Source organism: Curtobacterium sp. MCLR17_040 (genome assembly GCF_003234735.1).
Classification (GTDB): Bacteria; Actinomycetota; Actinomycetes; order Actinomycetales; family Microbacteriaceae; genus Curtobacterium; species Curtobacterium flaccumfaciens.
Genome location: NZ_QKTE01000004.1, coordinates 114,219 through 169,461 on the forward strand (window position 1 = coordinate 114,219; position 55,243 = coordinate 169,461).

General features: G+C 68.1%; 57 protein-coding genes and 1 riboswitch (2 of these 58 only partly in view). Of the genes, 18 read left to right on the forward strand and 39 right to left on the reverse strand.

Annotated elements, in window-relative coordinates:
- The 8 genes from DEJ01_RS05810 to gcvT all read right to left on the reverse strand — a co-directional run.
- A protein-coding gene (locus DEJ01_RS05810; protein ID WP_146247564.1) for a PH domain-containing protein crosses the window boundary here: on the reverse strand, positions 1–163 show its 5' end (the start). 341 nt of this gene lie to the left of the window's left edge; the window shows 163 of its 504 coding nt (coding positions 1–163); its start codon is at positions 161–163; the stop codon falls past the left edge of the window.
- A 65-nt stretch (positions 164–228) separates the two neighbouring features.
- On the reverse strand, positions 229–1,971 hold the full coding sequence (locus tag DEJ01_RS05815; protein WP_111092454.1) for an ABC transporter ATP-binding protein: 1,743 nt from the start codon (positions 1,969–1,971) through the stop codon (positions 229–231).
- Positions 1,968–2,918, reverse strand: a complete 951-nt coding sequence (locus DEJ01_RS05820; RefSeq protein ID WP_111022608.1) for an ABC transporter permease — start codon at positions 2,916–2,918, stop codon at positions 1,968–1,970. The genes DEJ01_RS05815 and DEJ01_RS05820 overlap by 4 nt, the downstream gene beginning before the upstream one ends.
- The gene (locus tag DEJ01_RS05825; protein WP_111022607.1) at positions 2,908–3,837 is read right to left on the reverse strand and encodes an ABC transporter permease; all 930 of its coding nucleotides are present in this window, start codon (positions 3,835–3,837) and stop codon (positions 2,908–2,910) included. Before DEJ01_RS05825 ends, DEJ01_RS05820 begins: the two co-directional genes overlap by 11 nt.
- A gap of 224 nt (positions 3,838–4,061) precedes the next feature.
- A complete protein-coding gene (locus tag DEJ01_RS05830) occupies positions 4,062–5,687 on the reverse strand; it encodes an ABC transporter substrate-binding protein (RefSeq protein ID WP_111022606.1) in 1,626 nt (541 codons plus the stop codon).
- A gap of 528 nt (positions 5,688–6,215) precedes the next feature.
- On the reverse strand, positions 6,216–9,137 hold the full coding sequence (gcvP, locus tag DEJ01_RS05835; protein WP_111092455.1) for an aminomethyl-transferring glycine dehydrogenase: 2,922 nt from the start codon (positions 9,135–9,137) through the stop codon (positions 6,216–6,218).
- Entirely contained in the window at positions 9,134–9,511 is a 378-nt protein-coding gene (gcvH, locus tag DEJ01_RS05840; RefSeq protein ID WP_017887079.1) for a glycine cleavage system protein GcvH, read from the reverse strand. The genes gcvP and gcvH overlap by 4 nt, the downstream gene beginning before the upstream one ends.
- A gap of 4 nt (positions 9,512–9,515) precedes the next feature.
- Positions 9,516–10,661: a glycine cleavage system aminomethyltransferase GcvT gene (gcvT, locus tag DEJ01_RS05845; RefSeq protein ID WP_111054534.1), complete on the reverse strand. Its 1,146-nt coding sequence runs from the start codon at positions 10,659–10,661 to the stop codon at positions 9,516–9,518.
- A gap of 49 nt (positions 10,662–10,710) precedes the next feature.
- A riboswitch (glycine riboswitch) is annotated at positions 10,711–10,816 on the reverse strand.
- Between the two features lie 230 nt (positions 10,817–11,046).
- On the opposite strand from gcvT, the gene DEJ01_RS05850 reads away from it, so the two are divergent.
- From DEJ01_RS05850 to DEJ01_RS05865, 4 genes are read left to right on the forward strand one after another with little or no spacing between them, the layout of a single operon-like run.
- Positions 11,047–11,421 carry a BlaI/MecI/CopY family transcriptional regulator gene (locus tag DEJ01_RS05850; protein WP_110864431.1) on the forward strand — a complete coding sequence of 125 codons (375 nt, stop codon included), beginning with the start codon at positions 11,047–11,049 and terminating at the stop codon, positions 11,419–11,421.
- 13 nt (positions 11,422–11,434) lie between these two features.
- Positions 11,435–12,172: a M56 family metallopeptidase gene (locus DEJ01_RS05855; protein WP_111092456.1), complete on the forward strand. Its 738-nt coding sequence runs from the start codon at positions 11,435–11,437 to the stop codon at positions 12,170–12,172.
- A 40-nt stretch (positions 12,173–12,212) separates the two neighbouring features.
- Positions 12,213–12,695 (forward strand): FBP domain-containing protein, encoded by a 483-nt coding sequence (locus tag DEJ01_RS05860; RefSeq protein WP_027464546.1) that lies wholly within the window; start codon positions 12,213–12,215, stop codon positions 12,693–12,695.
- On the forward strand, positions 12,692–12,946 hold the full coding sequence (locus DEJ01_RS05865; RefSeq protein WP_017887084.1) for a hypothetical protein: 255 nt from the start codon (positions 12,692–12,694) through the stop codon (positions 12,944–12,946). The genes DEJ01_RS05860 and DEJ01_RS05865 overlap by 4 nt, the downstream gene beginning before the upstream one ends.
- 46 nt (positions 12,947–12,992) lie before the next feature.
- Here DEJ01_RS05865 and DEJ01_RS05870 read toward each other — a convergent pair whose 3' ends face one another.
- Complete coding sequence (locus tag DEJ01_RS05870; RefSeq protein WP_111092458.1) at positions 12,993–13,877, reverse strand: LysR substrate-binding domain-containing protein; 885 nt, start codon at positions 13,875–13,877, stop codon at positions 12,993–12,995.
- Between the two features lie 68 nt (positions 13,878–13,945).
- On the opposite strand from DEJ01_RS05870, the gene DEJ01_RS05875 reads away from it, so the two are divergent.
- Positions 13,946–14,434 carry a GNAT family N-acetyltransferase gene (locus DEJ01_RS05875; protein WP_111092459.1) on the forward strand — a complete coding sequence of 163 codons (489 nt, stop codon included), beginning with the start codon at positions 13,946–13,948 and terminating at the stop codon, positions 14,432–14,434.
- Between the two features lie 79 nt (positions 14,435–14,513).
- On the forward strand, positions 14,514–14,699 hold the full coding sequence (locus DEJ01_RS05880) for a hypothetical protein (protein WP_017887087.1): 186 nt from the start codon (positions 14,514–14,516) through the stop codon (positions 14,697–14,699).
- Positions 14,700–14,804: 105 nt separating this feature from the next.
- On the opposite strand, the gene DEJ01_RS05885 is transcribed toward DEJ01_RS05880, so the two are convergent.
- Positions 14,805–15,992, reverse strand: coding sequence for a MalY/PatB family protein (locus tag DEJ01_RS05885; RefSeq protein ID WP_071404186.1), 1,188 nt, complete (start codon positions 15,990–15,992; stop codon positions 14,805–14,807).
- A gap of 111 nt (positions 15,993–16,103) precedes the next feature.
- On the opposite strand from DEJ01_RS05885, the gene DEJ01_RS05890 reads away from it, so the two are divergent.
- Positions 16,104–16,880, forward strand: coding sequence for an isocitrate lyase/phosphoenolpyruvate mutase family protein (locus tag DEJ01_RS05890; RefSeq protein WP_111092460.1), 777 nt, complete (start codon positions 16,104–16,106; stop codon positions 16,878–16,880).
- Positions 16,881–16,963: 83 nt separating this feature from the next.
- Here DEJ01_RS05890 and DEJ01_RS05895 read toward each other — a convergent pair whose 3' ends face one another.
- Together DEJ01_RS05895 and DEJ01_RS05900 are read right to left on the reverse strand one after the other, a co-directional pair.
- On the reverse strand, positions 16,964–18,802 hold the full coding sequence (locus DEJ01_RS05895; RefSeq protein WP_111092461.1) for an amidase family protein: 1,839 nt from the start codon (positions 18,800–18,802) through the stop codon (positions 16,964–16,966).
- The gene (locus DEJ01_RS05900; RefSeq protein ID WP_111092462.1) at positions 18,799–19,608 is read right to left on the reverse strand and encodes a hypothetical protein; all 810 of its coding nucleotides are present in this window, start codon (positions 19,606–19,608) and stop codon (positions 18,799–18,801) included. Before DEJ01_RS05900 ends, DEJ01_RS05895 begins: the two co-directional genes overlap by 4 nt.
- 139 nt (positions 19,609–19,747) lie before the next feature.
- Between DEJ01_RS05900 and DEJ01_RS05905 the strand changes: the two genes are divergently transcribed.
- Both DEJ01_RS05905 and DEJ01_RS05910 read left to right on the forward strand, forming a co-directional pair.
- Positions 19,748–20,359: an HD domain-containing protein gene (locus tag DEJ01_RS05905; protein ID WP_111092463.1), complete on the forward strand. Its 612-nt coding sequence runs from the start codon at positions 19,748–19,750 to the stop codon at positions 20,357–20,359.
- A gap of 273 nt (positions 20,360–20,632) precedes the next feature.
- Complete coding sequence (locus tag DEJ01_RS05910) at positions 20,633–20,920, forward strand: hypothetical protein (protein ID WP_111092464.1); 288 nt, start codon at positions 20,633–20,635, stop codon at positions 20,918–20,920.
- A 163-nt stretch (positions 20,921–21,083) separates the two neighbouring features.
- On the opposite strand, the gene DEJ01_RS05915 is transcribed toward DEJ01_RS05910, so the two are convergent.
- Positions 21,084–21,548 (reverse strand): phage tail protein, encoded by a 465-nt coding sequence (locus DEJ01_RS05915; protein ID WP_111092465.1) that lies wholly within the window; start codon positions 21,546–21,548, stop codon positions 21,084–21,086.
- A gap of 312 nt (positions 21,549–21,860) precedes the next feature.
- Here DEJ01_RS05915 and DEJ01_RS05920 point away from each other — a divergent pair, with 312 nt between their 5' ends.
- Entirely contained in the window at positions 21,861–23,366 is a 1,506-nt protein-coding gene (locus DEJ01_RS05920) for an McrB family protein (protein WP_111092466.1), read from the forward strand.
- Positions 23,366–24,898, forward strand: coding sequence for a hypothetical protein (locus tag DEJ01_RS05925; RefSeq protein WP_165901324.1), 1,533 nt, complete (start codon positions 23,366–23,368; stop codon positions 24,896–24,898). Before DEJ01_RS05920 ends, DEJ01_RS05925 begins: the two co-directional genes overlap by 1 nt.
- A gap of 401 nt (positions 24,899–25,299) precedes the next feature.
- On the opposite strand, the gene DEJ01_RS05930 is transcribed toward DEJ01_RS05925, so the two are convergent.
- Together DEJ01_RS05930 and DEJ01_RS05935 are read right to left on the reverse strand one after the other, a co-directional pair.
- Positions 25,300–25,806 carry a hypothetical protein gene (locus DEJ01_RS05930; RefSeq protein WP_111092468.1) on the reverse strand — a complete coding sequence of 169 codons (507 nt, stop codon included), beginning with the start codon at positions 25,804–25,806 and terminating at the stop codon, positions 25,300–25,302.
- A gap of 4 nt (positions 25,807–25,810) precedes the next feature.
- Positions 25,811–26,152, reverse strand: a complete 342-nt coding sequence (locus tag DEJ01_RS05935; protein ID WP_111092469.1) for a hypothetical protein — start codon at positions 26,150–26,152, stop codon at positions 25,811–25,813.
- Positions 26,153–26,223: 71 nt separating this feature from the next.
- Between DEJ01_RS05935 and DEJ01_RS05940 the strand changes: the two genes are divergently transcribed.
- The gene (locus tag DEJ01_RS05940) at positions 26,224–26,706 is read left to right on the forward strand and encodes a hypothetical protein (RefSeq protein ID WP_111092470.1); all 483 of its coding nucleotides are present in this window, start codon (positions 26,224–26,226) and stop codon (positions 26,704–26,706) included.
- A 21-nt stretch (positions 26,707–26,727) separates the two neighbouring features.
- Here the strand turns inward: DEJ01_RS05940 and DEJ01_RS05945 are convergent, their stop codons facing one another.
- Positions 26,728–26,922, reverse strand: coding sequence for a hypothetical protein (locus tag DEJ01_RS05945; protein ID WP_131845310.1), 195 nt, complete (start codon positions 26,920–26,922; stop codon positions 26,728–26,730).
- A 399-nt stretch (positions 26,923–27,321) separates the two neighbouring features.
- On the opposite strand from DEJ01_RS05945, the gene DEJ01_RS05950 reads away from it, so the two are divergent.
- Positions 27,322–27,870: a hypothetical protein gene (locus tag DEJ01_RS05950; protein ID WP_111092472.1), complete on the forward strand. Its 549-nt coding sequence runs from the start codon at positions 27,322–27,324 to the stop codon at positions 27,868–27,870.
- Positions 27,871–27,979: 109 nt separating this feature from the next.
- Positions 27,980–29,197, forward strand: a complete 1,218-nt coding sequence (locus DEJ01_RS05955; protein ID WP_258375652.1) for a hypothetical protein — start codon at positions 27,980–27,982, stop codon at positions 29,195–29,197.
- Positions 29,198–29,677: 480 nt separating this feature from the next.
- Here the strand turns inward: DEJ01_RS05955 and ychF are convergent, their stop codons facing one another.
- Both ychF and DEJ01_RS05965 read right to left on the reverse strand, forming a co-directional pair.
- Positions 29,678–30,751 carry a redox-regulated ATPase YchF gene (gene ychF, locus DEJ01_RS05960; RefSeq protein WP_111092473.1) on the reverse strand — a complete coding sequence of 358 codons (1,074 nt, stop codon included), beginning with the start codon at positions 30,749–30,751 and terminating at the stop codon, positions 29,678–29,680.
- Positions 30,752–30,810: 59 nt separating this feature from the next.
- The gene (locus tag DEJ01_RS05965; protein ID WP_111092474.1) at positions 30,811–31,380 is read right to left on the reverse strand and encodes a hypothetical protein; all 570 of its coding nucleotides are present in this window, start codon (positions 31,378–31,380) and stop codon (positions 30,811–30,813) included.
- Positions 31,381–31,424: 44 nt separating this feature from the next.
- Between DEJ01_RS05965 and DEJ01_RS05970 the strand changes: the two genes are divergently transcribed.
- Both DEJ01_RS05970 and DEJ01_RS05975 read left to right on the forward strand, forming a co-directional pair.
- The gene (locus tag DEJ01_RS05970; RefSeq protein WP_027464531.1) at positions 31,425–32,090 is read left to right on the forward strand and encodes an exonuclease domain-containing protein; all 666 of its coding nucleotides are present in this window, start codon (positions 31,425–31,427) and stop codon (positions 32,088–32,090) included.
- A gap of 156 nt (positions 32,091–32,246) precedes the next feature.
- On the forward strand, positions 32,247–33,005 hold the full coding sequence (locus DEJ01_RS05975) for a GntR family transcriptional regulator (protein WP_027464530.1): 759 nt from the start codon (positions 32,247–32,249) through the stop codon (positions 33,003–33,005).
- A gap of 143 nt (positions 33,006–33,148) precedes the next feature.
- On the opposite strand, the gene DEJ01_RS05980 is transcribed toward DEJ01_RS05975, so the two are convergent.
- The 11 genes from DEJ01_RS05980 to iolC all read right to left on the reverse strand — a co-directional run bounded on the left by DEJ01_RS05980 (position 33,149) and on the right by iolC (position 45,471).
- Positions 33,149–33,556, reverse strand: a complete 408-nt coding sequence (locus DEJ01_RS05980; RefSeq protein WP_071405737.1) for a tautomerase family protein — start codon at positions 33,554–33,556, stop codon at positions 33,149–33,151.
- A gap of 61 nt (positions 33,557–33,617) precedes the next feature.
- Positions 33,618–34,811 (reverse strand): Gfo/Idh/MocA family protein, encoded by a 1,194-nt coding sequence (locus tag DEJ01_RS05985; protein WP_111029576.1) that lies wholly within the window; start codon positions 34,809–34,811, stop codon positions 33,618–33,620.
- 218 nt (positions 34,812–35,029) lie between these two features.
- On the reverse strand, positions 35,030–36,142 hold the full coding sequence (locus tag DEJ01_RS05990) for a transaldolase family protein (RefSeq protein ID WP_111029577.1): 1,113 nt from the start codon (positions 36,140–36,142) through the stop codon (positions 35,030–35,032).
- A complete protein-coding gene (locus DEJ01_RS05995; RefSeq protein WP_071405740.1) occupies positions 36,139–37,008 on the reverse strand; it encodes a sugar phosphate isomerase/epimerase family protein in 870 nt (289 codons plus the stop codon). Before DEJ01_RS05995 ends, DEJ01_RS05990 begins: the two co-directional genes overlap by 4 nt.
- A gap of 3 nt (positions 37,009–37,011) precedes the next feature.
- Positions 37,012–38,085 (reverse strand): Gfo/Idh/MocA family protein, encoded by a 1,074-nt coding sequence (locus tag DEJ01_RS06000; RefSeq protein ID WP_111092475.1) that lies wholly within the window; start codon positions 38,083–38,085, stop codon positions 37,012–37,014.
- A gap of 44 nt (positions 38,086–38,129) precedes the next feature.
- Positions 38,130–39,083, reverse strand: a complete 954-nt coding sequence (locus tag DEJ01_RS06005; RefSeq protein WP_111092476.1) for a sugar phosphate isomerase/epimerase — start codon at positions 39,081–39,083, stop codon at positions 38,130–38,132.
- 33 nt (positions 39,084–39,116) lie between these two features.
- Entirely contained in the window at positions 39,117–41,006 is a 1,890-nt protein-coding gene (gene iolD / locus DEJ01_RS06010; RefSeq protein WP_111092504.1) for a 3D-(3,5/4)-trihydroxycyclohexane-1,2-dione acylhydrolase (decyclizing), read from the reverse strand.
- 17 nt (positions 41,007–41,023) lie between these two features.
- Positions 41,024–41,947, reverse strand: coding sequence for a 5-deoxy-glucuronate isomerase (gene iolB, locus DEJ01_RS06015; protein WP_111092477.1), 924 nt, complete (start codon positions 41,945–41,947; stop codon positions 41,024–41,026).
- 8 nt (positions 41,948–41,955) lie between these two features.
- Entirely contained in the window at positions 41,956–43,467 is a 1,512-nt protein-coding gene (locus DEJ01_RS06020) for a CoA-acylating methylmalonate-semialdehyde dehydrogenase (RefSeq protein ID WP_110864410.1), read from the reverse strand.
- The gene (locus DEJ01_RS06025; protein ID WP_035807563.1) at positions 43,464–44,453 is read right to left on the reverse strand and encodes a class I fructose-bisphosphate aldolase; all 990 of its coding nucleotides are present in this window, start codon (positions 44,451–44,453) and stop codon (positions 43,464–43,466) included. Before DEJ01_RS06025 ends, DEJ01_RS06020 begins: the two co-directional genes overlap by 4 nt.
- Complete coding sequence (gene iolC / locus DEJ01_RS06030; protein ID WP_111092478.1) at positions 44,446–45,471, reverse strand: 5-dehydro-2-deoxygluconokinase; 1,026 nt, start codon at positions 45,469–45,471, stop codon at positions 44,446–44,448. Before iolC ends, DEJ01_RS06025 begins: the two co-directional genes overlap by 8 nt.
- Before the next feature lie 190 nt (positions 45,472–45,661).
- On the opposite strand from iolC, the gene DEJ01_RS06035 reads away from it, so the two are divergent.
- Positions 45,662–46,924, forward strand: a complete 1,263-nt coding sequence (locus tag DEJ01_RS06035) for a DNA recombination protein RmuC (RefSeq protein WP_111046288.1) — start codon at positions 45,662–45,664, stop codon at positions 46,922–46,924.
- 23 nt (positions 46,925–46,947) lie between these two features.
- Entirely contained in the window at positions 46,948–48,048 is a 1,101-nt protein-coding gene (locus DEJ01_RS06040; protein WP_111092479.1) for a DUF1266 domain-containing protein, read from the forward strand.
- 141 nt (positions 48,049–48,189) lie between these two features.
- Here the strand turns inward: DEJ01_RS06040 and DEJ01_RS06045 are convergent, their stop codons facing one another.
- The 10 genes from DEJ01_RS06045 to DEJ01_RS06085 all read right to left on the reverse strand — a co-directional run.
- The gene (locus tag DEJ01_RS06045; protein WP_111092480.1) at positions 48,190–48,816 is read right to left on the reverse strand and encodes a hypothetical protein; all 627 of its coding nucleotides are present in this window, start codon (positions 48,814–48,816) and stop codon (positions 48,190–48,192) included.
- A 192-nt stretch (positions 48,817–49,008) separates the two neighbouring features.
- Positions 49,009–49,788: an ankyrin repeat domain-containing protein gene (locus tag DEJ01_RS06050; RefSeq protein WP_111092481.1), complete on the reverse strand. Its 780-nt coding sequence runs from the start codon at positions 49,786–49,788 to the stop codon at positions 49,009–49,011.
- 221 nt (positions 49,789–50,009) lie between these two features.
- Positions 50,010–50,549: an RNA 2'-phosphotransferase gene (locus DEJ01_RS06055; RefSeq protein WP_071405748.1), complete on the reverse strand. Its 540-nt coding sequence runs from the start codon at positions 50,547–50,549 to the stop codon at positions 50,010–50,012.
- A gap of 3 nt (positions 50,550–50,552) precedes the next feature.
- Positions 50,553–51,008 (reverse strand): SMI1/KNR4 family protein, encoded by a 456-nt coding sequence (locus DEJ01_RS06060; RefSeq protein ID WP_146247565.1) that lies wholly within the window; start codon positions 51,006–51,008, stop codon positions 50,553–50,555.
- A gap of 343 nt (positions 51,009–51,351) precedes the next feature.
- Positions 51,352–51,633: a YrhB domain-containing protein gene (locus tag DEJ01_RS18555; RefSeq protein ID WP_111092483.1), complete on the reverse strand. Its 282-nt coding sequence runs from the start codon at positions 51,631–51,633 to the stop codon at positions 51,352–51,354.
- A 252-nt stretch (positions 51,634–51,885) separates the two neighbouring features.
- Positions 51,886–52,644 (reverse strand): PoNe immunity protein domain-containing protein, encoded by a 759-nt coding sequence (locus DEJ01_RS06070; protein WP_111092484.1) that lies wholly within the window; start codon positions 52,642–52,644, stop codon positions 51,886–51,888.
- Positions 52,645–53,010: 366 nt separating this feature from the next.
- On the reverse strand, positions 53,011–53,769 hold the full coding sequence (locus DEJ01_RS06075; protein ID WP_111092485.1) for a PoNe immunity protein domain-containing protein: 759 nt from the start codon (positions 53,767–53,769) through the stop codon (positions 53,011–53,013).
- A 100-nt stretch (positions 53,770–53,869) separates the two neighbouring features.
- Positions 53,870–54,067, reverse strand: coding sequence for a hypothetical protein (locus DEJ01_RS17895; protein WP_146247566.1), 198 nt, complete (start codon positions 54,065–54,067; stop codon positions 53,870–53,872).
- Between the two features lie 208 nt (positions 54,068–54,275).
- A complete protein-coding gene (locus tag DEJ01_RS06080; protein WP_111092486.1) occupies positions 54,276–55,037 on the reverse strand; it encodes a PoNe immunity protein domain-containing protein in 762 nt (253 codons plus the stop codon).
- On the reverse strand, positions 55,037–55,243 hold the 3' end of the coding sequence (locus tag DEJ01_RS06085; protein WP_111092487.1) for a putative T7SS-secreted protein. 1,344 nt of this gene lie beyond the right edge of the window; 207 of the gene's 1,551 nt are visible here — the last part of the coding sequence; the start codon falls outside the window, past its right edge; its stop codon occupies positions 55,037–55,039. The genes DEJ01_RS06080 and DEJ01_RS06085 overlap by 1 nt, the downstream gene beginning before the upstream one ends.

Genomic DNA, 55,243 nt, shown 5'->3' on the forward strand with positions numbered 1-55,243 from the left:
CCGCGCGCTCGTCGATGACGATGCACGGGCGGTAGGTCAGGACCCAGAGCGCCCAGACGAGCACGGCGATCGGGCCGGCGGCGCGGAGGACGACGTCCCAGCTCCCCCGGAACGCCGCATCGCCGAGCAGGAACAGGCCCAGGACGGCGACGAGGCCGGACACCACCGCGCCCCCGCGACCAGCGCGGAGGACGACGGGGCGTCCGGCCTCGTTCGTGTCCAGGTGGATCAGCGTCCGAACTCGAACCCGGCGCCGGGGATGGCGGCCAGGAGGTCCTTCGTGTACTGCTCCTTCGGGGCGGCGAAGACCTCGTCGGTCGTCGCCTTCTCGACGATCTGCCCACGGCGCATGACGCACACGTTGTCCGCGACGAGGCGGACGACCGCGAGGTCGTGCGTGATGAACAGGTACGTCAGGCCGAGCTCGGTCTGCAGCTCGGTGAGCAGGTCGAGGATCTGCCCCTGCACGAGCACGTCGAGCGCGGAGACGGCCTCGTCGAGGACGATGACCTCCGGCTTGAGCGCCAGCGCACGAGCGACGGCGATGCGCTGCCGCTGGCCACCGGACAGCTCGTTCGGGTAGCGGTTCACCATCGACTTCGGCAGCGCGACCTGGTCGAGCAGCTCGAGCACCCGGGCGCGACGCGAGGCCTTGTCGCCCACCTTGTGCGTGGCGAGCGGCTCGGCGATCGTGTTCCCGACGTTGTACATCGGGTCCAGGGAGCCGTACGGGTCCTGGAACACCGGCTGCACGCGGCGGCGGAAGTCGAAGAGGTCCTTGCCCTTCAGCGCGCCGATGTCGATCCCGTCGAACTGCACGGTGCCGCTCGTGATGCTCTCGAGCTGCAGGACGAGCTTCGCGACGGTCGACTTGCCCGAACCGGACTCGCCCACGAGCGCCGTGGTGGTGCCCTTCTGGATCGAGAACGACACGTCGTCGACGGCCTTGAGCTCGCGGGTCGCGAGGCTCTTGCCGCGCAGCTTGTAGACCTTCTCGAGGTTCTTCACCACGATGAGGTCCTCGGCCGGACGGTGCTCGCGCTCCTGGGCCCGGGCGATCAGCTCGGCGTCGTCGTTGCCGGCGTCGGCGATGTCGACGCGCGCGTGCTGCACCTTCGACTGGATGCGACGGCTGGCCAGCGACGGGGCCGCCGCGACGAGCCGCTGCGTGTACGGGTGCTGCGGGTTGGCCAGGATCTCCTTCGAGGGACCGGCCTCGACGACCTGGCCCTTGTACATCACGACGAGCTTCTCGGCACGCTCGGCGGCGAGGCCGAGGTCGTGCGTGATGAACAGCACCGAGGTGCCGAAGTCGCGGGTCAGGCTCTCGAGGTGGTCGAGGATGACGCGCTGGACGGTGACGTCGAGCGCACTCGTCGGCTCGTCGGCGATGAGCAGCTGCGGGCGGCTCGACAGACCGATGCCGATGAGCACGCGCTGGCGCATGCCGCCGGAGAACTCGTGCGGGTACTGCTTCAGGCGGGTCGAGGCGTCGCCGAGGCCGGCCTCCTGCAGGACCTCGACAGCACGGTCACGGACGGCCTTCTTGCCGGTCGCCATGCCGTTCGCACGGATCGCCTCCTCGACCTGGAAGCCGATCGACCACAGCGGGTTGAGGTTCGACATCGGGTCCTGGGGGACGTAGCCGATCTCCTTCCCGCGGATCTCCGACATCTCCCTGTCGCTCAGCCCGACGAGCTCGCGCCCGTTGAACTTGATCGAACCGCCCGTGACCTCACCGGTGCCGGGGAGCAGCTTGATGATCGCCTGGGCGCTCGTCGACTTGCCCGAACCGGACTCGCCGACGATGGCCAGCCGCTCGCCCTGCTCGAGGGTGAGGTTGACACCGCGGACGGCCTGCACGAGGCCGCTCTGGGTCTTGAAGCCGACCTGCAGGTCGGTGATCTCGAGCAGCGGGGCGCCGGAACCACCGGTGCGGCTGCTGTTCGTCTGGGTCAGTGTCTCGCTCATCGGCGGGCCCTCGCCTTCGGGTCGAGCGCGTCGCGCACCACGTCACCGAGGAGCAGGAACGCGAGCACGGTGATGGACAGGGCTGCCGACGGCCAGAAGATCGTCGACGGTGCCGTTCGGATCGAGACCTGTGCGGTTCCGATGTCGAGGCCCCAGCTGAGCGCTGAGTCCGGGAGCCCGATGCCGAGGAACGACAGGGTCGCCTCAGCCACGATGAACGTGCCGAGCGACACCGTCGACACGACGATGACCGGGGCCACGGAGTTCGGGATCACGTGACGGACCAGCGTCTTGAAGCGGCTCACGCCGAGCGCGGCTGAGGCCATCACATAGTCGGACTGCTTCGCGCTGAGCACGGCACCACGCATGATGCGAGCGATCTGCGGCCAGGCGAACGCGGCGAGGACCAACGCCACTGTGATCGCGTTCCGCGCCGGGATGACCGACATGATCACGATTGCGCCGAGCACGGTGGGGATGGAGAAGAAGATGTCCGCAATGCGGGACACGATCGTGTCGAGCCATCCGCCGTAGAAGCCGGCGAGAGCGCCGATGATGACACCGACGATCGTGACCAGCACCGTGGCGACGATGCCGACGATCAGCGAGTTCCGTGCACCCCAGATGACACGTGAGTACACGTCGTAGCCCTGGCGGTTGTACCCGAAGATGTGGCCTGCTTCCGAGCCTTCGTTGCTCTTGGCGAGGATCGCCTTCCTCGGGTCGATGTGCGTGAAGAGGCCAGGGAACAACGCCACGACGATGATGAGCAGGATGAGCACGGCGGACACCCAGAACATCGGGCGGACACGCATGGAGTCCCAGGCATCGGTCCAGGTGGACCGGGTCTTCTCGTTCTCGTCGACCTGGTCGACCGCTTGGAGCGGGGTCTCCTCGATCGGAGCGACGTAGTGCGTCGCCGAGCGGGATGCGGCGTTACTTGGCATAGCGGATCCTCGGGTCCAGGACGGCGTAGAGCAGGTCGACCAGGAGGTTGGCGAGCATGAAGATGATGACCATCACGGCGACGAACGACACGACGGTCGGTCCTTCGCCGAGCTTGACGGCCTGGAACACCGTGCCACCCACACCGTGGATGTTGAAGATGCCCTCGGTCACCACGGCGCCGACCATCAGGTTGCCGATGTCGACACCCAGGTACGTCACCACGGGGATGAGTGAGTTGCGGAAGATGTGCACGCCGACGACACGACGACGGGGCAGGCCCTTGGCCGTCGCGGTGCGGACGAAGTCAGCACTCATGTTCTCGGCGACGCTCGCGCGCGTCAGACGCACGATGTACGCAAACGACACCGAGGCGAGCACGATCGCGGGCAACACGAGTTCGTCCCACGGCGCTTCGCCGGACACCGTCACCCGGAACAGTCCGAGGTTGATGCCGAAGACGTACTGCAGCAGGAACCCGACGACGAAGGTCGGGACCGAGATGAGCAGCAGCGACACGACGAGTGCGGTGGCGTCGAACAGCTTGCCCTTGCGCAGACCAGCGATGACACCGACGACGATGCCGGCGACCGATTCGAACAGCAGCGCCAGGATCGCCAGACGGGCGGTGATCGGGAACGCCGAGGCGAGCTGCGAGCTGACCGGCAGACCCGAGTACGTCACGCCGAGGTCGCCGCGGAACACGCCGCCGATCCAGAGCAGGTACTGCACGATGAACGGCTTGTCGAGGTTGTACTGCTGTCGCAGCTGCTCGATCACCTGCGGTGTCGGCTGGCGGTCGCCGAACAGCGCGGCGATCGGGTCGCCGGGCAGCGAGAAGACCATGAAGTAGATGAGGAACGTGGCCCCGAAGAACACGGGGATGAGTTGCAGGAGGCGCTTGCCGAGGTACCAGAGCATCAGATCACTGCCCGGTCCGGAGCGATGTCGATCAGGTTCATTGTGGTGAGGGGTGGACGGTCCGAGGGTCGGCACGGAAGTCCGGTGCGGGAGGGCGCCCGCGGTGTGGGGGAAGGTCTTACCGCCGCGGTACGGGGGTTCGGGGGCCATGTGGCCCCCGAACCCCCGTCCTGTGGTCGCGAGGCAGGATACCTGCTCGCGTGATGGTCTCTACGAGACCAGGGTCAGTTCTTGACCTCGACGTCGTAGTACAGCGGCACCGAGTTCCAGCCGAACTTGACGTTCGACACCTTGTCCGCGTTCCAGACACCGGTCACGTTGGAGTACCAGAGCGGGATCTCGGGCAGGTCCTCGAACAGGAGTTCCTGAGCCTGGTCGAAGATCTTGTTGCCCTCTTCGACAGTGGCTGCCGAACGGCCCTTCGCGAGCAGCTCGTTGTACTCGGCCGAGTCGTAGCGCGCGTAGTTGCTCGACGAGCCCTTGCCCATGGTCGGGCCGAGGAAGTTGTACAACGAGGGGTAGTCGGCCTGCCAACCGGTGCGGCTGCCGCCCGTGAGCTTGTCGTTCGTCTGGAGGTCGAGGGCCTCCTGGAACGTCGGGATCGCATTGCCTTCGGCCTTGATGCCGAGCGTGCTCGAGATCGAGTTCGTGACCGCGGTCACCCATGCCTGGTGGCCACCATCGGCGTTGTACGTGATGGTGAGGGTGTCGTCGTACTTCGAGATCTTGTCGGCCTCGGCCCAGAGCTTCTTGGCCTCGGACTTGTCGTACTCCAGGACGTCAGAGCCCTCGAGGTCGTCGTTCCAACCGGCGATCACCGGCGAGGTGAAGTCCTTGGCCGGGGTGCGGGTGCCATCGAAGATCTTGTCGGTGATCTCCTTGCGGTTGATCGCCATCGAGACGGCCTCGCGACGGAGCTTGCCCTCTTCACCCTTCCAGTGGTCCAGGTAGTAGGGCAGGTAGATGCCCTGGAAGATCGCGGCGGGCTGGTTGACGTTCGAGTCCGGGAAGTCGGACTTGTACGTCTGGAAGTTGGCGTCCGGCACGGCGTCGAGGACATCGAGGTTGCCGCCCTGAGCATCCGCGTAGGCGGTGTCCTGCGAGGTGTAGAACGTGATCGTCAGACCACCGTTCTTCGGCTTGCGCTTGCCCTCGTAGTCCTTGTTGGCGACGAGCTTGATGGACTGGTTGTGGGTCCAGGCCTTCTTGCCGTCGAGCTTGTACGGACCGTTGCCGATCGGGTTCTCACCGAACGCCTTGGTGTCGTCGTAGAACGCCGACGGCAGCGGCACGAAGGCCGAGTAGCCGAGCGAGAGCGGGAAGTCGGACTGTGCCGACTTCAGCTTCACGGTGAACTCGTCGTCGTTCACGACCTTGAGGCCGGTGAGCTCGGAGTCCTTCTCGGCGTTGTACCCCTCGATGTTTTCGAAGAAGTACGAGGCGCTCTGCTTGTTCGAGAACTGGGCCGCCCAGTTCCACGCCTTCGTGAAGGACTCGGCGGTGACCTTCTCGCCGTTCGTGAAGGTGTAACCCGTGTTCAGTTTGATGTCGAAGGTCTTCGAGTCATCGGTGTCGATGCTCTTCGCGACCTCGTTGACGGGCTTGCCGTCGGCGTCGTACGAGACGAGGCCCTCGAACAGCGAGTCGATGACCTTGCCGCCACCGGTCTCGGTGGTGTTCGACGGGATGAGGGGCTTCTGCGGCTCACTCCCGTTCGTGGTGACGATCCCGGACGCGTTCGCCGAGCCCGAGCCACCCCCGTCGGAGCTGTTGCTGGAGCAGGCGGTCAGGGCGAGTGCTGTGGCCCCGAGCACGGCGAGGGCGGAAAGCCCGGCGCGCTTCTTGATCAAGGTTCCTCCTGGTGCATGGGACGCGCAGGGCACAGCGGTGTCACCCGGGCGCGTTTGACCTTTGCAGCGTAGGCAAGGTGAACAGCGGCGTCCAAACCCAGGGGCGAACGGTTACACGCCGGTAACCAACTTGCACGATCCTTGCGACAAGATGCAACATTCGCGCGCGTGCCGGTGAAGGGTGCGTTTTTGTTGCATCCGCATGAAATCCATTGCACTCCGTCACACTTCTGTGCAAGTCGGGGGACGGCCGAGCATCGCTCAGGGGTACGGCTCGGGGGCTGCGTCGAGCGGTCAGGACATGCCGAGGGTGGCACGCCGAGTGGTCACGAACTGTCGGTGGGAGCTGGTCCGGACGACGGTTCGTGACCGCACGGCGGAACTGAGCGGGGTGTCGTGACCAGCCGGGACACGACCGTGCCCCGTCGGACCCCGTCCGACCCCGGCCGGACACGACCGTGCCCCGCCCGGAGGACCGGACGGGGCACGGGGCGCACGGCGACGACGGGGTGTCGGCGCCGGTCGGGATCAGGCGAACGCCTCGATCGGCGGGCAGGCGCACACCAGGTTGCGATCCCCGTACGCCTGGTCGATGCGACGCACCGGCGGCCAGTACTTCCGGCCGCTGATGCCCGGCAACGGGTAGACGGCCTGCTCGCGGGTGTAGGCGTGCGCCCACTCCCCCGAGATCACCGACGAGGCGGTGTGCGGCGCGTGCACGAGCGGGTTGTCGTCCGCCGGCCACTCCCCGCGCTCGACCGCTGCAGCTTCGGCCCGGATCGCGAGCATGGCGTCGACGAAGCGGTCGAGCTCGGCGAGGTCCTCGCTCTCGGTCGGTTCAACCATGAGCGTGCCCGCCACCGGGAACGACATCGTCGGCGCGTGGAACCCAAAGTCGACCAGGCGCTTCGCGACGTCGTCGACCGTGATGCCGGTGGTGTCGCGCAGCGGGCGGAGGTCGAGGATGCACTCGTGCGCGACCAGTCCGTCGTCGCCCGTGTACAGCACGGGGAACGCGTCGCGCAGACGGGCCGCGATGTAGTTCGCCCCGAGGACCGCGGCCTCGGTCGCACGGGTGAGGCCCTCGAGCCCCATCATCCGGACGTAGGTCCACGTGATCGGCAGGATGCTCGGGCTGCCGTACGGCGCCGCACTGACCGGGCCGCCGGCGTGGGCCAGGCGGTCGTCCGCCTCGGCGGCGGTCGCACCGGAGCGCCGGTCGGCCTGCTGCGCGAACGGGTGACCGGGCAGGAACGGTGCCAGGTGTGCCTTCGCGGCGACGGGTCCCACGCCGGGGCCGCCACCGCCGTGCGGGATGCAGAAGGTCTTGTGCAGGTTGAGGTGCGACACGTCGCCGCCGAAGTCCCCGAAGCGGGCATGGCCGAGCAGCGCGTTGAGGTTCGCGCCGTCGACGTAGACCTGGCCGCCTGCGTCGTGCACGGCGTCGCAGATCTCACGGATGTCGTGCTCGTACACACCGTGGGTGGACGGGTACGTGATCATCAGGGCCGCGAGGGTGTCGGCGTTGGCGGTGACGCGGGCCCGGAGGTCCTCGAGGTCGACGTTGCCGTTCTCGTCGCAGGCCACCACGACGACCTTCATGCCGGCGAGCACGGCGGACGCGGCGTTCGTCCCGTGCGCGCTCGACGGGATGAGGCAGACCGTCCGGTCCTCGTCGCCACGAGCCTGGTGGTACCCACGGATGGCCAGCAGGCCGGCGAGCTCGCCCTGGCTGCCGGCGTTCGGCTGTAGGGACACGGTGTCGTAGCCAGTGACCTCGGCGAGCCACGACTCGAGGTCGCCGATCATGTCGAGGTACCCCTCGACGTCCTCGCGCGGTGCGAACGGGTGGATGTTCGCGAACTCCGGCCAGGTCACGGCGGCCATCTCGGTCGCCGCGTTGAGCTTCATCGTGCAGCTGCCGAGCGGGATCATGCCGCGGTCGAGCGCGTAGTCCTTGTCGGACAGGTGCTTGAGGTACCGCATCATGCGGGTCTCACTGCGGTGTGCGCTGAATACGGGGTGCGTCAGGTAGTCGCTCTCGCGCTGCAGGGCGGCCGGGAGGCCCGTGGCCGCGTCGCGCACGGCGGTCTCGGTCGCGGGGACGGTCACGTCCACCGCCCCGAGCACGTTCGCCAGCGCCACGACGTCGTCGGGCGTGGTCGTCTCGTCGACGGACAGCTGGAACGTGTCGGCGTCCACGACGTGCAGCAGGTAGCCGGCGTCCTGCGCTGCCGCGACGATCGCCTCGGCGCGACCGACGGCCCGCAGGGTGAGCGTGTCGAAGAATGCGTCGTGCACGACCTCGACCTCGGCGTCACGCGCCACGGCGGCGAGTGCACCGGTGGTGCGTGCGACCCGACCGGCGATGAACCGCAGACCCTCGGGCCCGTGGTAGACCGCGTACATCGAGGCCATCACGGCGAGCAGGACCTGCGCGGTGCAGATGTTGCTCGTCGCCTTCTCGCGGCGGATGTGCTGCTCGCGGGTCTGCAGGCTGAGGCGGTAGGCCATCTGACCGTCGGCGTCGAAGGACACCCCGACCAGGCGACCGGGGAGCTGACGCTCGAGGCCGGCGCGCACCGCGAGGTAGCCGGCGTGCGGGCCACCGAAGCCGAGCGGGACGCCGAAGCGCTGGCTCGTCCCGACGGCCACGTCGGCACCCAGGTCGCCGGGGCTGGCGAGCAGAGTCATCGCGAGCAGGTCGGCCGCGACGACGGCGATGCCGCCACCGGCGTGGACCCGCTCGATGACGGGCGACGGGTCGACGATGCGGCCCGAGGCGCCCGGGTACTGCAGGATGACGCCGAACGCGCCGTCGAGCTGGTCGTCGCTCGGGCCGGCGGCAGCGTCGAACGTGCGCAGCGTGATGCCCACGGCGTCGGCACGGTGGTCGAGCAGTGCACGGGTCTGCGGCAGCAGGTCGGCGTCGACGAGGAACGCGTCGCCCTTGACCTTGGACGCGCGGCGGGCGAGGAGCATGCCCTCGACCACGGCGGTGCCCTCGTCGAGCATCGAGGCGCCGGCGGTGGCCATGCCGGTCAGGTCGGACACCATCGTCTGGAAGTTGATGAGTGCTTCGAGGCGGCCCTGCGAGATCTCCGGCTGGTAGGGCGTGTACGCCGTGTACCAGCTCGGGTTCTCGAGCACGTTGCGCTGGATCACCGCGGGCGTGTGGGTGCCGTGGTAGCCGAGGCCGATCATCGCGCGGCGCACGGTGTTGCGGCCGGCCTTCGCGCGGAGTTCGGCGAGCGCCTCGGTCTCGCCGACGGCAGCCGGGATCACTGAGTCGGCGACGGGGCCGACGTGGATGGACTCCGGGATCGCCGCGCGGACCAGGGCGTCGAGCGACGGCTGCCCGACGACGTCGAGCATGGCCTGCTGGTCGGCCGGGGTGGTGCCGATGTGGCGGTCGGCGAAGGACGTCTGGAGGTTCTCGAACGCGGTCATGCGATGGAGGCCCGGTACGCGTCGTGGTCCATCAGGTCCTCGGGGAACGAGGTGCCGTCGACCTTGATCTTCACGAGCCAGCCGGCGCCGAAGGGGTCCTGGTTGACGGTGTCGGGGGTGTCGACGACGGCATCGTTGACCTCGACGACCTCGCCCTCGATCGGGGCGAAGAGCTCGCCGACGCTCTTGGTCGACTCGATCTCGCCGATCTGGTCGCCGGCGGTGGTGGCGGTGCCGACGGCGGGGAGCTCGACGTAGACGACGTCACCGAGCTGCTCGGCGGCGTGGTCGGTGATGCCGACGGTGACGGTGTCGCCCTCGACGAGCAGCCACTCGTGGTCGGCCGTGTACTGGAGTGCGGTCTGGTCGGTCATGGGGTCAGCCTTTCGAGGCGCGGCGGTAGAAGGGGAACGCGGAGACCGTGCTGGGGACGGCAGTCCCGCGGACGTCGATGTGGAGGACCTGTGCCCCGTCCGACACGGCGGCGAGCGCAGCCGGGTCGACGAAGGCCATCGCGACGGGGTGTCCGAGCGTCGGCGAGAGCGCGCCCGAGGTCACGGTGCCGACGACCGTGCCGTCGAGCACGACGTCGTAGCCGGCTCGGGGAGCACGGCGGCCCTCGGTCACCAGACCGACGAGCACCCGGGCGTCCGCCGACGGGGTGACGCCGGCCGCACCGACGAAGTCGCCGTCCTTCGCGACGACGCGGCCGAGGCCGGCCTGGGCCGGACGGACGTCGGTGCCGAGCTCGTGCCCGTAGAGGGGCATGCCGGCCTCGAGTCGCAGGGTGTCGCGCGCGGCGAGCCCGGCGGGGACGACGCCGCGGTCGGCACCGGCCTCGAGCAGGGCGTCCCAGAGCACCGGGGCGGTGTCCGGGTCGGTGTAGACCTCGAAGCCGTCCTCGCCGGTGTACCCGGTCCGGGCGACGAGCACGTCGGCGCCGTCGAACAGCGCGTGCAGCACGCGGTAGTAGCCGAGTTCGTCGAGCGGGGTCTCGGGCTGCAGGCGGTCGGCGACGACGAGCGCGTCGAGCGTGCCGGCCGCCGCGGGGCCCTGGATCGCGACGAGGGCCGTCGTGTCGGAGTCGTCGGAGACCTCGACGTCGAAGCCGTCGGCCCGGGCGGTGAGCGCGGTGACGGCCACGTCGCGGTTGGACGCGTTCGCGACGACGAGGAAGACGTCGTCGTCGGTCCGGTACACGACGAGGTCGTCGAGGATCCCGCCGTCCTCGGCGAGCAGCAGCGAGTACTTGGCGCGGCCGATCGGCATCGTGCCGAAGGACCCGGCGAGCGCGTGGTCGAGGAAGGCGACGGCATCGCTGCCGGTCACCCCGATCTCGGCCATGTGCGACAGGTCGAAGACCCCGGCGGCCTGGCGCACGGCGTGGTGCTCGGCGAGGTCCGACGAGTAGCGCACGGGCATGCGGTACCCGGCGAAGTCGGTGAAGGTCGCACCGGCGGCCTCGTGCACGGCTTCGAGCGGCGACGAACGCTGACCCGGCGTGGGCAGTGGGGACGGACTCATGGCGGAGTTCTCCTGGCATCGGCAGGGCCCGGCGACGATCGCCGGGTGGAACTCCCCCTCTGTCATGGGCCTGAGAGTTTCACCGCGGCCCGTGAGGTCCGGCGGCTTTCACCGTGGGCGAGACGACCGAGCGTCTGCTTTTCAGAGTGGCCTGTCCGCTGCGGTGTGGGACCTGAGAGATTGACGGGGGGATTGCTCCTTCGGTGCCGTGCGTGCGCCCGAGGGCACGATGTACCCAGAAGCACGACGTACCCGGAGGTACGTGCACGGCGTCTCCCGCGACGGATGAACGGCCGGTGTGTTCAGTTGTCCGCGACGAGCATACCGAGGCCGCGTTTCGAGCGTGTGTCGCGAGCGAGCCTTCGACATCTCGTAGAATGCGGGGATGGCCGGACAACGATCGCGCCCTCGCGGGCAGCTGGAGCAGGCGGTGCTCGACGCCCTCCGCTCCGCCGACTCCGGGCGCACCGCACGCCAGGTGCTCGACGCGTTCCCGGAGCCCCGCCCTGCGCTGACGACCGTCCTCACCGTGCTCGACCGCCTCGGCCGCAAGGGCCAGGTGGAACGGGAGCAGCACGACGACGCTCCCCTGACGTTCCGCGCCGTGCACAGTCGTGACGAGCAGACCGCGTCGCTGATGTCGAGCGCACTGGCCGCGTCGTCCGACCGCGAGGCGGCGCTGCTGCAGTTCACCGGCTCGCTCGCCTCGGACGACCTCGAGGCCCTGCGCCGCGCCCTCGACGCCCGCGCCCGCTCCTGACCGGCTGCGCACCGTGGTCGTCGCCGGCATCGCGCTCATCGTCCTCGCACTCGCGGTGGTGGTGTTCGCGCCCCGGGTCCTGACCCGTTCCGCCTGGACGATCGACCTGCCCCGCACCGCGCTGGTCTGCTGGTCGGTCGCGGTCCTGCTCGGCGTCGTCGGCTTCGTGGCCGGCATCACCCTCGTGGTGCTCGCCGACCGTCCGGTCACCGAGCTGTTCGGCGGGGACGACTCCCCCACGCACGGCTTCAACGTCGGCGTCGCGCTCCTCGCGGTCGTCGCGTTCGTCGTCGCGGTCCGGGTGCGCCCCGGCCCGGAACACGAGGCCGTCCGCCAGGCGATGCGTTCCGGCGTCGCCCCGCACCGCGAGATCGACGGCACCCCCGTCGCCGTCGTCGAGGCCGACCACGCACTGGCATGCGCCGTGCCGGGTCGGAGCGGTGGCGTCCTCGTCAGCACCGGCTTGGCAGACCGGTTGCGCACCGACGAACTGGAGGCCGTGGTCGCCCACGAACGCGCCCACCTGACCCAGCACCACGCGGCTGCGGTCGCGGTCGCGGAATCGATCGAACGTGCGGTCCCGTGGGTGCCTGGTGCGCGCGCCATGGCGCGGTCGACGCGTGTGCTCGTGGAGTTCGCCGCGGACGACGCGGCGGCCCGTCGCGTCGGACGCGACGCCCTGCGCCGGGCGGTGCTGGTGGCGGACGGGAGCAGCGCGCTCGGCGCGATCCGCGCCTCCAGGCTGTCGTGACGCACCATGTGTCGGGGGCGAGGCATATGGTGATCGGACCGTGAAGCCACTGACCGAAGCCGACATCCGATCGTCGTTCGTGAACGCCACCCCCGACGAACTCGCACAGCTGCCCATCCCGGGCCTGCACGAGACACTCTGGGACGAACGCGAGTTCCTGGGCTGGCGCGACCCGCAGGCCGCCCGCCGCGGGTACATCGTGTCCTGGATCGACGAGCGCCCCGTGGGCATCGTCGTCCGGTCCGCCGGTGGCTCGCTGCGCCCCGGAATCGCCGCGATGTGCTCGTTCTGCCACTCGCCGCAGCCCGCGACCCAGGTCCGGCTGTTCTCCGCCGCGCGTGCCGGTGAGTCCGGGCGCAACGGCAACACGATCGGCACGTACATCTGCGAAGACCTCGGGTGCCCGATGCTCATCCGCACCGCGCCCCCGCACCTGAATCCGCCGGCGACCATCGCGATGCGTGGAGCCTCCCTGCTGCAGCGCGTGCAGAACTTCACCGCGGACATCACCAAGACGGCGTGAGCCGGTTCGGCACCGCCCGCTGGGCCGTGGTCGAGGAGCTCGGCGACGGCCGGTGGCGGCTGACGCTGCGGGACGAGGCCGACGACGAACTCGGCGCGTTCGGTCTGGGCGTCGAGGGGCCGTGGGACCCCGACGTCGAGCCGCACGTCGGGTTCGTGCTCGTGCAGCTCGGCTTGACGCTGCGCGGGGCTCGGCCGTGGCGCATCGACGAACTCGGTGACCACCGGGCGCCCGTCCTGTCGCTCGGCTGAACGAGGACGCCCGGACGGCTTCCTTCGGCGCGCGCGGTCCGCTCGGTCAGTCCGCGGAGACGAAGTTGCGCAGGATCTCGCGGTCGTCGTCGGCGCGCATCGCCCATGCGAGCTCGCTGCGGTGGTCGCTGCCCTCGAGCGGCAGGAGCGCCACCGTGTCGGGTGCGGCGAGCGCAGCGCTCTCCGGTACCACCGTGACACCGAGGCCGACCCCGACCAGGTGCAGCACGGTCGCCCAGGTCGTGGCCTCCTGCACGATGACCGGGCGGCGGCCACCGGCGGTGACCGGTGCGAGGTTGCGCTCGGTCGCCAGAGCCCCCGCGACCGCCGGGAAGAACACGAACGGCTCGTCGACCAGTTCGGTGCCGCGGATGCGATCCCGATCCGCCAGGCGGTGACCGCGCGGCACGGCGGCGACGAAGGCCTCTGACCGGAACGGCAGCAGCCGCACGGCGGGGTCCGGGTCGGCATCGCGGACGACGGCGAGGTCGAGTTCGCCGCGGACGATCCGGGCGAGCAGGGTCGACGAGTACCCCTCGGTCAGTTCCACCCGGACCAGCGGGTAGCGCTCCCGGAACGCCTGCACGCGTTCGATCGGACCGAGGGGCAGCGCGGAGACGACGAACCCGACGTCGAGCCGACCGACCTCGCCCCGACCGACCCGCACCGTCTCGTCGAGGTCCCGTCGCACCTGCCCGAGCAACGACCGCGCCCGGCCCTGCAGCACCCGGCCGGCGGCGGTCAGGGCGACGCTGCGGCTGGTCCGGACGAACAGGTCGACCCCGAGCGCGCGTTCGGTGCGCCGGATCTGCTGGGACAGCGCGGGCTGGGCGATCCGCAGCTGCTCGGCCGCTCGGCCGAAGTGCAGCTCGTCGGCGACGGCCAGGAACGCCCGCAGCTGCCGGAGGTCGACGTCCGGTTCGCGATCCATGCACACAGCGTATCGATCAGCGCGAACGAGTATTGGACGTGACTGCATCGCCGCCCGAGGATGGTCGCATGCCCGAAGCAACCTCCACCGTCACCATCGCTGACCTCGCCACCCACGCGGACGCCGAGGCGTTCCGCACGCTCAACGAGGCGTGGATCACCCGGTACTTCACCCTCGAGGACGAGGACCGCGTGTTCCTCTCCGATCCCGTCGGCCGCGTCGTGGAACGGGGCGGGGCCGTCCTGGTCGCCCGGCTCGACGACCAGGTCGTCGGGTGCATCGGGGTCGTCCCCACCGCCCCCGGCGTGTTCGAGCTCGTGAAGATGGCAGTCTCCCCCGACCACCAGGGGCACGGGACCGGGCGGAAGCTCATCACCGCTGCGCTCGACCGGGCACGCGAGCTCGGTGCGCACCGCATCGACCTGGAGAGCAACGCACAACTGGCCAGCGCCGTGCACCTGTACGAGGCGTTCGGGTTCCGGCACCTGCGCGCGGACGAGATCGCCCCGAGCCCGTACGTCCGGGCCGACGTGCACATGACCCTCGACCTGCACTGACGTTGACCCTGCACTGACGTTCGACCTGCACCGCCGTTCGACCTGCACTGCCGGCGGCCCGTCCCGGTACGCTCGCGGCATGGCGACGTACGAGGTGCAGGCGGTCCGCGAGGCCGGCGCGTGGCAGGTCTTCATCGACGGCTTCATGGTGACCGAGGTGTCCCGGTGGCCGTCCGTCGGGTTCGTGGCCCGCGAGCTCCTCGCGATGGACCGTGACGACGACCTGCGCATCCGCGTCGTCGGCCGCAACCAGTACGTGGCCTGACCGCAGCGGGCTCGAGTGTGCAGAAGACATCGAGTGCGTGCAGCCGACCCGACGTCTTGTGCTCACTCGATGCTGCGTAGCCGGCAAACGACGCCGTTGCGCAGGTCAGGCGACGTGCCAGACCAGCCCCTCCTGCGCGCTCGACGGGTACGCCGAGGCGATCCGGAACACGGCCTCGCGCAGGGTCTCCGGTGAGCACGCCAGGTTGAGCCGGACGAACCCGCGCCCCTCGGACCCGAACCCCAGCCCGGAGTTGAGCGCGACGTACGCGTTCTCGCGCAGCGGCACCGCGGGGTCGTCGCCGAGGCCGATGCCGCGGAAGTCGAGCCACGCCAGGTAGCCGGCGCGAGGCCGCGTGTAGACGACCCCGGGCAGGTGCTCGGCGAGCAGCTTGGCGAGCAGCCGGTCGTTCGCCACGATGCGCGCCACGACGTCGTCCAGCCAGTCCGTCGCCAGGGTGAACGCCGCGAGGTTCGCGTGCAGCCCGAGGATGCTCGTGCGGCAGGCGACCTCCTCCCACAGGGTGTCGAGGAGCGCGGCGGTCCGGGGATCGCCAGCGACGATGACCGAGCACTTCACACCGGCGAGGTTCCACCCCTTGCTCGCCGAGGTCACGCACACGCTCCGGGCACCGAGCGGCTCGGCGACGGCGGCGAACGGGGTGAACTGCACGCCGGGGTGGGTCAGGGGTGCGTGGATCTCGTCGCTGATGACGAGGACGTCGTACTTCGCAGCGAGTTCGGCGATCGCGACGAGGTCGGCCCGGTCGTGCACGAGCCCGACCGGGTTGTGCGGGTTGCAGAGCAGGAAGACGCCGACCCCGCCGGCGAACGCCCGCTCGAGGCCCTCCAGGTCGAGCCGGTACTGCCCCCACTGCTCGAGCAGCGGGACCTCCTCGACCTGACATCGGGCCTCTTCGACGAGCTCGAAGAACGGCGGGTACACCGGCGGTGTGATCGCGACTCGGCCGCCGTCAGGCAGCGCGAGCCGGAGCGACTCGACGATCCCGACGCTGACGTCGGTGGCCAGGTGGATCCGCGACGGATCGATCTGCCAGCCCCAGCGGTCCAGCGCGAACTGCGCGAACGCGGGAGCGAGCGGACCGGGGCCGTCGAGGTACCCGAGGTCGGACTGCGAGACCCGTTCGATCAGGGCCTGCCGGATCGCCGGGGCGACGTCGTGGTCCATCTCGGCGACGAACAGGGGCAGCACGTCGGGCGCGTACCGCGTCCACTTGATGCTCGTCCGGACCCCGCGGAGCGTGCCGACCGGGTCCTGCTCGTCGCTCGCCATGCGTCCCAGCATGCCCCTGCCGGGAGGCCCGGCGCGACTCCCGACGTCATCCCACGTCGTCTTCGGGTGGGCTGCGGCCGGGGGCCGTCCCGTCGGCCTACTGTCGGCAGCATGAGCACGAGCACCGCCGACAAGGCCGTCACCCTGAAGCAGCTGCACGAAGCCCCCGAGATCCTGCGCGTCGTGAACGTGTGGGACGCGATCACCGCCAAGGTCGTCAGCGACCTGCCCGGCACGAAGGCGATCGCCACCGCCGGGCACTCGATCGCCGCGTCGTACGGGTACGAGGACGGCGGCATGCCCCTCGACCTCGCCCTGTCCGGAGCCGCGATCGTCGCCGCAGCCACGGACCTGCCGGTCACCGCCGACCTGGACGACGGCTACGAGGACCCCGCCGAGACGATCCGCCGCGCCATCGGCTCGGGCATCGTGGGCGCCAACGTCGAGGACCGGCTGCGTCCCTTCGACGAGGCGGTCGCCCGCGTCGCCGCGATCACCGCAGCGGCGCAGGCCGAGGGCGTCGACTTCCAGCTGAACGCCCGCACCGACGCGATCGTGCGGGGCGGCGAGCGCCCGGTCGACGAGAGCATCGAGGACGCGATCGCCCGCGGCAGGGCGTTCCTGGACAACGGCGCCGCCCTGGTCTTCGTGCCCGGCGCGATCGAGCGTTCCGTGGTCGAGCGGCTCGTCGCCGGTCTGGGCCGCGGCAAGCTCTCGGTCATCGGCCTGCCCGGCGCCCTGCCCGCCGCCGAGTACGAGGCGCTCGGCGTCGCCCGCATCTCCTACGGTCCGCTCACGCAGCGGGTCGCGCTGCGCGCGCTCCGTGACCTGGCGACCGACCTGTACGCGGACGGCGTCGTGCCGGAGGACACCCCGACCCTGAACTGAGCCCAGCGCAGACGGGAGGCCCGGTGCCAGCTGGCACCGGGCCTCCAGTCAGTCCCTCTGGTCGCGATCGCGACCCGCTCAGCTCAGCCGAGCGCCGGGTACAGCGCGGGCGTGGTGCGCGCGTGCGTCTCCTGCTCGAAGGCGTAGCCGAGGCCGATGACCGTGCTCTCGTCGAACGAACGGCCGAGGAACTCCAGGTTCACGCCGGCACCGGTGATGGTGTTGTCGGCAGCGGTCGCCTGGCCCATCGGGACGGTGATCGCCGGCATGCCGGTGTTCGGGCTGAGGCGCATGTTCGTCGACTGCGTGCCGTACGGCGTGCCCGACGGGTAGACGAGCGCGTCGAGGTCCTGGTCGTCGAGCATCTGCGTCACGAGCTGCTTGCCGGTGGCGAGCTGCGTCGTGTGCGACCCCGTCGGTCCGGCCCACGCCTGGTACTGCGTGTCGGTGATCAGGTCGCGCGACTGGTAGGTGCTCTTGCGGCTCGGCACGTACTCACCCGAGGCCAGGATGCCCTGCAGGGAACGCGCGGTGACGTCGGGGTCGAGGTGCTTCGCGACGTACTCGTCCAGGTCGTGCTTGAACTCGTTCGTGCTGCCGCTGCCCTCGGACAGGACCCGGTTGAAGGCCGTCGTCGCGGTGATCGGGACGACGGTGGCACCGGCGGCCTCGAGCTTCGCGACGGAGGCGTCGAACAGGCGCTTCGTCGTCGCGTTCGTGCCGACCATGCTCGTCACGTAGCCGATGCGGGAGCCCCGCAGGGAGTCGGCGTCGAGCGATGACGTGTACGACGTCGGCACCTTGCCGGCCTGCGCACTCGTCGCCGGGTCCGCCGCGTCCACGCCGGTGACGGCGTCGAGCGCGACCGCCGCGTCGGTGACCGAGCGGGTGATCGGGCCGCCGGTGTCCTGCGACAGGGCGAGTGGGATGATCCCGTCACGGCTGGTCAGGCCGACCGTGGGCCGGATGCCGACGAGCTGGTTGTACGTCGACGGCACACGGATCGACCCGCCCGTGTCCGTGCCGAAGCCGATCCCCGCGAGGTTCGCGGAGATCGCCGCACCGGTGCCGCCGCTCGAGCCACCGGCCGTCTGCGCCGTGTTGTACGGGCTGGCGACCAGGAGCGACGAGCCGGCGGGCTGGTTCGACGAGAACTCGGAGACGAAGCCGAAGGCGAACTCGTCGAGGCTGGCCTTCGCCAGGATCACGGCGCCGGCGTCGCGCAGGCCGGTGACCATCGCGGCGTCGGTGTCGGTCTGGTTGTCGTCCCAGCAGCCGCAGCCACCGGTGGTCGGCATGTCCTTCGTGTCGTAGTTGTCCTTCACCGCGATCGGCACGCCGAGCAGCATGCTCTTCATCCCGTGCTCGGCGCGCTCGGCGTCCGCGGTCTTCGCGGCGGCCAGGGCGTCGGTGTTGGTGGTGACGATCGAGTTGAGCGCGCGCCCGGTCGACGCGGTGTCGACCTTGGTGCGGTCGTAGGCGGCGATGCGGTCGAGGTAGTCCTGCGTGATCGCGACCGACGTGGTGACCCCGGCGTTCATCGCGGCCTGCATGTCGATCGTCGACGCCTCGACGAGCTGGAACGGGCCGTCGTCGTAGATCATCCGCTGGGACAACCCGGCCAGGTCGGCGACGGTGATGGTGCCGTCGGCGTCGGTGTCCGCGGCGCTGACCGTCGCCCAGTCGGTGCTCGCGGTCGTCGCACCGAGGTGGTCGGTGAGCACGGTGAGGTCGGCCTTCGTCACCTGGTCGTCGCCGGTCAGGTCGAGGTCCGTGTAGTACGGCGCGAGCATGGCGGCGGGGCTGGCGTCGACGGCTGCGGGTGCTGCGGCGGCCGTGATCGCGGGGGTCGCGGCGAGGACGGTGCCGACGAGGGCGATGAGTGCGGCGCCGGCGACGGCGGTGCGCTTGTTGGCGGTCATGCGGAGGCTCCGGTGCGGTCGCGGCGGGCACGACGGGCCCGCAGGGTGATCAGGGTGCCGCCGGCTGCGAGCAGGGCGATGGACGCGGCGATCCACGGCGCGACGTCGGCGCCGGTCCAGGCGAGGTCGCCGCCGGTCGGACGGTCGCCCCCGCCGACTCCCGCCACGGCGGTGGCGCCGCTGGTCGGGTCGGTGCCCGGTGCCGTCGGGTCACCGGGGGCGCTGGGGCCACCCGTGCCGCCACCGGCACCGGGCTGCGTGGTCGCGCCCGGCGTCGGCGTCGCCGTCGGGGCGGTGGTCGCGGCCGCGGCGACCACGACAGTGGTGCTCGCCGGGTCGTCGAGGGTCGTCGACGTGCCGTCGGAGCCGACGAGGGTGATGCTCGTGACGTCGAGGTCGACGCTGCCGACCGCCGTCGGGGTCAGCGAGATCGAGGTGGCCAGGTCGCCGTCGAGCGCCGGTGAGGTGCCGAGGCGGGTGTGCACGATCGTCAGGGCGTCGCCGTCCTGCTCGACGCTGTCGAAGCCACCGTCCGGGCCGGTGACGCTGTCGTCCCGGTACTGCACCGAGTCGGCCTCGAGCGTGATCTCGTACGCGTAGACGTCGGCCGTGGCCGGGATCGTCAGGTCGACGTCGAACGCGGTGCCGACGGTCACGGTGGCCGGGGCGTCGATGGTGGCGGTGGTCGCGGTGGGTGCTGCCTGGGCCGGAGCGGCCGTCAGGACGGCGAGGCCGAACGCCCCGGCGGCGACGAGCGTCGAGGAGACGATCGTCGCGCGTGGGCGCAGCCGTGGTCGGTGCTGCATGGGCGCAGTTCCTTCGGGTGGGGTGGAGGGGTGCTGAGCGGGTACTCAGTGAACCGAAAGCTAACGGGGCGCTGTTTCCGGTTCTGGCCCGGCACGTTTCCGCCCCGTTACGGCTCGTTCCTGCCGCTACTGTCGTGCCATGTCGGTCGATGTCGAAGCCCTGCTCACCCCGCCCTCCCCCGTCGCCGCACGGGCGTTGGACGTCGTCCGTACCTGGTCCTCCCCCGCCCTGGTGAACCACTGCCTGCGCTCGTGGGCGTGGGCGGTCCTGCTCGCCCCGACCGTCGACCTCGAGCCCGACCCCGAGCTGCTGTTCGTCGCGACGATGCTGCACGACCTCGGCGTCACACCGTCGTTCGACGCCCACGCCGTGCCGTTCGAAGACGCCGGCGGTGCCGTCGGCTCCGTCTTCGCCCTCGGCGCCGGGTGGGACGCAGCGCGCGCTCGACGCGTCGGCGAGGTCATCGAGCGGCACATGTGGACCTCCGTCGACCCCGCGGTCGACGCCGAGGGGCACCTGCTCGAGGTCGCGACCTCGCTCGACGTCTCCGGTGCCGGGTTCTCGCGGTGGTCCACCGACGACCTGCACGCCGTCGCCACAGCACTGCCCCGCCTCGGGTTCTCCGGCACGTTCGACGAACTGATCCACGCGCAGGCTTCGCGCAAGCCGTCCTCGGCCGCTGCTCGGCTCGACGGCTCCGGCAACGTGGCTGCGGGTGGCTCGCGATGGGACGCGTTCCTGGCGTCCTGAACCGTCTTCCTGGTCTGCGCTGGACTTCTGCGCTTCGGGTGCGTATAGTTCTTGGTTGGTGCACTGCAGCGAACCCATCTGACTCGCGCACACCAACGTCTCGAGACCGACTCACCCGAGTCGCATTCCAACCGAGACCACCGCTTGATCCGAACGGATCAGCAGCACGTTGAAACTCGACGTGCGCGCCCCGCACTCGATGCGTCGCGCCGGACTGAGACGTCCGCCGACACCGAGTCGCCCTGGCGCCGAATGACCAGGAAGTACAGCACCATGACCAGCAACGAACGAATCACCGTGTTCGGGACCGCACTCGCGTCCCCGACGATCACCCCCGACCGCATCGCCGAGTTCCCCGTGCGTGACGACCGCTCGCAGCGCGAGTACCTCGTCCGCATCGCGGCCGACGACCTGCAGACCTTCGTCACCCGCGGCACCCGTCTGGACGCCGTCGGCGAGGCCGGCTGGACCGTCCCGGGCCGCTCCTGGGCGGGCGAGGCCAGCCGCACCCTGCTGCAGGCACAGTCCGTGCAGGCGGGCGAGATGGCCCTCGCGGCCTAGGCTCCTCCAGGACGAACGCGAAGCGCCGCCGGGATCCCCGGCGGCACTTCGTCGTGCGTGGGCTGCGTAGCGCGCCGCGCTTCGGTGCGAGGTTCCGTGCATGGTGCGGGGCCGCGACCGTCGCACCAGGCACGGAACCTCGCACTGTTCTCGCGGGCCGACGTCAGTACTCCCCCTTCACGACGAAGAACGAGCCGCGGACCGTGCCGGCGAGCTTCGACTTCTGCCGCGCGAACTTGAACTTGTCGGCGAGTTCCTCGGGCACGTCCATCCCGTCGGAGAGTTTGAAGCCGACCGCACGCTTGCCGCCCGCTTCGAGCGTGTAGAGCACGTTGATCGCCAAGCCGGACTCGTAGAACACGTACGTCCAGCGCACGCCGTCGACGAGCGCTTCCGTCGCCTCGAGCGGTGGTGACGCGATGACCAGCCCGCGTTCCTCCTCGAGCACCCGCCGCACGTAGGCGACCAGGTCCGGCACGTCAGCTGCGGCGTGCGTGGTGAACACGTGGTCGTACTTGTTCGCGAAGTACCGCGCCTCGTTGGCCCGGAGCCCGGCGAGTGCGTCGGCGACCGGCGAGGACTCCAGACCCACCGTGGACACGTGCACGAAGTCGACGACGTACGACATGGGGCCTCCTCGGGCACTCGGACGAGCCGAACCTAGTCCACTGCTTACGCCTCAGACCAGTGCAACCGAAGCGTCAACCCACGGAGATGTCGCAGCAGCTCGAACCCGCTCTCGTTTCCAAGGAAGGAGTCGACTTCGCAACGCGTTCTCCGCACGTCATCGAGAGCTATCCCATTCCTCGAGGACCGAGCGCGACACTCCGCTCCGGTCGTTTGAGCATGGCGCTAATCGACGTATTCTCACCTGTCTGGGAGACATTGCCTGTCTCACCTCCAGCCGAGCGACGGTGCACGGCCGGTTCACCATCTCGGAATGGACAAGATGAGCACGACCGATTTCTCCGGACGCGCGAGCGCTCCAGCCTGGCTGACCCCGTCTCGCTCCACCAACGCTGAGCGACTGGAGATCGCAAGGCGCTGGCAGGGAGACACCGACAGGCGCTTCACCGTGTCGGTCGCACAGCTCCGTCAGCTGATCGGAGAGGGATTCCGCGCCACGCCGAGGTTCCAATTCAAACTCGTCGGCCTCCCCGGTGGCGACACCGAGTTCAACGCCTGGTGTCGAAAGCTCGGGCGAGAAGCGCACCAGATCATTGCTGCCAGCGTGTCAGCTGAGGTTGGGGAGGAGCTCGAGACCTACTCCCGTGAGGTCGGCTCCGTCACAAACTGGACCGACGGATTCAGCTCGCTCTTCGAATACCTGAGTGTAGTGAACGAGCGAACCACCATCGACGTCGACGCACTGCAGGTCGTGGGTCGACCAGGCGCGGCTCTACAAGCGCAAGCACGAGGCCTCCCGGACGAAGCCGAAGTCGCCGAACGCTCCGCCCATGACGCCGCCAGTAGCGTCGTTCTTCAGGTGCACGAAATGCTCGGGAACGAGAAAAACGTCATCGTCGAAGGAGTCGCCGGATCGGGTAAATCGCATCTCCTTGAAGCGCTCCGCGGACTCTACGAAGACATCGACGTCATCGTCTTCCATCCGTCGACGAGCTACGAAGAATTCGTTTCCGGCCTGCGCCCGACAGCGGATGGACGTTTCACGGGCGTACCGGGCGTGTTCGTACGTGCCTGCCAGCGTGCCGCCGAACAACCACACACGGAGCATCTCCTGTTCATAGACGAGATCAATCGCGCGAACACTGCAAAGGTCTTCGGCGATCTGCTGCTGCCGATGGAGAAGAGCAAGCGATGCGATCCTCGAGCACTCGGAGGACACGCCGTCATGCCCAATGCTCCGGAAGGAGTCGTGGGCGTCACCCTGCAAACCGCCCTCGGCTCACACGAGCGTTCCGTACTCGTGGTGCCCGACAATCTGCACATCCTCGGCACGATGAACTCGACAGACCGCTCAGTCGGGTCACTCGACCTCGCGCTGCGCCGTCGGTTCGCCTGGCTAACGATGGAGCCCCTCAGCGCCACCGCCCTTCGGATAGACCTCAACTACACCGGGAAAATCGATACAGGAGATGCTGCCACCCGAGCAGACTGGGACCAGGTGGTCGAGTGGTACGACGAGACCAACGAAACACTGCTGAACGAGGTCGGACCCGACGCCCGGCTCGGCCACGCGTACATTTACAGCGCCTCGACACCCCGCGCTGCTGCGCAAGGACTCCTTGGTCAGCTGGCTGAGATCGCCTTCACGTTCAACCTGGCCCCGGAGCGCCTGGACGACATTCCGGCGATCGAGCTGTCCGGCATGGGCGTCAGCATGAATGCATCCTATCGCGGGAAAGGCCTCGGACGCCGGCCGTCTGTGTCCGTCCAACAACTCGTCCGTCATGCCGACGGTCGGGCCGTTGATTCCGTCCGATGATGGCAGACACGAGCACCGACCAAGGACTAACACTTCGGGCAAGCACGAACGGCAACGGCGTCGGCCTCACCGTCCTCGCGCCTCCGGACTCCGATGCTGTGCTGGTCGTGCACGTGCTCCCGAAAGTCTGGCGTCCGACTTCCACAGGATCCGTCGTCGACACTCCCGACGGCGGCGGGGCCATTCAAATTTTCGAAGGAGACTACGTCCGCTTCACCCGGGCATGGCAGGACGTTGCCGCGCAGAGGCTCGCGCCGACGCCGACGCTCTCCAGCACCGCGGAAGCTTCTGCATCTGACGACAGCGTTGCAGGCGGCGCGTTGGACGCTCTTTGGTCACGAGAGCCGGTGAGGAGGAACGTCTTGAGAGGGCGAGGCGAGGTCGAACGAGGTCATGTCACAGCGATGTGGGGTTTGCTCCTCAGCTGCGGGCAAAAGCCAGTCCCGGTCAAGGGCACCAGGCCACCGTCAGCGAGCGGAATGGAAGTTATCGCCGACATCCCAGAGCTCAAGGCATTCGCCATCGCAACCTTCGTCCACGCTGCAACACGGCTCGTTCCGCGGCGGAAGCCGGCGTACAGGTCTCGCATCGACAGCGCGACAACGGTGAGAGGGCGTTTGGTTCCAGGCGCGCTCATTGCGCGCTCCGTTCGGAACGACGTCAGGGTCACCTGCGAGTACGACGAGCTCACCGGTGATCACCGGCTGTGGCAGGTCGTCCGAACAGCCCTGGAGCGGTGCTGGGACGCTCCTGGTCAGCGCGAGTTTGTGATGGGCGGTCTCGCGCAGCTGCGAGACGTCGCGACTTTGACGGTGCGTGAGGCCATCTTCCACGGCAACACGTTGGTTCCGTCGATACGAGATCCAGCGCACCTCGGCATCCTCCGACTCGCGTTGAGCGTCCTCCAGGAGAAGCACAAGCCAGCTATCGAGCGCGGCGATGGTGATGCGGTCATCGCCAACCTCAAGTACGCGACGAGTTCTCTGTGGGAGAAGCTCCTCGAGCGCGCATTCCGCGATGCCGGGTGCGTCGTCGCACCGCAATCGAAGCTTCCGATGCTCTTCGAGCCGACAGCTGAGGGCTGGAAGCCAAGACCGGAGAAACTCCCGGATCTCATGGTGACGTCACCTTCGGGCGACCGCTTCTTCATCGATGCGAAGTACATGACCACTGAGAGTTTCGACGCGGCCGCGAAGGGTGATCAGTACCAAGCCATCGCCTACACGCAACGGTCCGGATTTCCTACCCTGCTCGCCTTCGCTACGAATCCGATAGAGGGGGGACAGACTCAACCAGCGGAAGTGCTGTTCCGGGCGATACCTCCTTCGGGATGGTCCGCCCCGACCCGAAGACCTTTCAGGGCTGACGACAGCTGGTTGCTCGTCGGGTCGACGACGTTTGCTTTCCCCACGCCAGCGGACGAGTCACCCGACGCCGGAGGGACGACATCGGCCCCGACCAGCAAGCAGGCGTTGTCCCGCGCAGCGGCCCACGTGACGAGCAGCATCCGCCAACAACTCGAAGCCATGTGAACGCTTTGGCACCGCAGAAGCTTCGCCCGAAACGAGCACCCGCGCCGAGGTCGGTTGTTGAGCCGGAACGTCCGCGTACTCGCCGATCACAAACGACCACCCATGTCTCCCGCATAACTGTGGGAATCCGCGTTTGGTCGAGCACCGGCCACAGACGCCCGAACCCGACTGTCCTGACGAACGACTGACGAACGAGACTGGGGTGATAAACGATTGGATGACGGCCCGTGAGGCCGCCGAGTACGCCCGATGCCACTGGCGCACGATCACAGACGCTTGCCGTGCCGGCGAGTTCCCGGTGTTCAGCGGGCCAGGAACGCGACGTGGCGGGTTCTGCGCGACAACGTCGACGTGTGGCTCGGCGCCAACCCGCCCGTGCGGCGGGAGGGGCTCCGGGCTTTCTAGAGCAAGTCGAGGTCCCACTGAACCCGCTCGAGCCGCGTGAACCAGCCGATCGCCGCGTTCAACGGACCCGGGAGCTCGCGCCCTTCGAGATGTGCACGGTAGACGGCGTCCTGCTGCGGCACGGACTTGTTCTGGTGCCGGTCGCCGATCCAATCGGCGAGCAGCGTGCCGAGTGGGCCGTAGATCGACGTCCCCCAGTCCAGCGGGAACGTGAGTGGCCAGCTCAACCCAGCCGGCCGGACGGCGATCACCGCCCCGTGAGTGATCCCGTTCCGGACCAGGCGGATCCCGGGCAGCACCCGCCCTTGTTCGTCGGCATCGCGCACGGCGTCGTAGTCGGCGCCGAAGCTGCGCATGAGCTGCTCGTCGAGGGACGCCGCCCAGAACGCGGCGGTGCCCAGCGCGACGTACTCGTTCCCTGGGTCGCCCTCGACGACATGAGTAGCTTCCTCGAGTCCTCGTAGGGCGAGTCCTCGCACCGGAGTCCACAGTGGCAGCGTCATGCGGTCATCCAATCTGCACCGGTGGCGTTGCCCCGCGGAGTCCCGCCGGCGTGCGTTCGGCGACGGCGTCCCACGTCCTCTCGTCGACGTACTCGACGCCGACCGCGTTCAGGTGCTCACGCCACGTGAGGATCCGCAGCGCACTCTCGTCGCCGGCGACAGCGGCCCGCATCACGAGTTCCACGACCAGGTGCGCACCGACGTCGTCGACGGGTCGGAGCTGCTCGGCGAGCTCCCGGTACGCCTTCCGCTTGAGCGCAGCGCCGCACCGGCGGTCTCGATAGTCCTGCTCTCGTGCTCGCTTCGCGGCCGTCTGCGGTTTGTTCCTGCGGTGAGCGCGACCCATGTCGGCAGTCTGCCCTACGCTCCGCTGTGGGGGCAGCGGGGCACGTCCCCGACCCGATCGGAAGGACGACCATGACCGACAGTGACACCGCGATCGCTCTGCACCGGCTCGTGCTAAGCAGCAACCTCGTCTGGCCGAATGCCAACGTCTTCGACCGTTCGCCGACCCTCAAAGCGAACATTGCGTCGCTGCTCGCCCATGCAGTAGGGCACGCGGACGTCGAGTTCATGCATGCCGCCATCGAAGACCCCGACCTACCCGTCTCCCCTGTGCACGTGGTCGCGTTCACAGAGCGGACCGTCGTCGTGATCGATGGAGCAGGGCTGATGGCGAGCGCAACGATCCTGCGGCGGAATGCGCTCCGGTCAGCAACTCTCGTCCGGGTCCCGAACCTCGTCAGTGGCGACTGGAGCGCGGCGAGCACTCTTCGGGTCGAACTCGACTACGGCCCCGCTCTCGACCACGCCGTGCTGCTCGGACACGACCTGCAGACTCCCAAGAACGTCACGGAGCTCGTCGCGTTCTGGCCCGAGCTGCAGGCCGACCTCGTCTAACGTCGAACGCCCCGCACATGGCTACGAGAGCGTGTGCGGAGCGTTCGTGGGGCGATCAGGTGCGGCGACCGTGATCGAGTCGATCGCGTTGCCGGCGTCCGTGATTCGCATGCCGTGCTTCGTCGCCGTCTGGTCGAACGAGTCGGTCACGGCGAGCACCTGCCCGCCGTTGAGGAACACCCGGATCTGTGGAACGGCTTCGGCAATGGAACGCACGAGCACAAGTCGCAGCAGTCGTTGAGTGTTTTGACGATCCGCAGCATAAGCTTTGGTCGGCTACGTACGAATCGCTCACCCTTTGGAGCCACGGTTTTACACCCCTGAACTTTGTTTCCCGCTCGGCACCAGGCAAAGAAGAGCCGGGCGGTCTGCCGTCTCAACGGACACTTATCAGTCTCAGAGCAACTACGCCAAGCTCGTCAGCCCGCTCTACGACTCATTTCCCGCTCCTTGGCTGACTGATTGAATGGCAACCGTCTAGTGATTACGGGTACCCATATCAACTAAGGGGTGACACGAAACGCTCGTTAGTTGACATCGAGACAAGCGGCCTAGTGCGTGGATGGCGTCATGCGGTAACCTTCAACGACAGCCCGAGGATCGAGCGGAGATCTCATGCCGAACAACGCAAACGACGACCGCGCGGCGAACGAGGGCCCGCTGGGCAGCGAGGCGGAGGTGCAGCGCGCCATCGGCAGTGACTCCCTGATCGGTCTGACGCCTGAGCAGCTGACGCGCTTCGTCGAAGTGCTTCCGCGTCTTGACCCCGAAACACTCAAGATGATCTTGGCACAATATCCAGAGCTGAAGGCGCAGGTCATCGAGGGGCTAGGCGTAGTCCGGAACGCCTACGAAGCGACGCTCGCCTCGAATGACAAGAGCCAGCAAGGCGTCTACCGGGCAATCGACCGCACGATGGACATGTTACAGGGGGAGCTTGACAAGGACGGTAACTCCGAGGACGACCGCCGCTTCTTGATCGACAGCTTCCTGCGCACCACGCAGATGGCCGCAGACCAGGATGCGAAGAACAAGAAGTTCCTCGAAACGACCTTCGGCAAGACCGTCCTGGCCACCGCGGTCGGCGTCGGTCTTGGTGCTGCCGTTCTCGCGCCGAGGCTGCTGAAGAGCGTTGGGTCAGCAGGCGGCGGGTTGCGCGCCTGACCGCCCTGCGTCTAATGCAGGCAGCGAGCCATCGAGGGCTAGACGAGGCGGAGTGACGGGAACCAGAATGCCTCAAATCACGCCATCAGCCGTTGCTCTCCTGAAGCGAGTGCGAAAGCGCTACCTCGACTCCCGTGAGTTCAACGGGCTGCATCTTCACGGCGCTGTGGTCGACGAGGCGCGAAGTCCTGGGATCGAGCTGGTGCGAGCCGGGATGGTCCAGGTCGTTGCCGGAGCGGACTACATGAACGTCCACATCCGGCCGTGGCCGTCAAGGCGATCGCAGGAGGAGCAGGAACAGGACCTCGAGTCGCTGACAGCAGACGACTACGGCGTCTGCCTGTACCCGACCGTCGACGGGATGAAAGGCGTCAGGCTGCCTACCCGTCTGACTGGCCGTCCCTACGGCCGCGCCATGGCGAGAGGCAAGGGCACGCTGGAACTGGCGCACTTCGAGTTCGCCGTCCTTGAGCAGTACCGCAACGACGGGCGGTTCCGATTCGACTTCGGGGACGCCGGAGCAAGCATGGGCCTCACTGATGAGGCCTTCGACGGCGACGATGTTTTCGAGAGAGACCATGTTGGGCTTAGCCACATCGGTTTCGCCTACGACCTCTCGGGCTACGATTCCAACGACCACGACTCGCCTATCGAGCGGCGGGTTGCTGTGTTCTACTGTGACCTGATCACACTCACCCCGGAGCACCAGCGACGGTGGGAGACCTACCAGGTGCCCGACGATGGTCTGGAACCACATCCGATCTGGTGGGGGTCACAAATGGGCCGATGGCCGGACGCGGTCGGACCCTTCGCTCACCTGTTCATCGAGCTACAGAATCTCAATCAGCTGGCCCAGCTCGCCTTCGGCGAGCACATGTTCCGGATCGAGGAGCGTCCTGCCGACTTCGGTTGGTTGCTCCGGCCGTCTCAGCGAGAGTGGGATGAGTTCGTCCTTCAGCTCGATAAGTTGCTGTCGGAGAACCTGAGCGGCCGGTTCCTCGATCGCCTCGGCACTCCCACGACGGACGACCGCAATCAGCGGATCGGAAGTCTGAATCGTTTCCAGACCTTCATGCTCGATCACGGAGTAAGCGAGGCTGACGCAAAGAAGGTTCTTGCGCCGCTGAAGAGCGTTCGGCAGGCGCGTCAGAAGCCCGCCCACTCGCTCCGCGCGAACCTGAACGATCACAGCTTCATCCACAAGCAAATCAACCTCATGCAGGAGACCATCGGTGCCCTCACCGGGATCCGAGGATGGCTGTCGACCCATCCCGCCTGTTCGGAATGGAAGAACGACTACGCCGACCTAGGCACCTACCCGCTCTGACTCTCTCGTGAACAGGACAGGGCCACGATCCGAAGTTGGATCATGGCCCCAGCCGTGGTGGCGCACAGTCCTCGACCTGGCTCACGACCGCGACGACGTTGGTGACGCCTGCCGGAATCTTGTCCTCGTCGTAGACGTCAGCGACCGCAACCTCATCGGCACCGAGCGTCTGGCTCGAAATGGCAACAGCAAGATCCGTCTTGGAATCCCTCGTAAAGCTGTAGATCGCTCACGAGCCTGCCAGAGAGGACTCACGGGGAACAACCCGCCCGTCTGGGGGCCATGGCTACGCCGCAGGAGCGATTTCGCGTCGGGGTCGACAGCATGTGCACCCGGAGGCAGATCATGCCTGAGACGGGCTACAGCCTGAATCGTGGAGGCGATCAGCCTCCGGATGATTGACACAAACGGGACACAGCGGGCAAAACCGTGGCGAAGCTGTGTGGGATCTCGAGGCTAGATCCGCACCAGATTAACGACCTAGTTGTTGAAGCGGAACTCCACCACGTCGCCGTCCTGCATGACGTAGTCCTTGCCCTCGATGCGGGCCTTGCCGGCAGCGCGGGCCTCGGCGATCGAGCCGGTCTCGACCAGGTCGTCGAACGAGATGACCTCGGCCTTGATGAAGCCCTTCTCGAAGTCGGTGTGGATGACGCCGGCAGCCTGGGGCGCCTTCCACCCCTTGCCGATCGTCCACGCACGGGCTTCCTTCGGGCCGGCCGTCAGGTAGGTCTGCAACCCGAGGGTGTCGAAGCCGATGCGGGCGAGCTGGTCGAGGCCCGACTCGGTCTGACCGGTCGACTCGAGCAGTTCGGCGGCGTCGGCAGGGTCGAGGTCGATGAGCTCCGACTCGACCTGGGCGTCGAGGAACACGGCCTGCGCCGGGGCGACGAGCGCGGCCAGTTCGGCCTTGCGGGACTCGTCGGTCAGGATCGCCTCGTCGACGTTGAAGGCGAAGATGAAGGGCTTGGCGCTGAGCAGGCCGAGCTCGGCGATCGGGGACAGGTCGATCTTCGTGGCGGAGAGCAGGGTGCCCTGCTCGAGCGCGGCACGGGCCTCGCGAGCGGTCTCGAGCACGGCCGGCTCGGCCTGCTTGAGCTTGAGCATCTTCTCGTACCGCGGGAGCGCCTTGTCGATGGTCTCCATGTCGGCGAGGATCAGCTCGGTGTTGATGACCTCGAGGTCGTCCTTCGGGGAGACCTTGTTCGCCACGTGCACGACGTCGTCGTCGGTGAAGCCGCGGACGACCTGCGCGATGGCGTCGGCCTCGCGGATGTTGGCGAGGAACTTGTTGCCCAGGCCTTCGCCCTCGCTCGCGCCCTTGACGATGCCCGCGATGTCGACGAACGACACCGGCGCCGGCACGGTCTTCTCCGAGTGGAAGAGCTCGGCGAGCTGGTCGAGCCGCGAGTCGGGCAGGTTCACCACCCCGACGTTCGGCTCGATCGTCGCGAACGGGTAGTTCGCGGCGAGGACCTGGTTCTTGGTCAGGGCGTTGAACAGGGTCGACTTGCCGACGTTCGGGAGACCGACGATTCCGATGGTGAGAGCCACGGAAGAAGAGCCTACCGGCGGCGGCCTGTCGGAGCCGACCCGGGCCTCCAGTCCGTCCGTCAGGACAGGGGAGGCGACCCGCCCGTCGGAGGCCGCAGGGCCGTGATCCGGCGTTCGACGACGTCGAAGACGTCGGCCTGCAGCCGCTGCGATCGCCGCCAGTCCCCCGGCACCTGCAGCGAGTGGTCGGCATGGTCGACGGTCTGGAGGCGCGCAGCCGTCCCCGAGACCCGCTCCGGCCGCCACATGGTGTCGTCTCCACCCCCGATCGCGTCGTGCACGTCGGTGGCAGCGGCGAGCGCTGTGGCCACGTCGTCATGGGTGAGGACCGGGGTGAGCCAGACGCCGGGCACCTCGTGGCGGATCGCCCACGGCAGGGCGAAGCAGCCGAACGACTTCGCGACGACGAGGTCGGGCAGCCGGTCCCCCAGGGCGGCGGCGACAGCGGTCTCGACGAACCTGACCGGATCGGCACCGGCAGCGTCGTCGACGTGCCACCGTGGCGCGAGGACCTCGCACCCGGCCGCGGCGGCGATCTCGTTCGTCCACCAGAGCAGCGGCGCCTGCTGCCCGTAGCCGGACCCGGCGAGCACCAGGACGAGCGGACGGCGGTCGGTCTCGTTCCCCATGCGCCGACAGTAGCCACACGCAACGCCGACGGGAACGGAGGTCGATGTCGGCACCCCGTGCGACGATCGGGACCGTGCCGTTGAACTTCACCGCGATCGACTTCGAGACCGCCAACAGCTCGCCCGCCAGCGCCTGCTCCGTCGGGCTCGTGAAGGTCCGCGCCGGCCGGGTCGTCGATCGTGCGTCGTGGTTCATCCGCCCGCCGTTCGGGCACGACGCGTTCCTGGAGTGGAACACGCGGATCCACGGCATCGTCGCCGAGGACGTCACGCACGCCAAGACGTGGGAGCAGCAGTACCCCGACCTGGTGGCCTTCGCCGAGGGTGACGTCCTGGTGGCGCACAACGCCCGCTTCGACATGGGTGTCATCGCCGGTGGGTGCTCCGCGACGGGGATCGACCTGGCCGAGCACCACTCGCTGTGCTCCCTGGCGGTCGCCCGCAAGACCTACACGCTCGACTCGTACCGTCTGCCGGTCGCCGCGATGGCCGCCGGCTTCGAGGGCTTCCAGCACCACGACGCCGCCGCCGACGCCGAGGCCTGCGCCGCGATCGTCGTGCACGCAGCCGGGCACCACGGGGTCGAGACGGTCGAGGCGCTCGGCGCGGTGACCCGGGTGACGATCGCCCCGGTCCGTGCGCGTGCCGAGAAGCCGAAGGCCGCGAACCAGCCGCGGCTGTCGAACCGGCCGATGGTGTTCGCCGACTGAGGGTCTGCGCTGACTGACGGTCTGCGCTGACTGACGGTGTTCGCCGACTGACGCAACGCCCGCTGCGCGCGGCCGGGGTGCCACATCCCCGGTGGTATTGTCACGACAATGCCGTCGGCACCGACGCCGGCATCTCCGCACGTGTGAAGGACCGCGATGACCAACGAAGGCCAGCTGCCGTCCGACCTGTTCATGGACCTGGACCGGTCGGGTCCCATGCCCCTCTACTTCCAGGTCGCCTCGCGCATCGAGGAGTCGATCCGCTCCGGCGCGATGCCACCAGGGGCCCGGCTCGAGAACGAGATCGCCCTCGGTGAGCGTCTCGGTCTGTCGCGGCCGACGATCCGTCGCGCGATCCAGGACCTCGTCGACAAGGGTCTGCTGGTGCGCCGCCGGGGCATCGGGACCCAGGTCGTACATGGGCCGGTGACCCGCAAGGTCGAGTTGACGAGCCTGTACGACGACCTGGCGCAGGGTTCGCAGGCTCCGGCGACGAAGCTCCTGCAGCGCAACGACGTCCCCGCGTCCGACGAGGTCGCCGCGGCGCTCAGCATCGAGCCCGGCACGACCGTCGCGCACATCCGGCGGGTGCGGTTCGCCGAGGACGTCCCGATGGCGATCCTCGAGAACTACCTGCCGCCGGAGTTCCTCGACCTGACCGACGAGGACCTGCAGGCGTACGGGCTGTACCAGCTGCTGCGCGGCCGCGGCGTGACGATGCGGGTGGCGAAGCAGCGGATCGGGGCCCGTGCGGTCACCGACGAAGAGGCCGGCCTGCTCGAGATCGAAGACGGCGACCCGGTGCTCACGATGAGCCGCACCGCGTACGACGCCTCGGGCCGTGCGGTCGAGTACGGCGTGCACTGCTACCGCCCCGACCGGTACTCGTTCGAGGTCACGCTCGTCGACAAGTAGGTCGCTCGGCGAGGGGTCACGACACGCTGTCGGTGATGCGCCGAGTGGTCACGAACTGTCGCCCGGACGCCCGGCAACCGACAGTTCGTGACCACTCGGCGGAACTGAGCGGGGTGTCGTGACCGCCCCGCGACCGCACGGCCTCAACCGAGCGCGGGCACCCCGAGCTCACCGGTGACGTACTGTGCACGCCCGAAGCCGAAGGACCAGTCCTGCGGCCCGTTCTCGACGTAGCCGATGAAGACGTCCTCGGACGCGACACCGATCGCTGCGAGGGCGTCGTGGATCGCCCGGTACAGCGCAGCCTTCGCCTCGTCGGTCCGACCGCGCTGCGTGAACACCTGGATGACGATGACGCCCTCGGTGCGCTCGAACCCCAGGCCGGCGTCCTCGGCGATGATCTGCTGCGCCGGGTGCTCGGTGATCACCTGGAACCGGTCACGCACCGGGATCCCGTACACGTCGACGATGGCCTGGTGGATGGCGTCGGCGATGCCACGGACGGCCTCCGGCGTGCGGCCGGTGGCGAGGTCGATACGGACGAGCGGCATGGTGCCTCCTGGTTGCTCGGACTTTGTCCTTACATACTAACAAGCGGACGCGGCCACGTGTCTAGAACCTCGGCGTCGGTGCCCCGTACGTCAGCGGCCCGTCGACACGAGCGACGTCGTGCCACGCGCCGTCGACCAGCGAGGCCTCCGCTGCCTCGACGATCGACGCCGCAGCCAGCCCGTCGGCGACCGAGGGTGCGAGCTGCTCCCCGCGCTGCACGCTCGCGATGAACTGCGCCGCCTCGATCGTCTTCAGGTCGTCGTAGCCCATCGCGGTCCCGGCGCCGGGCTGGAAGCGACCGAAGTCGCCGTCGCCGGGAGCGACGTAGTGCGTCGCGTACCCGTCGACCTCCTGCCCGTCCAGGTACACCTCGAGCTCGTTGAGGCGCTGGAAGTCCCACCGGACCGAACCGCGGGTGCCGTAGATCTCGAGCGTGTACTCGGCGTGCGGCCCACGCATGACGCGACTCGAGTCCATCGTGCCGACCGCACCGTCCTCGAACCGGAACAGCAGGGCGGCGTAGTCCTCGTTCTCGACGGCACCCAGCTCGCCGGTCGCCGCGGCACTGCGGTCGACGATGCCGGCACCCGGGCGGGGACGCGACTCGATGAACGTCTCGGCGAGCGCACTGACCGAGGCGATCCGGCCGACCACGTACTGCGCCAGGTCGAGTCCGTGCGACAGCAGGTCGCCGAGCACACCCGATCCGGCACGCTCACGCTCGAAGCGCCAGGTCAGCGGTGCAGCAGGGTCGGACGAGTAGTCGGCGAGCAACGATCCGCGCACGTTCGTGATGCGCCCGAGCCGCCCGCTGCGGACGAGTTCGCGGGCGCGCTCGATCGCCGGGGCGTGCCGGTAGTTGAAGCCGACGCTCGTGATGACGCCGGCCCGCTGCACCGCCTGGTGGATGGAGCGCGAGTCGCTGGCGTACCGGCCCATGGGCTTCTCGATCCAGAACGGCTTGCCCGCCTCGGCCGCGGCGACGGCCATCTCGCGGTGCAGGAAGTTCGGCGAACAGATCGACACGACGTCGACCGCCGGGTCGGCGAGGACCTCGTGGTAGTCGGCGACGGCCCGCTCGTACCCGAGCCGCGTCACCGCCTGGTCGCGTGCCGCCTCGATCGGGTCGGCCGCGACGACGAGCCGCGGCTGGACGCCGAGCTCCGGGAAGTGGTCCGGCAACGCTCGGTAGGCACGCGAGTGCAACCGCCCCATCCAGCCGACCGAGATCAGCCCGACGCCGATGCTGTCCATGGAGAACTCCTTCGTTCAGGTGACGCGCATTGGAGCGCGACAACGAGCGTAGCCGATGTGGCTGACTTTGTCAGCACATGACGCAACCGCTTGGAGGCCCGGTGCCGGTCTCGGGGACCGGCACCGGGCCTCCAGGCTGGTGCGTCAGCGCGCGGGGCGCGACCCGTGGTTGCGACCGCGGATCGCGCCGCGCATCAGACCGCGACTCGGATCGCGTCTCAGATCGCGGGGACGATGATGTCGCGGACCAGGGCGTCGAGCTTCGCGTCGGCGTCCAGGAACTGCCGGAGCGTCGTCACGGTCGCACCGAAGCGGTCGAACTCGTCGATCGTCATGCCGTCCACGTCGTAACCGCGGGCGAACTCCGGCGTCGCGGCCCGGAGCGCCTCGATGACGTGCACGGGGACCTCGTCGTCGATGGCGTGCGGACGGAACGGGAACGCGTTGTCGTTGATGTCCTTCGTCCACTGGAACGGCGGCGACACCACCAGGTCACCGCCCTGGAACTCCGACCACTGCAGTGCGTTGCGGAACGCGGCGACCAGCACGCGCGACCGGAACCCACGCTCCTGGAAGACCCGGTAGGCGTTCTTCACCGCGGCGACACCGGCCCACTCGAGGATGCCCGGGTCCACCATCACGTGGTCGCGCTTGACGACGGTCTTCAGCCAGTCGTCGAAGCGGCCGGCCATCAGGGTGACGACGTGGCCGAACTCCTGCTCCGGCAGGCCCTCGGCAGCACGGCGGTCGAGGGCGCGCTCGATGGCCTCGCCCACGGCGACGACCTGCGGCACGGTGAAGGACACCGTGGCGTTGATCGAGACCCCGCGGTAGGCGGCTTCCTCGATCGCGGCGATGCCGACCTTGGTGGCGGGGATCTTCACGATGATGTTCGGCGCGAGCTGCGAGAACCGGACGGCCTGCTCGACGAGCGCGTCGGCGTCGCGGTGGAACCGGGGGTCGGTCTGCATGGACAGTCGACCGTTCCGGCCGCCGGACGCCTCGAACGCGGGCAGCAGCTGCGCCGCGGCGGCGATGGAGAGCTCCTCGACGGCCTTCCAGCCGATCCAGGACTCCCCCGCCGTCGGGTGCTCCTCGGCGATCTCGCGGATGCGCGGGACCCAGGTCTCCGGGTCCTGCTGGATGCAGGTGTACGCGATCACCGGGTTGCAGGTCGCACCGACGGCACCGTACTCGTGGATGGCGGTCGACAGTTCGCGCGGGTCGGCGGAGTCGTTCCACAGGGCGGTCGGGGTCTGCTCCGCGGCCTGCAGGGTGACGGGACGGGAGTCGGCGTCGGTGGACGCCTGCGTCTCGAGGGTGGTGGTCATCGGTGGAGTCCCTTCGTGATCGTGTCGAGCTGGAACCGTGACACCGCGTCGGCGTTCTCGTCCTCGGCGAAGACGCTCGAGACCGCGACGGTGTCCTCGCGCGCCGAGAAACCGACCCGGTCGAGTGCCGCCCAGAAGGCGTCGAAGTCGACGTCCGCCTGGCCGACCGGCAGGTGCTGGTGCACACGGGCCGGGTTGCCGGGCGGGTTCGTGATGTAGCGCAGGCCGTGCGAGCGACGGTGGTCGTACGCGTCGGCGACGTGGACCAGCTGCAGCGAGTCACCGGCGGCGTCGATGATCTCGTCCATGTTGCCGCCGTAGTGGAACGTGTGGCAGGCGACGTAGACGAAGCCGACGTGCTTCGAGTTCAGGCCGCGGATCACCCGGAGCGCCTCGAGCCCGTCCTCGACGAAGTCGTCGGGGTGCGGGTCGATGAGCACACGGATGCCGGCGTCCTCGATGATCGGCAGCAGTTCCTCCATCGACCGGTAGAACTGGTCCTCGGACTCCTCGGCACGCTCGGGGCGGCCGGAGAACTCCGTGTTGATGGTGTCCACGCCGAGGCGCTTCGTGATCTCGATGACCCGCTTCCACTTCCGCACCGCAGCCTGTCGGGCGTCCTCGTCCGGACCCGACCAGCGCAGCACCGGCAGCACGCTCGCCACCTGGACCCCGGCGTCACGGCAGGCCGCGGCGAACGCGTCGACCAGGTCGTCGTCGGCCTTGGGGTGCCGGTAGAAGGGGATGAAGTCCTTGTGCGGGGTGAGCTGCAGGTACTCGTAGCCGAGCTCCGCGACCTTGCGCGGGAACTCGAGCAGCGACAGGTCGTGGTGGAACGGGGTCGGGTCGAGCGCGATCTTCGGCATCGATCAGGCCCCGGCGAGCGCGGCGGTCGCGTCGCTCGTCGCGTCGCTCGTCTCGTCGTAGAACGCCGGCTTGGTGACCGCGTACTCGACCACTTCGTGCGCGCCGGACTGCTGGGCCCGGACCGCGACCTCGGCGACGACGGAGGCGGTGTAGCCGTCCCAGGCGCTCGGCCCGTCGATGCCGCCGGTCCGGGCCGCGTCGACCCAGCGCTGCACCTCTTCGTCGTAGGCGGCACCGAAGCGCTCCTTGAAGGACGGCGTGACGCCCTTCGAGGTCGCTCCGGCTGCGACGAGCGAGAGCGAGGTGTCGCGGCCGATGTAGGCGACGCCGGACTCGAACACGGCGTCGGTGGTCACCTGGTAGCCGAACTGGGCGTTGACGTTGATCTCGACGATCGCCATGGTGCCGGACTCCGTGGTGAACAGGACGAACTGCGGCTCGGGCAGGTCGGCCGGCGCGAGGGAGTTCTTGCGCGGCTTCTTCACCTCGACGCTCGTGATCGCTTCGCCGGTGAGGAACGGGATGATGTCGATCTCGTGGATCACCGAGTCGTGGATGAGCATCGACTCGCTGAAGTTCGGCGGCGTCGTCGGGTTGCGGTGCGCGTGGTGCAGGGCGAGCAGGGCGCCGTTCGCCCCCGACTCGCGCAGGGCCTTGAGCTCCTGGTACCCGGCGTCGAACCGGCGCATGAAGCCGACCTGGATGACGGGCCGGGCGGCGTGCTGCTGCTCGAGCTCGACGATGCGCAGCGAGTCCTCGGCGCTGGTCGTCAGCGGCTTCTCGCACAGGACGGTGAGGCCGCGCTCGAGCGCGATCACCAGGATCGGCTCGTGCAGGAAGCCCGGCGTCGCGATGATGACGGCGTCGATCTCGGTCTGCTCGAGCGCCTCGTCGAAGGACGCGGCGGTGATCGCGCCGGGCGCCAGGGCGGCTGCCGCAGCGGCACGGGCCTGGTCGGGCTCGACGACGGCGACGACGTCGGCGTTCGAGATCTTGGCGGTGATGCGGCGGACGTGGTCGGCGCCCATCATGCCGGCGCCGACGACGGCGACGCGGAGGTTCTGCGTGGTGGTCATGGTGGTGTTCTCCTGGTGGTTGTTGACGCTGCGTGGACGGCGCGTCAGGAGGCGCGGGCGGCCGAGGTCGAGCCGAAGATGTGCTGGAAGGTGCGCTCGGCGATCGGGCCGGGGGCGTCGACGCCGCAGCCGTACATGTCCTGCTCGACGATGCCGAAGATGTCCGGGTTGATCGCGGCGACGGCCTCGATGATCGGGGCGAGCTCCGGGGTGCCGTGCGGCGGCTCGGTCATGATGCCCTGCGACACGGCGGTCGCGAACGGCACGTCGTTCTTGAGCACGTCGAACAGCAGGTCGGTGTCGACCTGCTTGAGGTGCAGGTAGCCGATGCGCTCCGGGTGGGCGGCGATGAGCTTGAGGTTGTCGCCGCCGTAGTAGGCGAAGTGGCCGGTGTCGAGGCAGAGGTTGGTGTACTCGGGGTTCGTGACCTCGAGGAACCGCACGGTCTCCTTGTAGGTGCCCACGTGGCTGTCCGCGTGGGTGTGGAACTGCTGGTGGACGCCGTACTCCTCGAGCAGCGCCTTGCCGAGCTGGTCGTGGCCCTTGCCGAGACGCTCCCACTGCTCGTCGGTGAGCGTGCGCGCCTCGAGCACCTCTTCGGTGGCATCCGAGCGCCACAGGTCGGGGATGGTCACCAGGTGCTCGGCGCCGAGCTTCGCTGCCAGACCGGCGACGGCGACGGCCTGGTCCCACGCACGCTGGAACTGGTCCTCGCCCTTGTGGAACCCGGTGAAGACCGTGCCCGCCGACAGCTTGAGCCCGCGGGACTCGAGCTCGTCGGACAGCTGCGACGGGTCGGTCGGCAGGTACCCGTACGGCCCGAGCTCGATCCACTCGTACCCGGCGGCGGACGCCTCGTCGAGGAAGCGCTGCCACGGCACCTGCTTCGGGTCGTCCGGGAACCAGACGCCCCACGAGTCCGGGGCGGTGCCGATGCGGATCGAGGCGGGCGCCGCGTCGGTGGCGGGGCTGCCGATGGGGGTGGCGGTGTCGGTCATGACGTCGCTGTCGCTTTCTGTCTCGTGAACGGTTCAGCCGAGCAGCGGACGCTGCGTGGCGACCTGCTGCTCGTACTCGGCGCGGGCGGCCTGGGTGCTGGGGAGGGTGGAGGTCTGCGCGACCGGCACGTCCCACCAGCCGTCGCCCTCGGGGGCGTAGACCAGCGGGTCGGAGTTGATGTGCACCAGGGTGGTGTGGTCGTTCGCCTTCGCCTGACGCAGTGCGGCCTTCAGGTCCTCGATGCTGTCCGGGCCGGGCTGCACCTCGATGACGTCGACGCCGTACGAGCGGGCGTTGGCGGCGAGGTCGACGGGCAGGGGCTCGCCGTTCTCGAACGACTCGGTCTCGTCGAGGTACCGGTACTTCGTACCGAAGCGCTCGGAGCCGACGGTCTCGGACAGGTGCCCGATCGACGCGTACCCGTGGTTCTGGATGAGCACGACGATGATCTTGATGCCCTCGGCCACGGCGGTGACGAGCTCGGTGTGCAGCATCAGGTAGCTGCCGTCACCGACCATCACGATCGCGTCGCGGTCCGGAGCCCCGCGTCGGACCCCGATGCCGCCGGCGATCTCGTAGCCCATGCAGGAGAACGCGTACTCGACGTGGTACCCGAGCTCGTCGCGCACCCGCCAGAGCTTGTGCAGGTCGCCGGGCAGCGAGCCCGCGGCCTGGATCACGACGTCGCGCGGGTCGGAGACCGACTGCACGGCGCCGATGATCTCGGGCTGGCCGGGCAGGTCCGCGCCGGACGGCGCGAACGCGCCGTCGACGGCGGCGTCCCACGCCGCCTTCAGCGAGGCGATCTCGGACGCGTAGCCGGGCTCGACGACGTACGCCGTGTCCGACGTGAGCGACTCGGTCAGGGCGACCAGGGCCTCCCGGGCGTCCGCGATCAGCGGCAGCTGCGAACCGTGCTTGTAGGCGTCGAACGCGGCCACGTTGACGTTGACGAACGTGACGTCGGGGTTCTGGAACGCCGTCCGCGACGCCGTGGTGAAGTCGCTGTAGCGGGTGCCGATCCCGATGACGACGTCGGCCTGGGCGGCGATCGCGTTGGCGGCCGCGGTGCCGGTCGCGCCGATGCCGCCGAGGTACTGCGGGTGGTCCCAGACCAGGGATCCGCCGCCGGCCTGCGACGTGCCGACCGGGATGCCGGTGGCCTCGACGAAGGAGCGGAGCTCGTCGGCGGCGTCGGAGTACAGCACCCCGCCGCCGGCCACGATGACGGGACGCCGGCCGGCACGGATCGCGGCCACGGCCCGCTCGAGCGGGCCACGCTCGGGCAGCGGACGGCGGATGTGCCACTCGCGCGGCTGCAGGAACGCGACGGGCACGTCGAACTCCTCGGCCTGGACGTCCTCGGGCAGGGCGATCGTCACCGCACCGGTCTCGGCCGGGTCGGTCAGCACCCGCATCGCGGCGAGGGCGATCGAGAACAGCTGCTCCGGACGCTCCACCCGGTCGAAGTAGCGCGACAGCGGACGGAAGGCGTCGGTGACCTGCAACGACGTGTCGTGCGGCAGCTCGATCTGCTGGAGCACCGGGTCCGTGGTGCGCGTGGCGAAGGTGTCCGACGGCAGCAGCAGTGCCGGCAGCCGGTTCGTGGTGGCGAGCGCCGCGGCGGTCAGCATGTTGGCGGCACCCGGGCCCACCGACGCGGTGGATGCGTAGGTCGCACGGCGGCGGTGCATGCGGGCGAAGCCGACGGCCTCGTGCACCATCGCCTGCTCGTTGCGGGCCTGGTGGTACGGCAGCAACCCGGGCTGCTCGACGTGGAGCTGCTTGATGGCCTGACCGACCCCGGCGACGTTGCCGTGCCCGAAGATGCCGAAGATCCCCGGGATGGTGCGTTCGCGGACGTCGCCGTCGACGGTCCACTGGTTGGCCAGGAACTCGACGAGTGCCTGGCCCACGGTCATCTTCCGCGTGGTGGTGGTCACGCCTGCTTCCTTTCGTAGGGCAGTCGTGGGTCGATCGATTCCGATGCCCACGCCTGCCGGACCCACCCGTGGGCCGGGTCGTCGGTGATGTTCCAGACGCGCTCCGGGTCGGGCCCGGCCATCACGTTGAGGTAGTACATGTCGTAACCCGGAGCGGCGACCGCCGGACCGTGCCAGCCGTACGGCACCAGGGCGACGTCGCCGGTCCGGACCTGCCGGAACTCGTCGATGGCACGGTCGTCCGAGGCGTACGTGCGGTGCAGGGCGAACGGGTCGGCGGCCTCGGGGGCGATCGACTCGAGCCCGCGGGACACCGCTGCCTCGTAGTAGTAGATCTCCTCGAGGTTCGACTCCGAACCAGGCACGTTCGTGTCGTGCTTGTGCGGCGGGTACGACGACCAGTTGCCGGCCGGCGTGATCACTTCGCACACGATGAACTTGACGGCGTCGAGCGCGGCCGGGGTGCCGAAGTTGTGCACCTGGCGGCTCGACTGCCCGGCGCCGCGGAGTTCCACGGGCACGTCCGGCCGGGCCACGTAGGTGGTCGGCTTGACGGTGTCGGTGGGAGCTTCCGCGACGGCGAACCGGCCGCTGCCGGTGATGGTGGCCGCGGAGCCCGAGCCCAGGTACAGGACGTCGGTGGGGCCGTCGAAGACGCTCCCCCGACCCTGCAGGGTCTGCTCGCCGTCACCGGCAGCGCCCGAGTGGGTCACGTGGAACAACCCGGCGAGCGGCACGACGATGCGCTCCACGGCGTCGGCCGGGAGGCGCAGCTCGCCCCCGTCGGTCAGCGCGCCGGTCCGGAGCCCGGTGTGCGCCCACCCCTCGATGCGACCGTCGACCACGTCGGTCCAGCCCGCCTCGGGCCGGGAGCCCGCCGGGATGAACCACTGGTCGTGCTGGTGCTGTTCGTTCGCCATGCCGCGGGTCAGTTGTTCGACGGGAAGCCGAGGTTGATGCCGCCGTGCGACGGGTCGAGCCAGCGGCTCGTGATCGCCTTCTGGCGGGTGAAGAAGCTCACGCCGTCGGCCCCGTACGCCTTGTGGTCACCGAACAGCGAGTTCTTCCAGCCACCGAACGAGTAGTAGGCGACGGGCACCGGGATCGGGACGTTGATGCCGATCATGCCGACCTGCACGTCGCGCTGGAACCGTCGGGCGGCGCCACCGTCGTTCGTGAAGATGGCGGTGCCGTTGCCGTACGCGCCGGAGTTGATGAGCTCGAGGCCCTCTTCGTAGGTGGCGACCCGCACGACGCTCAGCACCGGACCGAAGATCTCCTCGGTGTAGACGCGGCTGGTCGTGGGCACCTGGTCGATCAGCGTCGGGCCCAGCCAGAAGCCGTTCTCGTCGCCGTCGGGTCGGACGGTGCGGCCGTCCACCACAACCACCGCACCGTCCTGCTCTGCGACCTCGATGTACGAGGCGACCTTGTCACGATGCTGCTTCGTGACGAGCGGGCCCATGTCGCACCCGCGACGACCGTCGCCGATGCGCAGGGTCGCCGCGCGGTCCTTGATCTTCTGGATGAGTTCGTCGGCCACCGGCTCGACGGCGACGACGACCGAGATCGCCATGCAGCGTTCACCGGCCGAACCGAAGCCGGCGTTGATCGCGTTGTCGGCGACCAGGTCGAGGTCGGCGTCCGGCAGGACGAGCATGTGGTTCTTCGCGCCACCGAGGGCCTGCACGCGCTTGCCGTGCTTGGTACCGGTCTCGTAGACGTACTGCGCGATGGGCGTGGAGCCGACGAACGAGATCGACTCGACGTCGTCGCTGGTGAGCAGTCCGTCGACGGACAGCTTGTCGCCGTTGAGCACGTTGAAGACGCCGTCGGGCAGCCCGGCCTCCTTGAACTTCTCGGCGAGCCAGATGGCGGCCGACGGGTCCTTCTCGCTCGGCTTCAGCACGACGGTGTTGCCCGCGGCGATCGCGATCGGCAGGAACCAGAGCGGCACCATCGCCGGGAAGTTGAAGGGGCTGATGATGCCCACGACGCCGAGCGGCTGGCGGATCGAGTAGACGTCGATGCCGGTCGAGACCTGGTCGGAGAACTCGCCCTTCATCAGGCTCGGGATGTTGGTGGCGAGCTCGACGACCTCTTGCCCGCGGGCGATCTCGCCCATGGCGTCGTCGATGACCTTGCCGTGCTCGCTCGTGATGATCTCGGCCAGCTCGGCCTTGTCGCGGTTCAGGATCTCGCGGAACGAGAACAGGATCGCCTGGCGCTTGGCCAGCGACAGGTTGCTCCAGCCGGGGAACGCCGCCTTGGCGCTGCCGATGGCCGCCTGGATCTCGGACTCGTCGGCCAGCGCGACCTGCTTGGTCGCGACGCCGAGCGCCGGGTCGTACACGGGGGCGGTGTTGCCCGACGCGGATTCGACGCGCTTGCCGTCGATCCAGTGCCCGACGGTGGTGGTGGTCGTGTCGGTGAGCGTCATGCGTTGCTTCCTTCCGAGATGGACGAGTCCATGGTGGTGGCGCCCGCGAGCCGAGCGGCTGGGTCGTGGGCATCTGTGGAGAACCCGCCCCGGGCCTCCTGGCTGTGGACGAGACCGGCGGCGACGTCCACGGCGGCGGCGACGTCGCCGTCCGAGGGGTAGAGCAGGGTGCGTCCGACGACCAGGCCGCGGACGCCGGGCAGGGCCAGGGCGTCAGCCCACTTGGCGTACGTCTCCAGCGGGCGCGAAGCCGGGTCGCCGCCGAGCAGCAGCGTCGGCAGCGTCGTCGCGGCCATCACGCGCTCCATGTCGTCGACGACGGGGATCTTGAGCCAGCTGTAGGCGCTGGACTCGCCGAGTCCCGCAGCGATCGCCATCGAGGTGATCACGGCGTCGGCCGACAGGTCGTTGACGACCCGGCCGTCCCGCCACTCGGACATGAACGGCTCGAGCATGATCGGCAGCTGGAGCGCCGCGGCCTCGCTGACGGCGCGGGCCGTTGCCTCGAGCGTCGGCGCGGTGCCCGAGTCCTCCAGGGCGATGCGCACCAGCAGCTTGGCGAAGTCGAGCCCGGAGTCCTTGATCGCCTGCGCCGAGTACGCCGTGTACCGGTCGTCCATCTCGAAGGTCGCGCCGCGGAGTCCACCGCGGTTCATCGACCCGACGACGACCTTGCCGTCGAGGGCACCGAGCAGCGCGAGGTCCTCGAGGATGTCGGGGGTGCCGAGCACGCCGTCGACCCCCGGCCGGCCGAGGGCCGTGACGAGCCGCTCGAGCAGGTCGTAGCGGTCCGCCATCGCGGACTCGTCGTCGCGCACCGCCAGCGCACCGCGTGCGGGGTGGTCGGCGGCGACGATGAAGAGCTTGCCGTCGTCGGCGAGCAGGGAGCGCTTGCGGCGGGCGTCGAGCGTGGCACGCACCAGGTCCGGCTGGCCGGCACGGATGTCGCGGAGGCGCTGGAAGTCAGCGGGGCTGAGCTCAGGCATGGGTCTTCTCCTCGGTGTGCGTCTCACCCGTGTGCGTCGTGCCCTCGGCCGGGTTGTCGGTCAGGAACTGCTCGATCTCGTCGCTCGTCGGCATCGCCGTCGAGCACTCGAACCGCGTCGCGACGATCGCGCCGGCGGCGTTGCAGAACGCCAGGATCCGCTCGAGGCTCCAGCCCTGCAGCAGCCCGTGCGTCAGCGCGCCGCCGAAGCCGTCGCCCGAGCCGAGCCCGTTCACGACGTCGATGTGGTGCGGACGGAACTCGACGAACTCGTCGCGGGTCTTCGCCAGCACGCCCTTCGGCCCCTGCTTGACGATCGCGATCTCGACACCGCGGTCGAGCAGCGCGTCGGCGGCGCGGACCGGGTCGGTCTCACCGACCGCGACCTCGCACTCCTCGCGGTTGCCGACGGCGACGGTGGCGTGCTCGAGGGCGATCGCGACCTCGCGCGTCGCGGCCTCGGGGCTCGACCAGAACATCGACCGGTAGTCCAGGTCCAAGACGGTGTGGGTCTTCGTGCTGTTCTGCGCGGTGGACCGGGCTTCGTACGCCACGTGGTGCGCCTGTCGGCTCGGCTCCTCGCTGAGGCCGGTCACCGTGGTCCAGAAGATCTTCGCGCGCTCGATCTCGTGCAGCGGCAGGGACTTCGCCGTGATCATCAGGTCGGGTGCCTTCGGGGCCCGGTAGAAGTAGAGCGGGAAGTCGTCCGGCGGGAAGATCTCGCAGAAGGCGACGGGGGTGTTCAGCCCCTCCACCGTCTCGACGAACGCGTTCGCGACCCCGTACTCGGGCAGCGTGCGGGCGATGTACCGGCCGAAGGGGTCGTTGCCCGTCCGGGTGATGACCGCGGCGTCCGCGCCGTGGCGAGCGGCGGCGATGGCGACGTTCGTGGCGCTGCCGCCGACGGACTTCGAGAAGGTCGAGACGTCTTCGAGCGGGCCGGTCTGCTGCGGGTAGATGTCGACGCTGACGCGTCCCATCGTGATCACGTCGTAGGCGTGGGGAGCTTGGTTCGTCATGCGACGCGGTGGACCTTCCGTGCGGCTTCATCGGCGGACGATCACGACTGTACACCCTGTTTGCCCTAATGTCATGACATGGATTCCGCGGTCCGTCACGTTGGTCCCGTGGCGCTGGTCACGCTGGTTCTGCGGGGCGCGCCGGAGTGCCGGGAGGCGCGGTGTCGGTGGGTTCTGCCAGGGTCGCGACATGCAGATCCTCGCCCTGGTCATCGGTCTCGTGATCGGCATCGCCGTCGGTGCGGTCGTCGCCTGGTCGCTCGCCCGCTCGCGCGCGGGCATCGACGCCGCGTCGTCCCGTGCGACGGCTGAGGCCCTGCGCGGCCAGCTCGAGGCGGCCCGACGCGACGCCGAGGAACGCCTCGACGCCCAGGACACGCAGTACCGTCGCCAGGTCGACTCGCTCGAGCGGCGCTCCGCCGAGCTCGAGCACCTGGTGCAGCGCATGCACGGCGTCGACGCGGCACGGAACCAGAACGAGTCGAAGGTGCTCTCCGCGCTCAGCCCCGTGGCGCAGACGCTCGACGTGATGCGCACGAAGATCGCCGAGCTCGAGCAGTCGCGGAGCGAGCAGTACGGCGCGCTGTCGGCGCAGCTCCGATCGGCCGCCGAGTCGGAAGAGCGCCTGCGCGCCACCGCCGACACCCTGGCCAGCGCCCTGTCGTCGAACAGCACGCGCGGCGTCTGGGGCGAGACGCAGCTGCGCAACGTGGTCGAGGCCGCCGGGCTGCTCGAACGTGTCGACTTCGACGTGCAGTCCTCCGTCACCACCGCCGTCGGCTCCGCCCGCCCGGACATGGTCGTGCACCTGCCCGGCGGCAAGACCATCGCCGTCGACGCCAAGGTGCCGTTCAGCGCCTACCTGCAGGCCGCCGAGATCCCGGCGACCGCCACCGGTGCCGAGGCAGCACGACGCGACCAGCTCATCGCCCAGCACGTCAAGGCGCTCCGCGCCCACGTCGACGCCCTTGCCGCACGGGAGTACTGGACCGGCTACGACGCCTCCCCCGAGCTCACCGTCGCGTTCATCCCGTCGGAGTCGCTCATCTCGAGCGCCCTCGCCGCCGACCCCGGCCTGCTCGACCACGCCTTCCGCAAGCGCATCGCCCTCGCCTCACCCGTGACCCTGTGGTCCGTGCTCAAGACCGTGGCGTTCTCGTGGCAACAGGACGTCGTCTCGCAAGAGGCCCACGAGCTCTTCAAGGTCTCCCGCGAGCTCTACGGCCGGCTCTCCACGATGGCCGGGCACGTCGACAAGCTCGGCCGCTCGATCCGGGGCTCGGTCGTCGACTACAACCGCTTCGTCGGGTCCCTCGAGCGCCAGGTGCTGCCGAGCGCCCGTCGGCTGTCGCTGCTCGACGAGTCAAAGGTCATCGCGGACCCGTCCTCGATCGAGGACGAGCCGCGGCTGCTCACGGCGCCGGAGCTCGTCGGCGCCGTCGACGAGGACTGAGCTGCTCGCTACGATCGATCGTCATGGGGGAAGCACTGCAGAACCATCCCGGCGACCGCGAGTTCCCGGTCCGTCCACGCTGGCGGCACCGGGCGATGGTCGCCAAGGCGCGGAAGCAGACCGGGCGACGACGGGACCGCGCCGCAGCGTGGATCATCATGGCGATCGCGATCGTGGCGTTCTTCGTCGTGCTCCTGATCTCGATCCTCGCCCCGTACGACGTCCGGCAGCACTTCGGGTACGGCATCCAGGCGGTGTGGCGCTGCTTCCTGATCGCCGTCGTCGTGTGGTTCGTGCTGACCTTCATCACCTCGCTCCGTGACATCGGTCTGCCGGCGCGGGAACAGCGGCGGTACCGGGAGCGCACCGGTGCCCGCGAGCTGCCCGTCCACCGACTGCAGCAGCTGGCGCTCGCCTCGTTCGGCGACTTCCACGAAGGATGGTGGCCGGCGTCGCTCGCCCCGTACGGTTCGCGGGTGGAGCTCGGCGGCGAGTACCTGCAGGACACCACGCCGTCGCCCTTCGTGACCATCCCCCTGCCCCCGCTGACGTTCCTGCGCCGCGAACTCGACGAGACCTACAAGATCGCCAGCGGGCGGGACGCGCAGGCCTTCACCGTCGACCTGCTCGGCCCGAAGAGCGTGTCGTGGCAGTTCCTCGCGTTGAGCCGATCCGCCGAGGGTGAGACCCGGCTCACCCGGCTGTCCTCACTGCTCGGCACCGACCCGTGGGCAGGGTCGAGCCTGCTCGAACGCCGAGCGGACCGCCCGCCGAAGCTGCTCTGGTCGATGGACGTCAAGAACGCGGTCACCGCCGTCCGAGGTGCGTACGCCGCCGGGCTCCTGAGCGAGGACGATGCCTGGTCGTCGATCGACCTGGTCGCCGATGTCGCCTTCACCCTGTTCGACTCGTGGGACGACTACTTCGACAACCTGCGGGCCGCGTACGCCCTGGTCTACGACGAGCTCAAGACGGTGCAGGAGTTCGATGCCGGGCGGCGTGAGCTCTTCGCCTCGAACTGGCCGGTCACGCGGCTGCCGTGGCCGGCGTCGCCGGGGGTGCTGCTGCCCCGGACCGTCAGCGACCCGCTGTGGGCGGACGAGGACGACGCGTCGGTCTCCTGACCGCGACCGGACCTTCCTCGGGGCGACGGCTCATGCGTCGGAGTACCCGGGGAGCGCGCGGACGGCCTCGGCGTTGCGGGCCCACACATGTTCTTTCGCAACGAGAAGGCCATCGGTCATTCTGCCTGGTCAGCTGACGAATCAGATGAGGGGGTTACCCTCGAGGACCTTCTTCGGTAACGCTTCCCAATCACCAAAATCCGGCGTGTCCGCCCAGTTCGGCTCGACGTCAACTCCGTGGAACTGCTCCAGGTCTTTTGTATGTTTGGAGTGATCGATCCGCGTGCGCTGCCCCTCGCCGTTCGGAGACAGGTGCAATTGATTGGAGAACAGGGGCTTGTTGGCCAGTGCACGTTCCTTCGGTCTGAAGTCATCAGGTTCGGGGAAGATCTTGTAGATCACTTCGCTGAGGAACAGCCGTCCGCCCCACCGGTTCGAATACGTGGCAAGGGTCACATTGCGATTGTTTGCGTCCCAAACGAACACTTGGAAAGCTGGCCCGTCGATGGCAATTCCGCCCCGAGGCGTGACCTCCATGGTCCAGGACGGTACAGCGGATGCGGGATCGATTTCAAAGCCGCCGTCGTCCCGCCTCACGAAGGTGCCGACACTCGGTTCGGCGGGGACCACAGTGAACCAGTCCATCTGGTCATCCTGATGCTGGTGCCAACGCCCGCGACACTCTTGCTCGCTCAGGAATCCTCTCGGATCCGGCGTCCGGGTGAAGTGATTCCACTTCTGCATGTAGAGGTATCCGTGCTCGATCACGGGTTCCTCAATTGTCCTCGAGTTCTCGGCTCTACCGAATCTGAACATCAATCACCCTCGGCATTGAAAGAAGCACCGCGCAAATGTGCGTCAGCCCGCGCTGGGGGAAAGTTTCTGGGCACATATCGAGCGCCGACGCCATCCACGCTCTCGTCAAGCCGTAGTTCAGTCAATTGAATGCCTCTAGATCATTCACGCCGTCTGCCTCCGCTCGAGCTTAGCCGCACGATCGAGCACCTTGATCAACGGCTTCGGCGCCAGGAACGCTCGTGCCAGCCCTTGAGCGGTGAAGCCGTCTGCACCGACCAACCTGGCCTTCGCTCCGGCACTCAGCATTGCACTGGCGCCAGCCACCGCGTCGTCCACAGAGACCGGATGTGGGTTCGATCGATTCGGTCGCACGGGGAGAGAACGTCGTACGAGCAGTCGGAGCGGTGTCTCTCCAGCCACGGCAGAGTTGAGCAGAGCCGCATCGGCATGAACTGCTGATTGGATGTCGATGAGGGACCCATGCGTAGCGGCCTCGAACACGACCGATACGCCCGCCTCATCATCCTCGAACACCCGATCCTGCTGCAGCATGGCGATGAGCCCGGCGGGTGCGTCCCCCAAGATTCGGGCATAGCTCAGTGGGGTCGCACCAAGGTCGTTGACATGGAACGGATCAGCGCCGGCGTCGAGCAAGACGGCGACCGGATCAAGTCCGCCGTCGACCGAGTTCGTCACTGCGAGCTGCAGCGGCGTCGTCCCCCAACGGTCCGGCGAGTCCACCTCCACCCCGAGGTCCAGGAGTGCTCGCATCGCATGCACCGCACCGGTCTGAGCCGCGAAGTGGAGGGGCGTGAGGGCGTCGGCATTGGCGCGTGACGCTGAAGACACTTCGAAGCCTTCCGACGCGATCCTCGTGATCGCCTGCGGATCGTCCGCGATGATCGCATCCCAGAACGCAGAACTGTCCATCGCTGTGCTCATCGGATGATGCTATCCAGGACGTCCACGCCACCCGACTGCAAGCCCAGCTGGTCGGATCTGCGCTTCTTCCGAGCAGTCTCACGTCTGATGAGACGAGACTGCTGTCGCCCCCTTGCACTCGCGGGAGACTGAGAGATCGATCCGTTCGACGGGTGACCGTCTCGAGCGCATCGCCCCAGCAATGCAGGAGCCCCGCTACTCGCGCGGCTGAGGCATGCGCGTCATTCCGCCGAGATGTACCGCGCGGGAACGAGCAAGGCGAGGGTCACCCGGTCGTGGCCCTCCGAGAACTCCACGCCCTCCAGGTGCGCCCGAGCTGCATCGATTCGCAACAGGACGGGAGCGGTGGACTTGCGCCGCCCCGCCTGCATCGCCAGCTCGCGATCGGTCGTCAGATGCGCGTACTGGCGCCCCATCGGCAAGAGCCCGTCGCGCAGGATCGACTCAGCCGCAGCGGGGGAAGTTGCGTGCCAGAGCACCGGCTGCGGAACGATCGACGGCTTCACGATGCGCTCGTCCGTCGAGTGCCCGTACTGAGCACGGATCCGGTCGCCTTCGACGGCGAAGCGCTGCTTGTCGGACTCGGCGACCACTCGGCGCAGATCTTCCAACGATGCCTGAATGCCCGACCGCTCCAAAGCGTCGGCAAGATCTGCGAGCGGGACGCTCCCGTCAGCACCGAGTTCCAGCCCGTACGCACCCGGTTCGTGCCGCAACGCGTGCGACATCGCCTTGCTGATCGACGCGTCCCTACGAGGCATGTCTCAGTCCTCTTCCTGCTCCGCGAGCCACGCTGCTCGATGCTCCTCCATCTCCTCCCACCAGACGTCGAAGGACGTCCACTGCCCCCGGTACTCCGTCCCAAGCGAAGCAAACGTATGGATGATCAGCACGGGAGGGTCGCCCGAATGGTCGCCACCGTCAAAGCAGAACACATCGTCAGTGTCCTGGTGCTTTGCGAAGGGTACGAGGGAACGGACCGGATACTGCTCCCCAACGATGTCGACCCAGTTCTTTGTCTGGTTCTCGTACTCAGACGTCCACATGAAGGGATCGATGTCGGGAAGCGGGTCTTGTGCAAGGGCACGTTGGAAGCGCTCGGGGTACTGAAATCCCTCGGGCGCAATCAAGCGCGCCTCGACTTGCCGTTCCTCGACGGTTGTTAGTCGATGTTCCCTCACTGTGGTCCTTCGGGGAGCTTCGGGGGTCGTGAGACCCATCTGGATTCGCTTTCAACCAATTCGCGCCTTGCCACTTTATCTGAACCTCAGCACCCCCCAACGTTCTGGGCTCGGCTGGCCACGCTTCGTGAAGCGTTCAACCTCTTTTGCCGTCAACGATTGATGAGGTTCGTGTACTCGGCCCCTGCACCGGAAAATCAGTGTGAGACTTGGCAGATCGTCGGATCAATTCAGATTGGCGCTTGATCAGTTCCTGCCCTGCCCTGCTACCCGACCAACTGTCAACGGAATCCCGAGCAATCGCAAAGAGTTCCAGCTAAGAACTCTGCGGGTGGACCCTCGACCGTCACCTCGTTCTCCTCCGCTCGAGCCGGAACCGGCTTCACCGAGACCGACTGATGACCCGCTGACCCCGTTCCTCGATTTGTGATTCAACCGATGTGTTCGTTTGAAGAGCAAAACAGGCAATGCCGTCTTTTGGTACAACAAAGGGGGCATTCCCAGCTAGGCTGACCAATGGGTTTTGTGTCTCGTAATACTCTCGGCTGTTGTACAGAACGATCCACCAATCGTCGGTCTCGATCCATCCCCTATCCCAAATAAGGTCTTCGTCAGCGCGCACTCCCTTCGCAAATTCGTCCTGAGCATCCTTCAGAGTTCGCATGCAAAATCACCGTGTCTTGAGTAGGAAGAGTTGATCGAAGTTCTCCAACTTGGCAAACGTTCCTGACTGTCCGTCGAGAAACGCAACGCCATTCCGATCATGGTGGCCGACTTGAGTCTCTCCTTTGAGGGCCACCCCTGTCCCGCGGATGGACCGGATGTGCGCAGCGTCTGCCTCCACGATGGCCGCCCGGTACATCTTCGAATCAGCCGCGACCCCTCCCCGAGATCCTCGTTCGAAAAGGTAGGCAGCTCACCTGTACCGCTGGACGTCGACGAGATCGACTGGGTAGTACGGCGACGACCGCAGCGCCGAATCGTCAAGCCCCCGCGCCACCACGAGCCCCGCGGCTTCCCAGGCCCAGTACCCAAAGTACGCCTCGAACCGGTCTCCCTGCACTGCCTGCAGAGCCGGCGCCCACCAGATGAACGAGATGTTCTTCTGCCACGCTTGCACGTACCTGTTCAACGCAGAAACGGCACGATCGGGCGGAGCACTCGCTGCCGCAGCAAGGTTTTGGAACGGTCGCTTGTGCCACACGGTGTCCCGCACCGGATTGATCCCCAGCAGCGTCCCGAGCACTGGATCAGCACCGCCAGCAGCAGCAACAACCCCGATCAACCGATCCGTCAACTCCGGAGCGACACCGATGCACCGCGCTACCGACGTCAGCCACAACGCGTTGTAGTACGTCGACTTGTTGTCGAACTCCAATGGATCCAATGGGAATCCCGCATCCGGCACCACCGCGTAGCGGTTGCAGGTCTCCCAGACAGTGACGGCCGACTCGACGTCCGCCGCGAGCTCGAGCACGGGTGCTCCTGCTGAGTAGCGCGCTCCCAGCAGGAACAGCACATTCTCCAAGTTCGCCGTGGTTCGCATGATGCCAGCCCTGACGTCATCCGACCGGAAAGTATGGCTGAACGGCCGAAACTTCTCGATATCCCGCTCGAGGACTCGGAACGCGTCGTCCCAGTAGGCAGCATTCACTCGGTCATCGCGTGGAGTCATGATGTTCCGCTCTTGCGGAACCGCTTGACTTCGTCCGCGGTCAAAGCCTCGTTGTGCTCGTGCGCTCGGGTCTGCACCGGAGTACCAGTTTCGCGCGCCGACCTGATCCGTGTGTTGTCCATACTCGTGACAGCTCCGTCGGGCATGTCGGCGACATCCACAGGGTGACCGCGCCAACCGCCGTCGCGCATGCTGTTGGTGATGTCGTCGTAGTTGCAGGGTTCGCCGGTAGTTCGGTCGATCTTGTTTGTAGGAGACGGACTTCTACGAGAACCGAACGGGCCCAGGTTCCACGATGGCCGCCCAGTACACCTTTGAATCACTCACGGCCCCTTCCAGAGGTCCTCGTTCGGGCAGCCGGGCGACTCATCCGTCTTGCTTGCCGTCGACGAGGTCGACAGGGTAGTACGGCGACGACCGCAACACGGAGTCGTCGAGCCCGCGCGCCACGACGAGCCCCGCCGCCTCCCAAGCCCAGTACCCGAAGTACGTTTCAAAGTTATCCCCCTGCACTGCCTTCAGCGCTGGGGCCCACCAAACGAACGAGATGTTCTTCTGCCAGGCTTGCACGTACCTGTTCAGTGCAGAGATGGCGCGATCCGGCGTCCCGGTCGCGGCCGCATCGAGGTTCTGGAACGGCCGCTTGTGCCACACGGTGTCCCGCACCGGTTCGACCCCCAACAGCGTCCCGAGCACTGGGTCAGCGCCTCCAGCAGCAGCAACGATCTCGATCAACCGATCAGTCAACGCCGGATCGACGCCGACGCACCGCGCCACCGACGCCAACCACAGTGCGTAGTAGTACGGGGGCTTGTCGTCGAACGTCAGCGTTTCTAGCGGGAAGCCACCGTCGCGAACGGCTGCGTAGCGGTTCCAGTTCTCCCAGACAGTGACGACCGACTCGAGATCATCCGCGAAGAGTGACGTCGGAAAGCCTGCCGAGTACCGCGCGCCCAGCAGGAAGAGCGCGTTGTCGAAGTTCGCGGTCGTTCGAATAATCCCAGCTCGCACGTCGTCGGCCCGGAACACATGACTGAACGGGCGAAACCCCTCGACGCCACGCGTCAAGACTTCTATCGCGTCGGTCCAGTAGGCCGCACTCACTCGGCTGTCGCGTGGAGTCATGCCTTTTAGCGTAGGCGTGCCGCCACATCGAGCAGTTAAGGCAAGCACGTCCTGCCCGGACCGATCTTGACAGCCGCGCACTCAGGCGATCCGGCTGTATTCATTTTCGACCAATACGCGCCTTGGTCCAGACCATGTTGACGCAAACGTCCCGAAGTTGCAGGGGATCGACCCGCAAGAAGGGCGATTCGACGCGGCCGAGGTTCACCCCATCCACGGGCACCATCTCGGGAAGCTGAGAAGCCCAGCACTCGATGAAACCTTGACCGTAGTCATCGCCCGACAGGACTCCATCCACGACATCGGCCTGATGTGAGCTTGCCAGTCATGAAGGTATTTCCTGATGTGCTGTCGCGCTGTCCGGCCTCGAGCAACCCATCGCACGCCAGATCAAGCGCAGCACACTGTCAGTGACGCCTCGGTGAACGGCGGCATCTAGCGAGAACGCCACCGCCGTCGGGCCGTCTGGTAGGTCATTTCAGATGTGGTCCGGAGGGTCCCGCCTCTTACAGGAGATCGAGCGGCAGGAAGGGCGATTTCATCTCATCGAGGTGCATGTCGGTCGCTTTCGCGATCGCCGGCAGTTCCAGCGCCCAATACCCGACGAATCCCGCACCGTAGCTGTCGCCTGGGGCGACTGCTTCCAGCGACCCCATCCAATCCATCGGTTTCATCCGTGATGGCCAGTCTGCGAGATACGTCTCGATGGCATGGCTGGCTTCGACTGGCTGCTCGAGCGCCGTGAGCAGGGGCCGCGCGAACCTCGGCGTCGAATGCTTGTTCTGATCCCAGGAGTGCTGAAGTCCGGTCGCAGACGCAAGCGCCGAGAACAGCGGGTCCGCCCCCTGCCGAACCACCGTCTCGAGGACCGTCCGCGCATGAGTCGTCCGGCCACAGCCCATCGTGATGCCGAGAAGCCGCAGCACACTGATGTAGTACTCGTTTCCGTCGCCGAGGCTGGGCGACGGCTTCTGGTCGGAGGACGCTAGGTCGACCCACGTGCAGTACGCATCCGCCACCGATTCAGCGACATCTCCGATGACGTCCAGGCCGACGCCCGCGGAGTACTGCGCGGCCAGGTAGCGGAGGCCCATGTGCCACTCGCCACGAACGGCGCTCAAGCGCTTCGTGGGATCGGTTGCTCGCTGCGCGGCAGCCTTGCGTCCTTCCCAATTGGTCGAGGTCACCTCGATGGCGCTCTGCCAGTATCGCGCATCGAACTCGGCGGCCCGCTGCCGGAGTGCAGTCTTGCGCCGGAAAAGCGGCATCAGGGGATCACCTTTCCACCCGTATCGACCATGAATCGTGTTGAACCTCCATCATGTCCGACGACGACGACACTTCGGGGGAGCTTCCCCTCGTCGAGCAGCTTCTGGACCGCGTCGAAGTGGCGCTCGTCCACGGCTCGTTCCAAACGAGTCAAGGCATCCCGCCCTGCTGGAGAGTCGATCCACTGATCACTCAGCTGACGCCC

Excerpts from the sequence above, each read along its gene's own strand:
- DEJ01_RS05815 (WP_111092454.1), bottom strand. The coding sequence starts at position 1,971 with ATGAGCGAGACACTGACCCAGACGAACAGCAGCCGCACCGGTGGTTCC.
- DEJ01_RS05820 (WP_111022608.1), bottom strand. The coding sequence starts at position 2,918 with ATGCCAAGTAACGCCGCATCCCGCTCGGCGACGCACTACGTCGCTCCG.
- DEJ01_RS05825 (WP_111022607.1), bottom strand. The coding sequence starts at position 3,837 with ATGCTCTGGTACCTCGGCAAGCGCCTCCTGCAACTCATCCCCGTGTTC.
- gcvP (WP_111092455.1), bottom strand. The coding sequence starts at position 9,137 with ATGACCGCGTTCGAGAACCTCCAGACGTCCTTCGCCGACCGCCACATC.
- gcvH (WP_017887079.1), bottom strand. The coding sequence starts at position 9,511 with ATGACCGACCAGACCGCACTCCAGTACACGGCCGACCACGAGTGGCTG.
- gcvT (WP_111054534.1), bottom strand. The coding sequence starts at position 10,661 with ATGAGTCCGTCCCCACTGCCCACGCCGGGTCAGCGTTCGTCGCCGCTC.
- DEJ01_RS05850 (WP_110864431.1), top strand. The coding sequence starts at position 11,047 with ATGGCCGGACAACGATCGCGCCCTCGCGGGCAGCTGGAGCAGGCGGTG.
- DEJ01_RS05870 (WP_111092458.1), bottom strand. The coding sequence starts at position 13,877 with ATGGATCGCGAACCGGACGTCGACCTCCGGCAGCTGCGGGCGTTCCTG.
- DEJ01_RS05875 (WP_111092459.1), top strand. The coding sequence starts at position 13,946 with ATGCCCGAAGCAACCTCCACCGTCACCATCGCTGACCTCGCCACCCAC.
- DEJ01_RS05880 (WP_017887087.1), top strand. The coding sequence starts at position 14,514 with ATGGCGACGTACGAGGTGCAGGCGGTCCGCGAGGCCGGCGCGTGGCAG.
- DEJ01_RS05885 (WP_071404186.1), bottom strand. The coding sequence starts at position 15,992 with ATGGCGAGCGACGAGCAGGACCCGGTCGGCACGCTCCGCGGGGTCCGG.
- DEJ01_RS05890 (WP_111092460.1), top strand. The coding sequence starts at position 16,104 with ATGAGCACGAGCACCGCCGACAAGGCCGTCACCCTGAAGCAGCTGCAC.
- DEJ01_RS05895 (WP_111092461.1), bottom strand. The coding sequence starts at position 18,802 with ATGACCGCCAACAAGCGCACCGCCGTCGCCGGCGCCGCACTCATCGCC.
- DEJ01_RS05900 (WP_111092462.1), bottom strand. The coding sequence starts at position 19,608 with ATGCAGCACCGACCACGGCTGCGCCCACGCGCGACGATCGTCTCCTCG.
- DEJ01_RS05905 (WP_111092463.1), top strand. The coding sequence starts at position 19,748 with ATGTCGGTCGATGTCGAAGCCCTGCTCACCCCGCCCTCCCCCGTCGCC.
- DEJ01_RS05910 (WP_111092464.1), top strand. The coding sequence starts at position 20,633 with ATGACCAGCAACGAACGAATCACCGTGTTCGGGACCGCACTCGCGTCC.
- DEJ01_RS05915 (WP_111092465.1), bottom strand. The coding sequence starts at position 21,548 with ATGTCGTACGTCGTCGACTTCGTGCACGTGTCCACGGTGGGTCTGGAG.
- DEJ01_RS05920 (WP_111092466.1), top strand. The coding sequence starts at position 21,861 with ATGGACAAGATGAGCACGACCGATTTCTCCGGACGCGCGAGCGCTCCA.
- DEJ01_RS05925 (WP_165901324.1), top strand. The coding sequence starts at position 23,366 with ATGGCAGACACGAGCACCGACCAAGGACTAACACTTCGGGCAAGCACG.
- DEJ01_RS05930 (WP_111092468.1), bottom strand. The coding sequence starts at position 25,806 with ATGACGCTGCCACTGTGGACTCCGGTGCGAGGACTCGCCCTACGAGGA.
- DEJ01_RS05935 (WP_111092469.1), bottom strand. The coding sequence starts at position 26,152 with ATGGGTCGCGCTCACCGCAGGAACAAACCGCAGACGGCCGCGAAGCGA.
- DEJ01_RS05940 (WP_111092470.1), top strand. The coding sequence starts at position 26,224 with ATGACCGACAGTGACACCGCGATCGCTCTGCACCGGCTCGTGCTAAGC.
- DEJ01_RS05950 (WP_111092472.1), top strand. The coding sequence starts at position 27,322 with ATGCCGAACAACGCAAACGACGACCGCGCGGCGAACGAGGGCCCGCTG.
- DEJ01_RS05965 (WP_111092474.1), bottom strand. The coding sequence starts at position 31,380 with ATGGGGAACGAGACCGACCGCCGTCCGCTCGTCCTGGTGCTCGCCGGG.
- DEJ01_RS05970 (WP_027464531.1), top strand. The coding sequence starts at position 31,425 with ATGTCGGCACCCCGTGCGACGATCGGGACCGTGCCGTTGAACTTCACC.
- DEJ01_RS05975 (WP_027464530.1), top strand. The coding sequence starts at position 32,247 with ATGACCAACGAAGGCCAGCTGCCGTCCGACCTGTTCATGGACCTGGAC.
- DEJ01_RS05980 (WP_071405737.1), bottom strand. The coding sequence starts at position 33,556 with ATGCCGCTCGTCCGTATCGACCTCGCCACCGGCCGCACGCCGGAGGCC.
- DEJ01_RS05985 (WP_111029576.1), bottom strand. The coding sequence starts at position 34,811 with ATGGACAGCATCGGCGTCGGGCTGATCTCGGTCGGCTGGATGGGGCGG.
- DEJ01_RS05990 (WP_111029577.1), bottom strand. The coding sequence starts at position 36,142 with ATGACCACCACCCTCGAGACGCAGGCGTCCACCGACGCCGACTCCCGT.
- DEJ01_RS05995 (WP_071405740.1), bottom strand. The coding sequence starts at position 37,008 with ATGCCGAAGATCGCGCTCGACCCGACCCCGTTCCACCACGACCTGTCG.
- DEJ01_RS06000 (WP_111092475.1), bottom strand. The coding sequence starts at position 38,085 with ATGACCACCACGCAGAACCTCCGCGTCGCCGTCGTCGGCGCCGGCATG.
- DEJ01_RS06005 (WP_111092476.1), bottom strand. The coding sequence starts at position 39,083 with ATGACCGACACCGCCACCCCCATCGGCAGCCCCGCCACCGACGCGGCG.
- iolD (WP_111092504.1), bottom strand. The coding sequence starts at position 41,006 with ATGACCGTGGGCCAGGCACTCGTCGAGTTCCTGGCCAACCAGTGGACC.
- iolB (WP_111092477.1), bottom strand. The coding sequence starts at position 41,947 with ATGGCGAACGAACAGCACCAGCACGACCAGTGGTTCATCCCGGCGGGC.
- DEJ01_RS06020 (WP_110864410.1), bottom strand. The coding sequence starts at position 43,467 with ATGACGCTCACCGACACGACCACCACCACCGTCGGGCACTGGATCGAC.
- DEJ01_RS06025 (WP_035807563.1), bottom strand. The coding sequence starts at position 44,453 with ATGCCTGAGCTCAGCCCCGCTGACTTCCAGCGCCTCCGCGACATCCGT.
- iolC (WP_111092478.1), bottom strand. The coding sequence starts at position 45,471 with ATGACGAACCAAGCTCCCCACGCCTACGACGTGATCACGATGGGACGC.
- DEJ01_RS06035 (WP_111046288.1), top strand. The coding sequence starts at position 45,662 with ATGCAGATCCTCGCCCTGGTCATCGGTCTCGTGATCGGCATCGCCGTC.
- DEJ01_RS06040 (WP_111092479.1), top strand. The coding sequence starts at position 46,948 with ATGGGGGAAGCACTGCAGAACCATCCCGGCGACCGCGAGTTCCCGGTC.
- DEJ01_RS06050 (WP_111092481.1), bottom strand. The coding sequence starts at position 49,788 with ATGAGCACAGCGATGGACAGTTCTGCGTTCTGGGATGCGATCATCGCG.
- DEJ01_RS06055 (WP_071405748.1), bottom strand. The coding sequence starts at position 50,549 with ATGCCTCGTAGGGACGCGTCGATCAGCAAGGCGATGTCGCACGCGTTG.
- DEJ01_RS06060 (WP_146247565.1), bottom strand. The coding sequence starts at position 51,008 with ATGGGTCTCACGACCCCCGAAGCTCCCCGAAGGACCACAGTGAGGGAA.
- DEJ01_RS18555 (WP_111092483.1), bottom strand. The coding sequence starts at position 51,633 with ATGCGAACTCTGAAGGATGCTCAGGACGAATTTGCGAAGGGAGTGCGC.
- DEJ01_RS06070 (WP_111092484.1), bottom strand. The coding sequence starts at position 52,644 with ATGACTCCACGCGATGACCGAGTGAATGCTGCCTACTGGGACGACGCG.
- DEJ01_RS06075 (WP_111092485.1), bottom strand. The coding sequence starts at position 53,769 with ATGACTCCACGCGACAGCCGAGTGAGTGCGGCCTACTGGACCGACGCG.
- DEJ01_RS06080 (WP_111092486.1), bottom strand. The coding sequence starts at position 55,037 with ATGCCGCTTTTCCGGCGCAAGACTGCACTCCGGCAGCGGGCCGCCGAG.